The organism is Neisseria mucosa (assembly GCF_003044445.1).
In the GTDB taxonomy this organism is placed as follows: domain Bacteria; phylum Pseudomonadota; class Gammaproteobacteria; order Burkholderiales; family Neisseriaceae; genus Neisseria; species Neisseria mucosa_A.
Genome location: NZ_POWX01000019.1, coordinates 1 through 42,880 on the forward strand (window position 1 = coordinate 1; position 42,880 = coordinate 42,880).

36 protein-coding genes, 2 tRNA genes and 1 pseudogene are annotated in these 42,880 nt (G+C 51.2%); 25 read left to right on the plus strand and 14 right to left on the minus strand.

Features of this window, described 5'->3' with window-relative positions:
* Positions 1–253 precede the first annotated feature (253 nt).
* Positions 254–338 (minus strand) — tRNA-Leu (locus DBY90_RS10095).
* A gap of 289 nt (positions 339–627) precedes the next feature.
* Here DBY90_RS10095 and DBY90_RS10105 point away from each other — a divergent pair.
* The 4 genes and pseudogenes from DBY90_RS10105 (at position 628) to hisD (ending at position 4,567) form a co-directional block, all read left to right on the plus strand.
* Complete coding sequence (locus DBY90_RS10105; RefSeq protein WP_083286670.1) at positions 628–1,341, plus strand: SCO family protein; 714 nt, start codon at positions 628–630, stop codon at positions 1,339–1,341.
* A 281-nt stretch (positions 1,342–1,622) separates the two neighbouring features.
* Positions 1,623–2,276, plus strand: a complete 654-nt coding sequence (hisG, locus tag DBY90_RS10110; RefSeq protein WP_016688026.1) for an ATP phosphoribosyltransferase — start codon at positions 1,623–1,625, stop codon at positions 2,274–2,276.
* A gap of 103 nt (positions 2,277–2,379) precedes the next feature.
* Positions 2,380–3,278 (plus strand): annotated as a pseudogene (locus tag DBY90_RS10115) (endonuclease).
* A complete protein-coding gene (hisD, locus tag DBY90_RS10120; protein WP_070490813.1) occupies positions 3,275–4,567 on the plus strand; it encodes a histidinol dehydrogenase in 1,293 nt (430 codons plus the stop codon). Before DBY90_RS10115 ends, hisD begins: the two are co-directional and overlap by 4 nt.
* Positions 4,568–4,654: 87 nt before the next feature.
* Here the strand turns inward: hisD and DBY90_RS10125 are convergent, their stop codons facing one another.
* From DBY90_RS10125 to cysT, 5 genes are all read right to left on the minus strand, one after another.
* On the minus strand, positions 4,655–5,551 hold the full coding sequence (locus DBY90_RS10125) for an IS3 family transposase (protein WP_107987120.1): 897 nt from the start codon (positions 5,549–5,551) through the stop codon (positions 4,655–4,657).
* Entirely contained in the window at positions 5,455–5,805 is a 351-nt protein-coding gene (locus tag DBY90_RS10130) for a helix-turn-helix domain-containing protein (protein ID WP_234405135.1), read from the minus strand. The genes DBY90_RS10125 and DBY90_RS10130 overlap by 97 nt, the downstream gene beginning before the upstream one ends.
* 98 nt (positions 5,806–5,903) lie before the next feature.
* Entirely contained in the window at positions 5,904–6,977 is a 1,074-nt protein-coding gene (locus tag DBY90_RS10135) for a sulfate/molybdate ABC transporter ATP-binding protein (protein WP_070492599.1), read from the minus strand.
* Positions 6,974–7,834, minus strand: a complete 861-nt coding sequence (cysW, locus tag DBY90_RS10140; RefSeq protein WP_070492600.1) for a sulfate ABC transporter permease subunit CysW — start codon at positions 7,832–7,834, stop codon at positions 6,974–6,976. Before cysW ends, DBY90_RS10135 begins: the two co-directional genes overlap by 4 nt.
* Positions 7,835–8,309: 475 nt before the next feature.
* On the minus strand, positions 8,310–9,146 hold the full coding sequence (cysT, locus tag DBY90_RS10150; protein ID WP_070492601.1) for a sulfate ABC transporter permease subunit CysT: 837 nt from the start codon (positions 9,144–9,146) through the stop codon (positions 8,310–8,312).
* A gap of 234 nt (positions 9,147–9,380) precedes the next feature.
* On the opposite strand from cysT, the gene DBY90_RS10155 reads away from it, so the two are divergent.
* From DBY90_RS10155 to DBY90_RS10195, 9 genes are all read left to right on the plus strand, one after another.
* A complete protein-coding gene (locus tag DBY90_RS10155; RefSeq protein WP_003743546.1) occupies positions 9,381–9,854 on the plus strand; it encodes a hemerythrin domain-containing protein in 474 nt (157 codons plus the stop codon).
* A gap of 99 nt (positions 9,855–9,953) precedes the next feature.
* Positions 9,954–10,139 carry a hypothetical protein gene (locus tag DBY90_RS13405; protein WP_234405136.1) on the plus strand — a complete coding sequence of 62 codons (186 nt, stop codon included), beginning with the start codon at positions 9,954–9,956 and terminating at the stop codon, positions 10,137–10,139.
* Between the two features lie 427 nt (positions 10,140–10,566).
* Positions 10,567–10,642, plus strand: a tRNA-Asn gene (locus tag DBY90_RS10165).
* Between the two features lie 173 nt (positions 10,643–10,815).
* Positions 10,816–11,466: an oxygen-insensitive NAD(P)H nitroreductase gene (gene nfsB, locus DBY90_RS10170; RefSeq protein WP_070492602.1), complete on the plus strand. Its 651-nt coding sequence runs from the start codon at positions 10,816–10,818 to the stop codon at positions 11,464–11,466.
* 135 nt (positions 11,467–11,601) lie between these two features.
* On the plus strand, positions 11,602–11,961 hold the full coding sequence (locus DBY90_RS10175) for a DUF2069 domain-containing protein (RefSeq protein WP_003743538.1): 360 nt from the start codon (positions 11,602–11,604) through the stop codon (positions 11,959–11,961).
* Positions 11,961–13,802 (plus strand): PglL family O-oligosaccharyltransferase, encoded by a 1,842-nt coding sequence (locus DBY90_RS10180; RefSeq protein ID WP_083286753.1) that lies wholly within the window; start codon positions 11,961–11,963, stop codon positions 13,800–13,802. The genes DBY90_RS10175 and DBY90_RS10180 overlap by 1 nt, the downstream gene beginning before the upstream one ends.
* 221 nt (positions 13,803–14,023) lie before the next feature.
* The gene (recC, locus tag DBY90_RS10185; RefSeq protein ID WP_107987124.1) at positions 14,024–17,230 is read left to right on the plus strand and encodes an exodeoxyribonuclease V subunit gamma; all 3,207 of its coding nucleotides are present in this window, start codon (positions 14,024–14,026) and stop codon (positions 17,228–17,230) included.
* Between the two features lie 32 nt (positions 17,231–17,262).
* On the plus strand, positions 17,263–17,574 hold the full coding sequence (locus tag DBY90_RS10190) for a hypothetical protein (RefSeq protein ID WP_070492605.1): 312 nt from the start codon (positions 17,263–17,265) through the stop codon (positions 17,572–17,574).
* Positions 17,575–17,836: 262 nt separating this feature from the next.
* Positions 17,837–20,599, plus strand: a complete 2,763-nt coding sequence (locus tag DBY90_RS10195; protein WP_080613856.1) for a TonB-dependent receptor domain-containing protein — start codon at positions 17,837–17,839, stop codon at positions 20,597–20,599.
* A 331-nt stretch (positions 20,600–20,930) separates the two neighbouring features.
* On the opposite strand, the gene DBY90_RS10200 is transcribed toward DBY90_RS10195, so the two are convergent.
* The 3 genes from DBY90_RS10200 to DBY90_RS10210 all read right to left on the minus strand — a co-directional run bounded on the left by DBY90_RS10200 (position 20,931) and on the right by DBY90_RS10210 (position 23,044).
* The gene (locus DBY90_RS10200; RefSeq protein ID WP_070492607.1) at positions 20,931–21,170 is read right to left on the minus strand and encodes a putative hemolysin; all 240 of its coding nucleotides are present in this window, start codon (positions 21,168–21,170) and stop codon (positions 20,931–20,933) included.
* Positions 21,171–21,267: 97 nt separating this feature from the next.
* Positions 21,268–22,035, minus strand: coding sequence for a M48 family metallopeptidase (locus DBY90_RS10205; RefSeq protein ID WP_107987126.1), 768 nt, complete (start codon positions 22,033–22,035; stop codon positions 21,268–21,270).
* A 115-nt stretch (positions 22,036–22,150) separates the two neighbouring features.
* The gene (locus DBY90_RS10210; protein WP_411713482.1) at positions 22,151–23,044 is read right to left on the minus strand and encodes a serine hydrolase; all 894 of its coding nucleotides are present in this window, start codon (positions 23,042–23,044) and stop codon (positions 22,151–22,153) included.
* A gap of 368 nt (positions 23,045–23,412) precedes the next feature.
* On the opposite strand from DBY90_RS10210, the gene clpX reads away from it, so the two are divergent.
* Together clpX and acnB are read left to right on the plus strand one after the other, a co-directional pair.
* Positions 23,413–24,681: an ATP-dependent Clp protease ATP-binding subunit ClpX gene (clpX, locus tag DBY90_RS10215; protein ID WP_070492610.1), complete on the plus strand. Its 1,269-nt coding sequence runs from the start codon at positions 23,413–23,415 to the stop codon at positions 24,679–24,681.
* A gap of 240 nt (positions 24,682–24,921) precedes the next feature.
* A complete protein-coding gene (gene acnB, locus DBY90_RS10225) occupies positions 24,922–27,507 on the plus strand; it encodes a bifunctional aconitate hydratase 2/2-methylisocitrate dehydratase (protein WP_070492611.1) in 2,586 nt (861 codons plus the stop codon).
* Between the two features lie 144 nt (positions 27,508–27,651).
* Here the strand turns inward: acnB and DBY90_RS10230 are convergent, their stop codons facing one another.
* Positions 27,652–28,524 (minus strand): chorismate mutase, encoded by an 873-nt coding sequence (locus tag DBY90_RS10230; RefSeq protein WP_070492657.1) that lies wholly within the window; start codon positions 28,522–28,524, stop codon positions 27,652–27,654.
* Positions 28,525–28,693: 169 nt separating this feature from the next.
* On the opposite strand from DBY90_RS10230, the gene DBY90_RS10235 reads away from it, so the two are divergent.
* The gene (locus DBY90_RS10235; RefSeq protein ID WP_199904711.1) at positions 28,694–30,826 is read left to right on the plus strand and encodes an AsmA family protein; all 2,133 of its coding nucleotides are present in this window, start codon (positions 28,694–28,696) and stop codon (positions 30,824–30,826) included.
* Between the two features lie 65 nt (positions 30,827–30,891).
* Here the strand turns inward: DBY90_RS10235 and gap are convergent, their stop codons facing one another.
* The gene (gene gap, locus DBY90_RS10240) at positions 30,892–31,923 is read right to left on the minus strand and encodes a type I glyceraldehyde-3-phosphate dehydrogenase (RefSeq protein WP_003743523.1); all 1,032 of its coding nucleotides are present in this window, start codon (positions 31,921–31,923) and stop codon (positions 30,892–30,894) included.
* 196 nt (positions 31,924–32,119) lie between these two features.
* Here gap and DBY90_RS10245 point away from each other — a divergent pair, with 196 nt between their 5' ends.
* The 4 genes from DBY90_RS10245 to murU all read left to right on the plus strand — a co-directional run bounded on the left by DBY90_RS10245 (position 32,120) and on the right by murU (position 34,749).
* Positions 32,120–32,638 carry a protein disulfide oxidoreductase gene (locus tag DBY90_RS10245; protein ID WP_003743525.1) on the plus strand — a complete coding sequence of 173 codons (519 nt, stop codon included), beginning with the start codon at positions 32,120–32,122 and terminating at the stop codon, positions 32,636–32,638.
* Positions 32,639–32,978: 340 nt separating this feature from the next.
* Positions 32,979–33,416, plus strand: coding sequence for a homoprotocatechuate degradation operon regulator HpaR (gene hpaR / locus DBY90_RS10250; protein WP_003743527.1), 438 nt, complete (start codon positions 32,979–32,981; stop codon positions 33,414–33,416).
* Positions 33,417–33,428: 12 nt separating this feature from the next.
* Positions 33,429–33,929: a 4-hydroxyphenylacetate 3-monooxygenase, reductase component gene (hpaC, locus tag DBY90_RS10255; protein WP_003743529.1), complete on the plus strand. Its 501-nt coding sequence runs from the start codon at positions 33,429–33,431 to the stop codon at positions 33,927–33,929.
* Positions 33,930–34,053: 124 nt separating this feature from the next.
* A complete protein-coding gene (gene murU / locus DBY90_RS10260; RefSeq protein ID WP_003743532.1) occupies positions 34,054–34,749 on the plus strand; it encodes an N-acetylmuramate alpha-1-phosphate uridylyltransferase MurU in 696 nt (231 codons plus the stop codon).
* Positions 34,750–34,927: 178 nt separating this feature from the next.
* Here murU and rarD read toward each other — a convergent pair whose 3' ends face one another.
* From rarD to cyaY, 3 genes are all read right to left on the minus strand, one after another.
* On the minus strand, positions 34,928–35,830 hold the full coding sequence (gene rarD, locus DBY90_RS10270; protein WP_070493278.1) for an EamA family transporter RarD: 903 nt from the start codon (positions 35,828–35,830) through the stop codon (positions 34,928–34,930).
* 212 nt (positions 35,831–36,042) lie between these two features.
* The gene (gene luxS, locus DBY90_RS10275) at positions 36,043–36,549 is read right to left on the minus strand and encodes an S-ribosylhomocysteine lyase (RefSeq protein ID WP_003745039.1); all 507 of its coding nucleotides are present in this window, start codon (positions 36,547–36,549) and stop codon (positions 36,043–36,045) included.
* A 54-nt stretch (positions 36,550–36,603) separates the two neighbouring features.
* A complete protein-coding gene (gene cyaY, locus DBY90_RS10280; protein ID WP_070459616.1) occupies positions 36,604–36,927 on the minus strand; it encodes an iron donor protein CyaY in 324 nt (107 codons plus the stop codon).
* 70 nt (positions 36,928–36,997) lie between these two features.
* Here cyaY and lptM point away from each other — a divergent pair, with 70 nt between their 5' ends.
* The 5 genes from lptM (at position 36,998) to pta (ending at position 42,356) form a co-directional block, all read left to right on the plus strand.
* On the plus strand, positions 36,998–37,168 hold the full coding sequence (gene lptM, locus DBY90_RS10285; RefSeq protein WP_003779494.1) for an LPS translocon maturation chaperone LptM: 171 nt from the start codon (positions 36,998–37,000) through the stop codon (positions 37,166–37,168).
* Between the two features lie 11 nt (positions 37,169–37,179).
* The gene (gene lysA, locus DBY90_RS10290; protein ID WP_070493275.1) at positions 37,180–38,400 is read left to right on the plus strand and encodes a diaminopimelate decarboxylase; all 1,221 of its coding nucleotides are present in this window, start codon (positions 37,180–37,182) and stop codon (positions 38,398–38,400) included.
* Between the two features lie 48 nt (positions 38,401–38,448).
* Entirely contained in the window at positions 38,449–38,988 is a 540-nt protein-coding gene (rfbC, locus tag DBY90_RS10295; RefSeq protein ID WP_070493272.1) for a dTDP-4-dehydrorhamnose 3,5-epimerase, read from the plus strand.
* Between the two features lie 371 nt (positions 38,989–39,359).
* The gene (locus tag DBY90_RS10300; RefSeq protein ID WP_070493269.1) at positions 39,360–40,613 is read left to right on the plus strand and encodes an aromatic amino acid transporter; all 1,254 of its coding nucleotides are present in this window, start codon (positions 39,360–39,362) and stop codon (positions 40,611–40,613) included.
* A 240-nt stretch (positions 40,614–40,853) separates the two neighbouring features.
* Positions 40,854–42,356 (plus strand): phosphate acetyltransferase, encoded by a 1,503-nt coding sequence (gene pta, locus DBY90_RS10305; RefSeq protein WP_070493266.1) that lies wholly within the window; start codon positions 40,854–40,856, stop codon positions 42,354–42,356.
* Positions 42,357–42,880 lie beyond the last annotated feature (524 nt).

Sequence of the window (42,880 nt, forward strand, 5' to 3'; positions counted from 1 at the left end):
TTTTCCCTGTTTCGGCGGGCTTGGCGTTTTTGATTTGTCAGTCGTTCAGCTTCATTTTTACGGTATTTTTTCGAGGTATTTTTCAGATACCGCAAAAGATACCGTAAATTTTAGGTTACTTCAATTAAGCTGAATTAGACGGGATTAGATGATAAATAGATGCCGAAACCAGCGGAAAGCCTTGTATTTCTTGGCTTTGGTTTACGGCGTTAGACTGTGATAGACAAAAAAATAACCGCTCTAAAAGCGGTTTTGGTGCCCAGGGTCGGACTCGAACCGACACACCTTGCGGCGGGGGATTTTGAGTCCCCTGCGTCTACCAATTTCGCCACCTGGGCTGGTGAAGAAGTCGCTATTATAGCGGCGTATTCGGGCTTGTAAAGCAAAATCTTGCTTTGTTTGCAGATATATTGCTTATATTTTTGATTTTTAAGAACATTAAATTTATTTTATTTTGTTCCCGACGCATCCTACTCTTTCCACTTATATCAAACATCATTCATTTTCAGCCGAAAAACGGCATAAACCGCTATATTAAATGTTGCAAACGCGCTAAGATGACGGCGTTCGTTTCATTTTTTATTTTCAGACGACGTTCACACACCATATTTGCATTGGAGAATTTTTATGATGCCTACTGCAATCCGTACCGCCATTTTGGGCGCATTCGCCCTTGCCGCACTTGCTGCCTGCAAACCTGAAGCCAAAGCGCCGGAACAAAATCCTGCGACTGCTTCAGCCGCTTCTTCAACAGCGTCTGCCCCAGCTGCAACGCCTGCTTCTTCTCCTGAAACGACCTCGCTTAATGCTGCTGCCGCTCCCAAACCGCAAGGTCCGGGAACGGATATGCGTAAAGAAGACATCGGCGGCGATTTCACGCTGACCGACGGCGACGGCAAGCCGTTCAGCTTAAGCGACCTGAAAGGCAAAGTCGTGATCCTGTCCTTCGGCTATACACACTGCCCCGACGTTTGTCCGACCGAATTGCTGACTTACAGCGACACATTGAAACAGTTGGGCGATCAGGCGAAAGATGTGAAAGTAGTGTTCGTCAGCATCGACCCCGAGCGCGACACGCCTGAAGTCATCGGCAAATACGTCAAACAGTTCAATCCTGAATTTATCGGCTTGACTCCGACAGGCGACCAAAGCCTGCCGATTATCAAACAGCAATACCGCGTAGTTTCCGCCAAAGTGGTTCAGAAGGAAGACAGCGAGAACTATCTGGTTGACCACTCTTCCGGCGCGTATCTGATTGATAAAAACGGCGAAGTGGCGATTTTCTCGCCTTACGGCAGCGAGCCGGCGACCATTGCCGCCGACATCAAAAAACTGCTTTGATCCACATGGGGTCGTCTGAATGCCGTTCGCAGTTTTCAGACGACCTTTTTCCCATCTGAAACATATAGTGGATTAACAAAAATCAGGACAAGGCGACGAAGCCGCAGACAGTACAGATAGTACGGAACCGATTCACTTGGTGCTTCAGCACCTTAGAGAATCGTTCTCTTTGAGCTAAGGCGAGGCAACGCCGTACTGGTTTACAGTTAATCCACTATACAACAGAGAAAGTCAGGCTGCCTGCTTGGTACGGGTTCAAAGTCTGACGGCACACAACAACAATGACTGAAAACACACTGACCATCGCACTGTCCAAAGGACGCATCTTTGAAGAAACGCTGCCGCTTTTGGCGGCGGCGGGCATTGTTCCCGCCGAAGCGCCCGAGAAATCGCGCAAGCTGATTATCGGCACCAACCATGAAAACATCCGCCTCGTCATCGTCCGAGCCACCGACGTGCCGACTTACGTCCAATACGGCGCGGCAGACTTCGGCATTGCGGGCAAAGATGTTTTAATCGAACACGGCGGCAGCGGGCTTTACCAGCCGCTGGATTTGCACATCGCCGAATGCCGCATGATGGTCGCCGTCCGCAAAGGGTTCGACTACGCCGCCGCCTCGCAGCCCGGCAGCCGCCTGCGTATTGCGACGAAATACCCCAACATCGCCGCCGAGCATTTTGCCGGCAAAGGCGTACACGTCGACATCATCAAACTCTACGGCTCGATGGAGCTTGCGCCGCTGGTCGGCCTGAGCGACGCCATCGTCGATTTGGTCTCTACCGGCAACACGCTTAAGGCAAACGGTTTGGAAGCGGTCGAACACGTTGTCGATATTTCCAGCCGTCTGGTGGTCAACAAAGCCGCATTGAAAACGAAACACGCGCTACTGGAGCCGATTATTCAGGCGTTTGGCAGCGCAGTGAAGGCGGGGTGAATGTTCCTTTGAATGAAGATGCGTTTTCAGACGACCCTATCCGTTCCCGCCGATAGGTCGTCTGAAAATATCACCGGCAGTAAACTGTATAGGAGAAGTTAAAATGGTTGCAAAAATAAAAAATTTCTCAGATTCAACCCTTTCCGTTTTGAATAACGGCGAGCGTCGGTTTTACGTCTATTGTCTGACCGACCTGAAATAAAGACAAAATCCTCTACATCGGCAAAGGCTGCGACAACCGCATCTTCGAGCATGAACAAGCCGCCCGTTCGCAAGACGGCGAATTCGGCGATATTGACGTACCGGAACGCAAAGCCATCGCCAAATGCAAAAAACTCGGCCGCCATATCATCAGCTACCATTTGACCGAAGCCGAAGCGCAAGCCGCCGAAACTGCCCTGATTCATTTCGTCAAATCCGTTGTCGATAAAAAGTTCAAAAACAAATCAGCCGGATGCGGCGCAGGCGGCATCAGCGCGGAAGAACTCGACGAACGCTTCAAATTCACGCCCTGCCCACTCGACGAATTCAACCCCGACGGACTCGTTCTCGCCGTCAAAATCCAAGACGCTTTGGACTTGGATACCGACGAAGAAGCGGACTACCGCTTCGACAACCAAGACGATGCCAATCTCAAATCGCGCACGCTAGGCAACTGGGTTGTCGGCAAAGACGCAGCCTCCAAAGTGAAATACGTTATCGGCATTCACGCGGATCTGCAAAACGCTGTGGTCAGCGCGTATGAAGTGGACGGTTTTGAAACAATGGCTGAAGAAACCAAAAACGGCAGAACACAAACCCGTTACCGTTTCCGCACTACCTCTCGTAGCGAAGATGTATTAGCCAAACTCGGTCTGCAACAAAAATGCCTGCCCGAATTGAAGTTTGGCAGCGGGGGCGAAAAGGCGTATATCAGACCTAAAACAGAGACAGAAACTCAACAAGAGAATATTCAGACGACCCCCCAGTCCAAAAATAAAAAAGGAGAAACCCAAATCATGAAAAAACTCAATACCCAATCCCCCTCTTTCCAAGTCGAACTCAAAGCCCTGCTGGCTTTTGAGACCGCGCAGAATCCCGAAATCGACCGCATCGTCGCCGACATCTGCGCCGACGTGCAAAAGCGTGGCGATGCGGCGCTCATCGAATACACCAACCGCTTCGACGGCACGTCCGCCCAAACCATAGCCGACCTGATTCTGACGCAAGACGACTTACAGGCCGCGTTTGAGCGGTTGCAGCCCGAAATTCAAACCGCCTTGAAAACCGCCGCAGCACGGGTCGAAAGCTACCACCAACGCCAAAAAATGGAATCGTGGACGTATGAAGACGAAGACGGCACGCTGTTGGGACAACAAATTACACCACTTGACCGCGTCGGCATTTACGTCCCAGGTGGCAAAGCGGCGTATCCGAGTTCCGTCATCATGAACGCCATGCCCGCCCATGTTGCAGGTGTGAAAGAAATCATCATGGTTGTCCCCACACCCAAAGGCGAACGCAACGACATCGTGCTTGCCGCTGCCTTCGTCGCAGGTGTCACCAAAGTCTTTACCGTCGGCGGCGCGCAGGCGGTTGCCGCCCTCGCCTACGGCACCGAATCCGTACCGCAGGTCGATAAAATCACCGGCCCGGGCAACGCCTTCGTCGCCGCCGCCAAACGCCGCGTGTTCGGCGTAGTCGGCATCGACATGGTGGCGGGTCCGTCTGAAATCCTCGTCATCGCCGACGGCACCACGCCCGCCGACTGGGTGGCGATGGATTTGTTCAGCCAAGCCGAACACGACGAAATCGCCCAAGCCATCCTTATCGGCACGTCGCAGACCTACCTCGACGAAGTTCAAGCCGCCATGAACCGCCTGATCGAAACCATGCCCCGCCGCGACATCATCGAAGCCTCACTCGGCAACAGGGGCGCGATGATACTCGCCAAAGACTTGGACGAAGCCTGCGAAATCGCCAACTACATTTCCCCCGAACACTTGGAATTGTCGGTAGAAAACCCGCAGGAATGGGCGAAAAAAATCCGCCACGCCGGCGCGATTTTCATGGGACGCTACACCAGCGAAAGCCTCGGCGACTACTGCGCCGGCCCCAACCACGTCCTGCCCACCAGCCGCACCGCCCGCTTCTCCTCGCCGCTGGGCACTTACGACTTCCAAAAACGCTCCAGCCTGATCCAAGTCTCTGAACAAGGCGCGCAGAAACTGGGTAAAATCGCCAGCGTGTTGGCACACGGCGAAAGCCTGACCGCCCACGCGCGCGCGGCGGAATTCAGGTTGAAAGACTGATTCGGTCGAACCCGCCATCCATCAAAAAGCAAAGGTCGTCTGAAAACTGAACTGGCCCCCAAATCTTGGACACTCATAAAAGCCTATTCAGGCGCTCTGTGCAAGCTGGGTTCTGTATGCGACAGGACTCGGCTTTTTCAATTTCAAACTGCAACGCTCCCGGTTGTAGTAATCCATATAGTCATCTATCTGCTTCATCAATTCATCTACCGTCAATTCACCTGCGTTATAGAAACACTCCGTCTTCAACACCGCAAAGAAGCTTTCCATCGGCGCATTGTCCCAACAGTTCGCCTTTCGCGACATGCTTTGAACCATGGAATGCTCCGCAAGCAATTCCCTATACCCCGCCGTACGGTACAGCACCCCTTGGTCCGAATGAAGCATCGTTCCTTTAGCAGTCAGACGGGGGGCGGCTTTTTCGAGCATTTCCTTCACCATTTCGCTGTCGGCTCTGCGGCTCATGGCGTAGGCGACGATCTCGCGGTTGAACAAGTCCAAGATTGGCGAGAGGTACAGTTTGCCGTCCTTCCCTTTGAGTTCGGCCACGTCGGTCAGCCATTTTTCGTTAGGCTTTTCAGCTTTGAATAGGCGTTTGAGGAGGTGTTCCGATATTTCGCCCATGGCGGGATGGCGGTAGGCTTTTTTCGCCCGTATTTTGGCTTTCAGCCCCATCTGTTTCATCAACCGAGCTGCTTTTTTGCGGTTCCAACCCAATGCTGCGGCAATGCGCCTTTGCCCGTAGCGTCCTTTATGCCGCCGGTAGGTTTCGACAAGGAGGGCTTTGTCGGCTGCGTCGGGGTCGGGTCGGTCTTGGTGGTGGTAGTAAAAGCTGCTTTTGGGCAGGTTTGCGATGTGCGGCAGGTATTTGAGCGGATGTTGCGCCCTCAGTGTTTGGACGGTTTGGCTTTGTCCTTTTCGGTCTGCTTTTGGCTGAGGGCTTTTAACTCCTTTAGGTAGGCAACCTCTGCGCGCATATAGCACAACTCTTCGATAAGCTCTGCCTGTGTTTTTTCGTTGTCGGGTTTGTCGGCGATGAAGGGGTTTTTGCGGTGTTCGGTCATGGTTTTGGATTGGGGATGTTCGAGTGCGCCGATACCGCCTTCCTGATAGGCGCGTATCCATCGCCGCAGGTGGGTTCGGGAGATGCCGTAATGATCTGCGGTACGCTGTTGGCTGCGTATGTGCAGGTAGTGGAGTACGGCTTGGTATTTGAAGTGTAATGTATATTTGCTCATAAAAAAACTGCACCTTGTGAGTTGGAGGGGATGTCCAACTTTTGGGGTGCAGTTCAAACCTGTTTTTAGGATTTTCAGACGACCTTTCTATGCCCCCATCAAATCGAATATTCAATCAACTCGTTCTGCGAGAACACATAAACCTGTTTCGGCACCAATGCCAACTCCTGCCCTACAGACAAGTCCAGCCTTGACGCATCGCTGCCTGCCAGCGTGATATGTACGTCTTGTTTGCCGTGTTTCACCAAAACGTGCGTCAGTGCGCCGACGGCGTGGATTTTTTCGATTTCGGCGCGGATCATCGGGGTTTCGTGTTCGGCGGCGATCTGCCATTCGTGCGGGCGGATGTAGCCGGTGGCGGTTTGTTCCTGCCATTTGTAGTGCGCGTCCAATTTCCACGCGAAGCCGTTGTAGTGCCAGATGCCTTTTTCGATTCTGCCTTCGAAGGCGTCGGTTTCGCCGAGAAATTCGGTTACGAAGGCGTTTTCGGGTTTGCGGTAGATGGCTTCGGCGCTGCCGGTTTGTTCGATTTTGCCGTGGTTCATGACGACGATTTCGTCGGAAACTTCGAGGGCTTCTTCTTGGTCGTGTGTCACCAGAATGCTGGTTACGCCCAAGTTGTGATGGATGTCGCGCAGCCAAGTACGCAATTCTTTGCGTACTTTGGCATCCAGCGCGCCGAAGGGTTCGTCCAAAAGCAGGAGTTTGGGTTCGACGGCGAGGGCGCGGGCGAGGGCGATGCGTTGGCGTTGGCCGCCGGAGAGCTGGTGCGGATAGGATTTGGCGAGGTGGGAGAGCTGCACGAGTTTGAGCAGTTCTTCGACTTTGGTGCGGATTTGTTCTTTGGAAGGGCGTTCGGACTTAGGCAATACGGTCAAACCGAAGGCGACGTTGTCAAACACGTTCATGTGGCGGAACAGGGCGTAGTGTTGGAATACGAAACCGACTTTGCGCTCGCGCACATGCTTGGCGGTTACGTCTTGCCCGTCAAAGAGAATATTGCCGCCGTCGGCGTTTTCCAGTCCGGCGATGATGCGCAGGAGCGTGGTTTTGCCGCAGCCGGAAGGACCGAGCAGGGAAACGAGTTTGCCGGTGGGGACGTTGAGGTTGATGTTTTTCAGCGCGTGGAACGCTCCGAAGTATTTGTTTAGGTTTTGGATGGTGATGCTCATGCTGCGTTCCTTTCGGCGGCGGCGAGTTTTTTGTCTTGTAATTTTGTGATGATGTTCTGCACCGCCAGCGTCGCCAGTGCTAAAAGTGCCAATACGCCGGAGAGGGCGAATGCGCCGGTGAAGTTGTATTCGTTGTAGAAGATTTCGACCAAAAGCGGGATGGTGTTGGTTTCGCCGCGGATATGCCCCGATACTACGCTGACCGCGCCGAATTCGCCCATCGCGCGGGCGTTGGTGAGGATGATGCCGTAGAGCAGCGCCCATTTGATGTTGGGCAGGGTAACGCGCCAAAACATCTGCCAGCCGCTGGCGCCGAGAATCAGCGCGGCTTGTTCTTCGCTGTCGCCCTGCGCCTGCATCAGCGGGATAATTTCGCGTGCGACAAAGGGGAAGGTAACGAACAGCGTCGCCAAAATAATGCCGGGGATGGCGAAGATAATCTGTATGCCTTGCGCTTCCAGCCAGCCGCCCAATGCTGTGTGCGCGCCGAACAATAAGACGAACATCAAACCGGCAACCACAGGCGATACGGAAAACGGCAAATCGAGCAGGGTGGTTAGCAATTGCTTGCCGCGAAAGTCGAAACGGGTCAGCAGCCACGCCATCGCCACACCCAAGACGGCATTGACGGGAACGACCACCGCAGCGGTAATCAGGGTGAGTTTGATTGCCGCCCACGCTTCGGGATCGGTAATAGATTTCAGGTACAAATCCCAACCGCCTTTCAGCGCCTCGTAAAACACGGCGACAAGCGGTACGACCAGCATCAGCAGCAGGAACCCCAGCGCGACGGCGGTTAGCAGCACGCGCAGCCAGCGCGGTTCGGTCAGGTTGGGATTGGCGGAATAGGGTTTCATGGCGGTGGTGTTCTCTGGTTGGTTTTAAGATGTTTGAGGGTCGTCTGAAAAGGGATTGAGAGGTTTTAGCTTTTGTAGTAGGTCGGATTCTTGAATCCGACAAGGTTGCTGAATCGCAAATGTTTGTCGGATACAAGTATCCGACCTACGAATTCTGTGTTTTGGGGAGCGGATTCGTTTTCAGACGACCTTTTATCTTTTATGTTAAAAGGGAAATAAAAAAGTCTAGCTACCGTCATTCCCGCGCAAGCGGGAATCCATTGGTGAATTTCGGCTGCCTTATTGATTTTCTGTTTTCCTGTTGCCTTGCAGTGGAATTCCCGCCTGCGCGGGAATGACGGTAACAGGTATTTCAGACGATTTTTTAAGGTAGGTCGGATTCTTGAATCCGACAAAATATCCGGTGGTTCCGTTGTTTCAGTTTCAGTATTAAAACGTCGGATTCAAGAAACCGACCTACATTTTTCAGACGACCTCAACCCTTCACCCCCGAACGCCTGCTCAACGCCCACTGCATCACGTTCAGCGCAAACAGAATCACAAACGAAACCAGCAGCATAAACAACGCCACCGCCGACGCGCCCTGTACGTCGAACTGTTCCAGCTTGCCCGTAATAATCAGCGGCAGGATTTCGGAAACCATCGGAATGTTGCCCGCGATAAAAATCACCGAGCCGTATTCCCCCGTTGCCCGCGCGAACATCATGCCCGCGCCGGTTAAGAGTGCAGGCGTGATTTCCGGCAACAGTACGCGGCGGAACGTCGTGAAGCGGTTTGCGCCCAAAGTTGCCGCCGCTTCCTCATATTCGCCCGACAATTCCTCCAATACCGGCTGCACGGCGCGGACGATAAAGGGCAGGCTGACGACAACCAACGCAATCCAAATGCCGACGGGCGTAAACGCGATTTTGATGCCCAAAGGCTCGAAAAAACGGCCTATCCAACCGTTGGGCGCATACAGGGTCGCCAACGCGATACCCGTAACCGCCGTCGGCAGCGCAAACGGCAAATCCACCAGCGCGTTCACCAGCCCCTTGCCCGGGAATTCATAGCGCACCAACACCCACGCCACCAACGTGCCGAACACGACATTGGTCAGCATCGCATAAAACGACATCCGCAGACTCAGCCACACCGCCGCCAACACGTTCGGCTCGGCAATCGTGTTCCAAAAGCCGCTCCAGCCGATTTCCGCCGCCTTCGCCGCCATCATCGCAAACGGCAAAACCACCAGAAGCGACAGGCACAATACGGTCAGGCCGAGGCTGATTTTGAAGCCGGGCAGTACGCTGGGCGTTTTGAGTAATAACATGGTCGGTCGGAAGGGAAAAAGAAGATGCTGCCACTTTAACGGGGTCGTCTGAAAAACGGAAAGAATGGTTTGTTTCCGGCAAAGAAAAATTGGTTATAAGTATTGCGTGAAACAAGGCCGAAAACTGTACATCCGCCCGCGCGGGGTGTATGCTTCGAATACATTCATACAATATCAATCTTTACCACAAACCTTAAACGTCGTCTGAAAACGACTAAATTCAGGAATACCGCCATGACCGATTTGACCGTTTGGGAAGTTTCCCCCGTAAATACCGTGATAGACCATGTCATCAGCCGCTATCACAATACCCACCGCGCACAACTTGAAGAGCTTGTCCCCTTGGCGCACAAAATCGCCTCAACCTCGCCCGACGGCTTCCCCGCCGAACTGCCGGAACTGCTCGAATACATCCAAAACGAGCTGCTGATGCACATGATGAAGGAAGAACGTATGTTGTTCCCGATGGCAAAACAAAGCTTAGGCAGCCGTGCCGCCATGCCGGTTAATGTCATGATGCACGAACACGAAGAACACGACCGTGCACTGGCGCAGTTGAAAACCCTGACCAATCATTTCACTCCGCCGCAAAACGCCGATAAAGACCAGCAAAGGTTGTACGCGTTGGCACAAGAACTGTCGGACGATTTGGAAGAACATATCCACTTGGAGAACGAAATCCTGTTCCCACGCATCTTGGCTTCATAAAAAATATCGGCGGCTGTCTAGCTGCCGATATTTTTTACCTATGCCACTCTATAATATATGATTGTTTTATATGGATATTCAACCCATGAGGATTATCTTATGAAACCTATTGCCGCCGCTTTATCGCTATCCGCCTTCATCCTGACCGCCTGCACCGCAGACTCGCCCCGCATGTCGGTAGGCCTCGGATTGGGAACAGGTATAGGCAACCATATCGGATTAGGTACCTCTGTCAATATCCCCGTCGGCATCGGCATCGGCAAAAGAGAAAACCTCCCCCCCTAAAAACAACGGCGGCATCCATATTATCGAGGAACAAATCGTTACTTATTTTGACGCTCAGGGGAACCCTGCCGACAGTCCAGTCAAAGGCGGTTACTATCGGCAATTAATCAGCAGGCACAATCATGAATATCTGGTACAGGATTTCTACAGCGACAACAGCAGGAAACGCACCGACCCCTATCCCCTGCCCCGCGAACGGCTGCTACAATTCCGCGCCACACCGTATGACGGTTCATTAACCGTATATGCCTACAACGGCAACGTCATGCGGCAGCAGGTATTTAAAAACGGAAAATTGATCAGCACAAAATATTAATGTGATAAAGTCAAAATAATATACTTACCATTCAAATATTTGAAATGCTGCCGTTTCGTCAGTTAAAATTTTAGTTGACACTTTTTTTCAGGGCTATATAATACGCCCCATTCCCCGATAGCTCAGTCGGTAGAGCGACGGACTGTTAATCCGCAGGTCCCTGGTTCGAGCCCAGGTCGGGGAGCCAAATTTAAAAAGCCTGAACAATTTGTTCAGGCTTTTTTGCATATACATATTGTGTTCAATCGGTGGAAAATAAAAGTCCTCCTATCGTATAAAGCATTAAGATTTGCCTGATTGCTCCTTTCAGACGACCTTCCTATAATCTGTTTTTCTTTTTTTATAAAGAGGCAATAAATCATGAATATTACCGAAATCGTCCGCCAACGATACAGCACCAAGTCTTTCGACCCGTCCAAAAAAATCGCAGCCGAAGACTTCGCCCATATCGAAGCTGCCCTGCGCAACAGCCCCTCCAGCGTCAATATGCAGCCGTGGCACTTCATCATCGCCGATGACGAAGCAGGCAAAGCGCGCATTGCCAAAGCTACTGAAAAACTCCCTTACAACGCCCCAAAAATTACCCATGCTTCTCATGTCGTCGTCTTCGCCGCCCGTGTTTGCGCTGACGATGATTATGTCGCCGCCGTATTGGCGCAAGAAGACAAAGACGGACGCTTCGCTACGGAAGAAGCCAAGCAGGCAGGCGACTCTACCCGCCGCCTGTTCTTGGGCATCCACCGCAACCAAATCCAGGATGAAGAGCAATGGCTTGCCAAACAAGTCTATCTCAACATGGGTTTCACCCTGCTCGCCGCTGTCGCATCAGACATCGACGCCGTGCCGATGGAAGGCGTGGATTTGCAGGTTTTAAACGAGGAATTCGGCTTGACCGAAAAAGGCTACAAAGCCGTCGCCGTCGTCTCTTTCGGCTACCGTGCCGCGGACGATTTCAACGCCGCGCTGCCCAAATCGCGTTTTGAAAACGAAGTCATCTTCACCAAAATCTGAAAAAACTGATGAAACGGCAATAGGTCGTCTGAAACCTTCAAATAGAGGGTTTCAGACGACCTTTTTGCGTCATCACATCCTGTTTCGGTATAATTCGCGTTCCAATATCCGGCTGAAAGCCGTTCAGACCTGCCCGTGAATACATCATCGAAATCTTCCCTACCTTATCTTGCCTCGTGCGCCAGCCTGATTTTTCTGATCCTGCTTTCCCTGTCTTGGGAATTGTGGATTGCGCCTTTGCGCAACGGCGGTTCATGGCTTGCCCTCAAAGCCCTGCCTTTATGCCTGCCGCTGAGCGGCATACTCAAGGGCCGTATTTATACTTATCAATACAGCTCCATGCTGATTCTGATTTATTTTGCCGAGGCGGTCATGCGCCTGTTTGACGCTTCGCCTGCCGAACGTCTGTGCGCCGCATTGTCGCTTATCTCCTGCATAATTTTCTTTATCGCCTGCCTCGCATTTATCAAACAACATAAAAAAGAGGGGAAATGATGTTTGCCCGTACCGCATATCATATTAAGAATGAATGGAATGTCCGCCTGCTGCCTTTATGGATTTGTTTTATCTGGGTTTGCGCCGTCCCTTTCCTGTCGATTTACCGCGTAGGCCCGCTGCCGAGCTTCTACCTTGAAGCCGGGTCCCTCTTGGGTGCGACAATTTTAGTTTTGGTTTCGGCATATAAAGGCCTGCTCAATATCCGCCTGCCTTATGTATCTGTCGGACTGTTGCTGATGGCGGCATATTGGGCGATACAGCCACGGACAATGGGTTTGCTGTATCCAGGAATGAGCGACTTGGCGGCATGGACTTTCGTCATCCTCGCCCTATCTGCCTGGGCCTGCCGCGGCTGGATTTCCGCTTACGGGCAGGACCGAGTTGTTACCGTATTCGCATGGTCGTTGTTTTTTGGTGCAGCTGCACAGGCTGTCGTGGCGTTTATGCAGTTCAAAGGATGGTCGGACATTTCCCTGTTTCACGGCATATTGGCTTACGGCGGCGGAACGGTAAACGGCCAGCTCGGACAACGCAACCATCTGGGCCATTATCTGATGTGGGGCGTACTTGCCGCATCCTATTTGTGGGCAACGCGGAAAATGCCCGACTGGCTGGGATTGGTTTGCGTATTTCTGCTGACTGCCGTCTTGGGTTTGGTCAACTCGCGCACTATCTTGGGCTATATCATCGCCATCGTATTGATTCTGCCTTTTTGGTACTGGCGGGCAGGCCGCGAATCGGCACGCTTAATTAAAATCTTCTTTTTCGCAGCGGTATTGGCTGCGGTTTTCCAGTTCGGCATGGGGACATTGCTTGATTTACTGGGCAACAGCCGTTACGAAACCGCCATAGAACGCGCCGGTCATAGCGATTTTGAAGGTTCTGCGCGCCAAATCGAATGGCGGAATGCTTGGACCGCCTTTACCCGCTCCCCAATCTTCGGACACGGCTGGAACAGCTTCGGCAGCCTGAGTTTTCTATTAAATGCGGAAAAACAGTACTTTGCCAATAACATCCTCGGCGTTTTGTTCACCCACTGCCACAACCTTATCCTGCAAATCCTTGCCGAAATGGGGCTGACAGGTGCATTATTGAGCGCGGGAACCATGCTGGCTGGCGTTTGGCGTTTGATTACCCGTCCGTCCAATCCTGCCAACCTGTTCCTACTGACCGCTGCAAGCGTAACCATGTGCCACAGCATGCTCGAATACCCACTTTGGTACATCTACTTCCTAACCCCGTTCGCCCTCATGCTTTCGCTCTCAAGCGCGCGTTATGAAGATGTATCCGACGGAATCAAACAAGCCCGCCGCCGCAATTTGACAGGCGGTATCGCCGCATTGGCCATTATCGGCGGCACGCTGCACTTAGGCTGGAACTACACCGACCTGACCGCTTACAGCCGTCAACCCAAAACCGACGACCCGTCTCAAGTCAACGCCAAAATTTCCGGACTGCGCCGCATTTCCGAAACCAGCCCCATGCTGGCCTATTATGCCGACCTGAGCCTGACCCGCCGTGCCGATCCGTCCGATGAAAAAGTCCAACCTTGGGCGCAAAAAGCGGCATTCGACGCACTCACCTACCGCCCTTACAGCAACGCCTACCAAGTCGGGCTTTACCTCTACCGTCAAGGTAAAACCAAAGAAGGCGCGCAATGGATGCAAGACATGTATTATTACTATCCTTACACGATGCCGTTTTACACCGGCAAAATCCGCAGCAGAAAGGAATTCGAACCGCTTCTGCCCCAAATTTTGGAAGACTGCCGCAATTTCCTGAAATCGCCAAAACACAAAACCGCCAAACCTTGCGCGGCGGAGATACCGGCACCGTAAACAACCAAGGTCGTCTGAAACGTTTTCAGACGACCTTAAACCCCTCTCTCTCCGTTACTATTCCATCTCTAAAACAGATGCGGTAAAACAACCGTCATCAGCCAATAAGCCCATATTCTATCGATCCAAATAAAAATACCTGTACCGATATTCACGCGCAGGTATTTTCCATTTCAATCCACTATATAATCCCGTTTATTATCCACCGCCCTACCCCCGCCATGTTCTACCTCTACCAATCCAACCGCCTCGAATCGCTAGCCGCCCTGTTTGCCGAAATCCAAAGGGTCAGGCCGCTTGAGTCTGCTTTGGCGGCGGAACAGATTGTGGTGCAGAGTCAGGGGATGCGGCGTTATTTGAGCGTGTATCTGGCGCGCGAACTGGGGGTGGCGGCGAATTTGCAATTCAGCCTGCCGGCAGGTTTGACGTGGCAGTTGATGCAGAAGCTGATTCCCGATATTCCCGCGCTCAGTCCGTTTTCGCCGGAGGTAATGCGCTGGCGGCTTTTGGATTTGTTCCGCAGCGAGCGTTTTCAGACGACCTCTGAATTTGAAAACGTCCGCTCTGTCTTGCAAAGCTATTTGGGCAGCGGCGAGTCGGCGGATTATCAGTTGGCGGGGCAGTTGGCGGATATTTTCGACCAGTATCTAGTGTACCGGCCGCAGTGGATTGATGCCTGGCAGGAAGGCAAATTTCTGGGGCTGGGCGAGGACGAGGTTTGGCAGGCGCAGCTTTGGCGGTATTTGGACGACGGCAACCAATCTGCGCCGCACCGTGTGGCGCTGTGGGAAAAGCTGCTGTCGTCTTTGGATAAGGCGCACCTGCCCGAACGGTTTTTCGTGTTCGGTATTTCGGCGATGGCGCCGATGTATTTGCAGCTTTTGCAGAAAATTTCGGAACATTGCGATGTGTTTGTGTTCGCGCTCAATCCGAGCGGCCAGTATTGGGGCAATGTGATTGAGGCTGCGCAGCTTTTGAAGGGCGGCGACGATGCGGATTTGTCGCAGACGGGGCATCCGCTCTTGGCGTCGTTGGGCAAGCAGGGGCGTGATTTTTTTGATTTTCTGACGGAAATCGGCTTGGAGGAGCAACCTGTGTTTGAAGAAGTTTCAGACGACACGCTGCTGCACTGCCTGCAAAACGACATTCAAAACCTGCGGATGCCGTCTGAACACAGCCGCGCAGATTTGCTGGACGACGGCTCCGTCCGTATCGTGTCGGCACACAGCCCCTTGCGCGAATTGCAGATTTTGAAAGACAAGCTGTTGCGGATTTTGCACGAACATCCCGACTGGCAGCTGCACGATATTGCCGTTTTGACGCCGAACATCGAGCCGTACAGCCCGTTTATCGAAGCGGTGTTCGGGCAGGCGCAGGGCGGGGCGCAGGCTTTGCCGTATTCGGTTTCGGACGTGAAACTCAGCCGCCGCCAGCCGCTGCTTTACGCGCTGGAGCAGACGCTGGATTTGCTGGAAAGCCGGTTTGAAGTCGATAAAGTGCTGCCGCTGTTAGAAAGCGGTTTGGTGCTGCGCCGTTTCGGGCTGACGGCGGACGATTTGCCGCTGCTACACGACACCATTACCGAATTGAACGTGCATTGGGGGTTGGACGGAACAATGCGCGGCGCGGCGGACAATCTGTTCACTTGGCAGCAGGCGTTGGAACGCATCGTGTTGGGCTGGATGCTGCCCGACGACGGCAGCCCGCTCTGGCAAAACGTCAGCGCGTGGTACGGCGATGTCAACCGCCTCGATGCGTTCGGCCGCTTTGCCGCCTTCATCCGCACGCTGTCCCGCCTCGCTGCCGAGTGGCGCAAACCCGCAGCAGCGGAAGAATGGACGGAACGCTGCCGCGATCTGGTGCAGTCGTTGTTCCTGCCCGATGCCGACGACCAATACGCCTTGCAGCAGTTTGAGCAGGCGTTGGCAAAATGGCAGGAAGAAACCGCGTTGGCAGGCTTTCGCGGCACTTTGCCGCAACATACCGTCATCCGCCACCTCCGCCGCTTTTTAGGCAGCGAAAGTCAGGCGGGCTTCCTGCGCGGCGGCATCACCTTTTGCAGCATGGTGCCGATGAGGAGCCTGCCGTTTAAAGTCATCTGCCTGTTGGGGCTAAACGACGGCGATTTCCCACGCAACACCAAAGCCGCCGTGTTCGACCTGATTGCCAAACACCCACAAAAAGGCGACCGCGCCCGCCGCGACGACGACCGCTACCTCTTCCTCGAAGCCATCATCAGCGCGCGCGACATCCTTTATCTCTCCTACGTCGGCCGCAGCATCCGCAACGACGACGAACTCGCCCCGTCCGCCCTTGTCAGCGAACTCATCGACACCATCGCCGCCATGACCGGACGGCGCAGCAAAGAACTGGCGGAACACTGGGTCGAGCAACATCCCTTGCAACCGTTCTCCCACCGCTATTTCATCGCAGACAACATTTCAGACGACCTCTTCAGTACGCGGCAAGACTACGCCGAAGCTCTCAACCGTCCGCGCGAACAGGCGCGTCCGTTTTTCAGCGAAGCCCTCGAAGAAAACAGCCCCGCACCGACCGTCTGGCAGGACGACTTTATCCGCTTCTGGAAAAATCCCGTCAAAGCATGGCTGCAACAAACCCTAGGCTGGCGCGAACCCTACCGCGACGAAGCATGGGAATCCGCCGAACCCTTCGAGCCGCAACGCGCCGACAAAATCGCCGCCGCCTACCTTGACGCCCGCCGCCACAACCAAGACTTTCAAGAAACCGCCGTCCGCCTCGATGCCGAAAGCCTGTTACCCGCCGGTGAATTGGGTAAATTGTGGCAGCAGAATTTCCAAGCCGCCGCCAAACGCATAGACGGCGCATTGCTGCAAAGCCCGAAACTGCCGCCCTTCGCCTACGAAATCCCGTTCGACGGGCAAACCCTGCAAGGCAGCCTCGGCAACCTGTACCAATGCGGCCAAGTGTTCTACCTCGACCGCAAACCCAACGCCCCGCAACGCATCGCCATTTTGCTCGAACATTTAATCTTTTGCGCGGTAGGGTCGTCTGAAACCGAAACCCGCCAAACCCATATCGTTCAGCCTGAAGAAACAACGCTTTATCCCGCAATCTCCAGCAGCCACGCGCAAGAAATGTTGCAAAAATGGCTGACGTTCTTCAACCTCGGACAAACGCGCCCGCTGCCTTTCTTCGCCAAAACCAGCCTCGCCGCCGCCGAAGCCTACGGCAAAAAACAGAGCTGGGAAGATGCCCTGAACAAAGCCAAGGAAAGCTATCACGGCAACAAAGTCAGCAAAGGGCAAAAAGACTATACCGAAGTCGCTTTAGTGTTCGGTAACGAAGATACCGAGCCGGTGGAAGGGGCGTTGTTCCAAAGATTGGTGGAAGAGCTGTTGATACCGCTGCTGGACGCGGTCAAGGAAGAATCGTCCGATGCGGCATAGAAGCCGCAAATCGGAAGAGGTCGTCTGAAAACATGAATTCATCGTTTCAGACGACCTCTTCCCCGGCAAACCTGTTTTTAAAACCCCTCACTTCCGCCGTCATTCACCAAACTGAAATCCATTGGAAATTCGAAAAGGCAGATATTTCAAAAACAGTTGCCGAAATACAACCGAAACCTTTGCAAAAAATCCCTTTTCCCCAGCAACCGAAAACCCATGTTTGGGTTTCGGCTGTCAGGGAAAGAAGAATTTTGCAAAGATCGGCCTTTGCTTCAACTGAATTCAAACCCTTCTATATTGACTTTATATTTTACATTTCACGTTTTTTGCCGGTTTCATTTTAAACCGACGGCCCAATTCACATATTGCAATCAAATTTTCTTCTTTCGTCTGTTTAAATCCAATTAAATCTTCCCTCTTCCCTGCTAATCAAATTCAAATTCAGACCAGCTTTATCTTTTCAGCCATATTTATCATATGCGTTTGAGTTATCTCCTAAAACAAGAATCTGCTTTATTCTTTAATAAATGAAATTCATTATCAAAATATTTGTAAAGTTTAATAATATGTTATAAAGTAACGGACTTCGTTTCTGAGGTAACTATTATGAATCCGAATTTCAAATTAAACCTACTGACATTATCTTTACTGGCTATAACAAGTATCGCACACGCAGAAGACGAGGTTTCAACTCAAGAGCTTGATGAAATTCAAGTCAAAGGCAAATACATTGCCAAAGAGAAAAAAGTTTTTACCGAAGGCCAAGCCAAAAGTTCGCGTGAACGCGTTTATCAATCCAGCGAAAACATCGATGCCATCGTGCGGAGCATGCCCGGCGTTTTCACCCAACAAGACAAGGGATCGGGGGTATTGGCGGTCAATATCCGTGGTGATAGCGGTTTGGGACGCGTCAATACGATGGTTGACGGCGTCACCCAAACCTTCTATTCCACTTCTGCCGATGCCGGACGCAGCGGCAGCTCTTCGCAATTCGGTACGGCACTGGATCCCAATTTTATTGCCGGTGTGGATGTAACCAAAGGCAGTTTCTCGGGTGCCAACGGCATCAATACCTTATCCGGTACAGCCAATTTCCGTACTTTACGGGTGGACGATGTAGTACACGGAAACAATACCTTCGGCCTTTTAACCAAAGGATTGACCGGCACAAACAGCACAAAAAGCAATTTTATGGCAACCGGAGCGGTACAAAAATGGTTTGACAGCGGTGCGCGCCTTGGCGCGTTATATGGTTACAGCCACCGTAATGTCGAGCAAAACTATAAAGTAGGCGGCGGCGGTCAGCGTATCGGCAATTTTGGCGAAGAATATTTGGACCGTAAAAAACAAGAATATTTTGAAAGCAACTTATTGAAATTCGACCAAGGGCAAAATCGTTGGGTTCGCGACTTTTCTAAGCGCAACGCAGTCGGTAAAAGCTATTGGGACTACCCTTTCTCCAGAAAATATAACGATCCTGAGGTTTTGCAAAAAGATTATGTTGATGATTTGGAAAGAAGCTGGAAAGAGAATTTGGCACCGCAATGGGATCTGACGCCTATCGACCCTACCAGCCTGCAACAACGCTCAAACAGTCATTTGGTCAAAGTGGAATACGAAAACGACAACAACAAGCTGGATCTTCAGCTTCGTACCATGAACAACCGTATCGGCAGCCGCAAAGTAGAAAATCGCAGCTACCAAGCCAATTACAATTTAAACATTGGCGATTATGTCGATTTAAACGTATTGGCCGCCCATAATCTGGGAAAACAAAAATATCCGAAAAACTCACGTTTTTCGGGATGGGGGCTGCTGGATTATTTGGAAACCAAAAACACAGCCAATCTTTTGGATATCAACAACCGCTTCTCTTTCAACCTTCCCAACAAAACAGATTTAAAAGCCACCGTCGGTTTCAATTTCTTTAAAAACCAATACAGTAAAAACCGCTTTCCGGAAGAGCTGAGCCTGTTTTACGACGGTCCCGACCAAGATGCCGGCCTGTACAGCTTTTTAGGCCGCTTCAAAGGCGACAAAGGAATATTTCCTCAAAAATCAACCATATTACAACCTTCAGGCCAGCAAAAATTCAATACGTTCTATTTTGATACTTCCTTGAAAAAAGGCATTTATCAATTGAATTACAGCACCAATATGGTCAACTACCGCTACAAAGGCGAATATACCGACTACTTCAATACCCAAGAAGACTTTAAAAAAGCATTTGGAGAAGATTCTGAAATTTATAAACAGCATTGCACGCCAAGCTGCGACCTTTACGAACCGGTTTATACCAAATCCGGTAAAAAGCATGCGGTAAACCATTCGTTAGCATTAAACATCAATGTCAACGACTACTTTATGCCGTTTATCAGCTATTCGCGTACGCATAGAATGCCAAATATTCAAGAAATGTATTTTTCACAAATCGGCGACTCGGGCGTCAATACCGCCCTTAAGCCGGAACAGGCCAATACTTACCAAATAGGCTTCAATACCTTCAAAAAAGGGATTTTCAAGCCGGATGATGTATTGGGTTTCAAACTGGTCGCCTATCGCAGCAGGATAAACAACTATATTCACAATGTTTATGGCAAATGGTGGGATTTGGATAAAGCACCCAGCTGGGTAACCAGTACCGGCCTGCAATACTCTATCCAGCATCGAAACTATGCCAAACCTGTCCATAAAAATGGTTTGGAAGTGGAAATGAACTATGATTTTGGCCGCTTTTTTTCAACCCTGTCTTACGCATATCAAAAAACCAACCAGCCGACCAATTATAGCGATGCCAGCGAATCGCCCCGTAATTCTTCTAAAGAAGACCAAATCAAACAAGGTTACGGCTTAAGCAAAATTTCCCGCCTGCCCCGAGATTACGGGCGGTTTGAATTGGGTTCCCGCTGGTTAGGCAACAAATTGACCATCGGCGGCATTATGCGCTATTACGGCAAAAGTACACGGGCGACGACTGAGGAAGAATTTGTTGACGGTACAACCGGTGCCAACACCTACTCTTCACACCAAATGGGCAGAAGGGCGATCAAAAAAACAGAAAGCATCAACAGACAGCCGCTGATTTTTGATTTCTATGCCAATTACGAACCGAAGAAAAACCTTATCCTTCGTTTCGACATTCAAAACGCGTTCAATAAGCGCTATATCGATCCTTTGGATGCCGCAAACGATGCCGCAACTCAGCGCTATTTCAGCGTATTTGAAAGAAAAGGCGGTTTAGATGACGAAGAAGTCGAATGTGATGCCAACGGTTTATGCAATGGCAAATATGGCGGCACGACTCGCTCCGTCCTGAATAACTATGCGCGTGGCAGGACTTTGCTGTTTACCATCAGTTATAAGTTCTAAACCTAACCGTCAGCATTCTTAGTACTGTGCTGATTAAAAAGCCGACAAACATAATGTTTGCCGGCTTTTTTAATATATTCTCAAAGTTCTCAATCTGCGACCTTTACAAAAATGGTCCGTTACCGAAATTTGACGCATAAAAACGCGCCAAAAAAATTTTCAATTGACTAAACTGATATTGAGAAAAAAGTGGAAGAAATCAGGGAGGTTCTTCATTTTTAAAATGGCATTAGCATAAAATTTTAATAACTCATGTTATTGCCAAGGTCTCCGCATATAAAAAGGTCGTCTGAAAAGATGTGTTTCAGACGACCTTTTTAACTCTTGTAACTTATTTGTTGTGTTGACGGAAATACGCCCACTCTTCCACAACAATACCGTCAGGCAGATGGCACATTCCATACTCTCCGCCATCCTTGTCTTTTTTGATTTCCAACTTACCGCCCTGCTTCACGCAAAATTCTGAAGCCGGATTGGGCATACCGGTCATCGGTACACTTTCTGTCTCAAGAATATTGCAAGCTGCCAAAGTAGTTGCAGCCGCGAGGCTTAAAATAATCGGCTTAATCATATGTTTTCCTTTTACTATCCCAATATCTCTATTGATTGGATGCTCGGTTTTCAGACGACCTCTAAAACAGTTTGAAAACACTCATCAATTTAAAATATCAGCGTTTGTTTTGGTGATAAATAGGCATAACTTCCGGCAACATCCTTCGTATTGCTTCGATACGGGTATTGTTGGCGGGATGGGTTGACAAGATGGCAACCTGACTGCCGCCTTGCACCCTATTCATTTTCTCCCACACGCTGATTGCCGCCTGCGGATTGTAACCTGCCTGAGCCATCAGGCGGACGCCTCCCGCATCTGCCTCGCTTTCCTGATGACGCGAAAAAGGTTTGGTTGCCAATAAATCTGTTCCAACGCCGACCAAATTTCCGTCCAAACCGACGGCACCTGCCAAAATAGAACCGCCCAAGCCGGTCAATACCTGACCTCCGATGGCTTTTTTGCTGTGTTCGAGCAGGGCATGGGTCATTTCGTGCCCGATGACTGCGGCGATTTCATCATCCGTCAGTTGCAAGCGTTCGACCATGCCGGTATATACCGCCATTTTTCCGCCCGGCATCGCCCAAGCATTCAAATCGTTGCTGCGGATAACGTTCATCTGCCAATTAAAAGGCATACCGGTACGGTTGGCGCGGTTGGCATACGGAACCAGTCGGGAAAACACCCGATGAACACGCTGCGCCGTCGGAGAGCTGACATCCAGCGCATTCTGGCTGCGCGCTTTTTGTACAACCTGCGTATAGTTTCGCTCGGCTCCCTCATTCAAAGCAGCCGTATCGTATCCGACCATATCGGCGACAGAAGTACAACCCGCCAATGCTGCAACCCCGAGCCATAATCCGTACTTTTTACTGATTTTGTTCATTTCAAAAATTCCTTGATGCCCGACAAAAAACAAAACCGTACAAAACGCCTTCCGTTTTCACCTACTGACCATAAAATAAAATGCCGCCTGATTTTCAGACGGCATAACAAGTATTTTAAGAGCGGCGCTGCAACATCCAAGATTCGATCTTACGCGCGTCGTTTACGCGGGTTGTCGAAGTCGGCGAGTTCAGCAATACGATGGTAATCGGCTGGTTTTGGACGTTTGCCTTAACCACCATCGAGCGACCTGCTTCGCGGATATAACCGGTTTTCTGAAGCTCGATATTCCAGCTGCCTTCGCGGACGAGGGCGTTGGAGTTTTTATAGTTTTGGCGGCCGTTTGCCGTCCAAACCGAGCCGGAGTTAGAGGTTGAATTTTTGCGGATAAGCGGATATTTGCTTGCCGCGGCAACCATGCGGTTCAAATCGTTGGCGGTTGAAACGTTTTGGAAATTCAAGCCGGTAGGTTCGTAGAAGCGGCTGTTGTGCATACCCAGGCTTTGCGCTTTGGCATTCATGGCAGCAACAAACGCCGACATACCGCCCGGATAGGTGCGGCCCAGCGCGTGGGTCGCGCGGTTTTCGCTGCTCATCAGGCTCAGGTGCAACAATTCGCCGCGTGTCAGCGTCGTGCCGATGGCAAGGCGGCTGCCTGTACCTTTCAGACGGTCGATTTCATCAGCAGTAATGGTAATGGGCTCGTTCATATCCAAACGTGCGTCCAAAACGACCATTGCGCTCATCAGTTTGGAAATGGACGCAATCGGCATCACGCGGTCTGCGTTTTTCTGATACAGGATTTCGCCTGTTTTGTTGTTAAAAATCAAAGCAGCCTGCGATGTCAAAAGCGGCCCCGCCATCATCGCCTGAGCCTCGATTTTTTGTGCGTGGCTTAATGCGAAAGCTTCCATCGGGTCATTTTGGGTTGGAAAATTCTGTTCCAAAAATTGACCCAAAACGTCCATATCGTCTGCAGCAGCAGGGGCGGCGGCAACCGTCAAAGCCATACCCAAACAGGCTGCACTCAGTGTTTTATAAAATTTCATAACCGACATATTTCAACCAGTAGAATTTAAGACAAATGAATTATTAAAGAAGATATTTTGCTTAAAATACAATAAAATGTAAAGTTTAATATGGTTTTTTTGCGTTTGTTTGCATCTTTTTCCCAAATTGGAAACAATCTTAAGGATGGGAAATCGTTGCGTGTTGCCAAGCGTCGAAGGGTCGTCTGAAAACCTTACGCCAAAGCGCTTGCCATACGGTATTTGATAAACCTTAAGATACTGATTATACTTACCGACTTTGCCGAAAACCGTTCCCGCAACATTCGGATAACGGTTTGCCGATATTGCTTGAAAACAGAAGATAAATTATGACTGAAGAAAAACGCTCCTGCTCGTTTTGCGGAAAATCCGAGCATGAAGTCAAGAACCTGATTGAAGGCGAAAACGCTTTTATCTGTAACGAATGTGTAGAAACTTGCGGCGTCATGCTGCAAAGTTCAGACGACCTCTCTGAAGAAAAATCTGCAACGGATGCGTCCCATCCAAACAACAAACTGCCCACGCCTGCCGAAATCGTCGCCAACCTCAACGATCACGTTATCGGACAGGAACAAGCCAAGAAAGCCTTGGCGGTTTCGGTGTACAACCATTACAAACGCCTGCGCCACCCTAAAGCCAACGGCAATGTCGAGTTGTCGAAATCCAACATCCTGCTTATCGGTCCGACCGGTTCGGGTAAAACGCTGTTGGCACAGTCTTTGGCGCGCAAACTGGATGTGCCGTTCGTCATGGCGGACGCGACCACGCTGACCGAAGCGGGTTACGTCGGTGAAGACGTCGAGCAAATCATCACCAAGCTCTTGGGTAAATGCGATTTCGATGTCGAAAAAGCCCAACGCGGCATCGTTTATATTGACGAAATCGACAAAATCTCCCGTAAAAGCGACAACCCGTCGATTACCCGCGACGTATCCGGTGAAGGCGTACAACAAGCCTTGCTGAAACTGATTGAAGGTACGGTTGCCAGCGTTCCGCCCCAAGGCGGCCGCAAACATCCGAATCAGGAATTTATCAACGTCGATACCACCAACATCCTGTTTATCTGCGGCGGCGCGTTTGCGGGCTTGGAAAAAGTGATCCGTCAGCGTACTGAAAAAGGCGGTATTGGTTTCGGTGCGTCCGTTCACAGCAAGGACGAAAATGCCGACATTACCGGATTGTTTGAAATCGTTGAGCCTGAAGACTTGATTAAATTCGGTCTGATTCCCGAGTTAATCGGCCGTCTGCCCGTTATCGCCACGTTGGCGGAATTGGACGAAGACGCATTGGTGAACATCCTGACCGAGCCGAAAAATGCCTTGGTGAAACAATATCAAACCCTGTTCGGCATGGAAAACGTCCAATTGGAATTTGAAGAAGAAGCCTTGCGCAGCATCGCCCGTCAGGCAATGGAACGTAAAACCGGCGCGCGCGGCCTGCGCTCCATCGTTGAACGCTGCCTGTTGGATACCATGTATCAACTGCCCGATTTGAAAGGTGTAACCAAAGTTGTCATCGATAAAGACGTGATTGAGAAAGGCAAACAGCCCAAGCTTCTGCGCGAAGACGGGAGCGAATATCAGGCAAACGCCCGGTAAAAGAACGGATTGGCAATACCGATAAAATATGAAAGGTCGTCTGAAACCCTGTTTTCAGACGACCTCTTTTGTTTTTTCAAGATAATTCGTTTCAATAGCAAACATCTATTACATCCGATAACATAAATATTCCAATTTTTGCCAAACTGGTCTATGATACCCAAAAGAATTGTCTACAATTCTTTGATTGCAAATCATTTGCAACGGTCAGAAGAAAAAACAGAAAAAAGGAACAAAGAGATGTTAGAAGCCTATCGCAAAGCCGCCGCCGAGCGCGCTGCCCTCGGTATCCCACCCCTCCCTTTGAACGCGCAGCAAACCGCCGATTTGGTTGAGCTGCTGAAAAACCCGCCCGCAGGCGAAGGCGAGTTCTTGGTCGAACTGCTTGCCCACCGTGTTCCGCCCGGTGTGGACGATGCCGCCAAAGTCAAAGCTTCATTCCTGGCTGCCGTTGCCGAAGGCAGCGCATCCAGCCCGTTGGTTTCCCCCGAATATGCGACCGAACTTTTAGGTACGATGCTCGGCGGTTACAATATTCACGCCTTAATCGAACTCTTGGACGACGACAAACTCGCGCCTATCGCTGCCAAAGGTTTGAAACATACGCTTCTGATGTTCGATTCTTTCCACGATGTTCAGGAAAAAGCCGAAAAAGGCAACAAATACGCGCAGGAAGTTTTGCAATCTTGGGCAGATGCCGAATGGTTTACTTCACGCGCCAAGGTTCCCGAAAAAATCACCGTTACCGTCTTCAAAGTTGACGGCGAAACCAATACAGACGACCTCTCTCCCGCGCCCGACGCATGGAGCCGTCCTGATATTCCGCTGCACGCGCTGGCAATGCTGAAAAACCCGCGCGATGGCATCAATCCGGATAAACCGGGCGAAGTTGGTCCGATTAAACTGCTGGAAGAACTCAAAGCCAAAGGTCATCCCGTTGCCTACGTCGGCGATGTGGTCGGTACCGGTTCTTCTCGTAAATCCGCGACCAACTCCGTCATTTGGCATACCGGCGAAGACATCCCGTTCGTACCGAACAAACGCTTCGGCGGCGTATGCTTGGGCGGCAAAATTGCGCCGATTTTCTTCAATACTCAAGAAGATTCCGGTGCATTGCCGATTGAAGTCGATGTTTCCGCGCTGAAAATGGGCGATGTCGTCGATATTCTGCCTTATGAAGGCAAAATCGTGAAAAACGGCGAAACCGTTGCCGAGTTCAGCCTGAAATCCCAAGTATTACTAGACGAAGTGCAAGCCGGCGGCCGTATCAACCTGATTATCGGTCGAGGTCTGACCGCCAAAGCGCGCGAAGCCTTGAAACTGCCTGCTTCCACCGAATTCCGCCTACCTCAAGCACCTGCCGAAAGCAAAGCCGGTTTCACGTTGGCACAAAAAATGGTCGGTCGCGCCTGCGGTCTGCCGGAAGGACAAGGCGTACGCCCGGGTACTTACTGCGAACCGCGCATGACGACGGTCGGCTCGCAAGACACTACCGGCCCGATGACCCGCGACGAGTTGAAAGACCTCGCCTGCCTGGGCTTCTCCGCCGACATGGTAATGCAGTCTTTCTGTCACACTGCCGCTTATCCAAAACCTGTCGATGTCAGAACCCATAAAGAACTGCCCGCCTTTATTTCTACCCGTGGCGGCGTGGCTCTTCGTCCGGGCGACGGCGTGATCCACTCATGGCTCAACCGCTTGCTGCTGCCCGATACAGTCGGTACCGGCGGCGACAGCCACACCCGTTTCCCTATCGGTATTTCTTTCCCTGCCGGTTCCGGCTTGGTTGCTTTCGCAGCAGCCACCGGCGTGATGCCGCTCGATATGCCTGAGTCCGTACTGGTACGCTTCAGCGGCAAGCTGCAACCGGGCGTAACCCTGCGCGACTTGGTGAACGCCATTCCGCTTTACGCGATTAAACAAGGTTTGCTCACCGTTGCCAAAGCCGGTAAGAAAAACATCTTCTCCGGCCGTATCCTCGAAATCGAAGGCCTGCCTGATTTGAAAGTGGAACAAGCCTTTGAATTGACTGACGCGTCTGCTGAGCGCTCTGCCGCCGGCTGTACCGTGAAGCTCAACAAAGAGCCGATTATTGAATACATGAAATCCAACGTCGTGTTGATGAAAAACATGATTGCCGACGGCTATCAAGACCCGCGCACTTTGGAACGCCGCATCAAAGCCATGGAAGCATGGCTGGCGAACCCAGAGCTGCTTGAAGCGGATAAAGATGCCGAATACGCCGCCGTGATTGAAATCAACATGGACGACATCAAAGAGCCGATTATCGCCTGCCCGAACGACCCGGACGACGTATGCTTCATGTCCGAACGTTCCGGCACCAAAATCGACGAAGTATTCATCGGTTCATGCATGACCAACATCGGTCACTTCCGTGCCGCTTCCAAACTCTTGGAAGGCAAGAGCGATATTCCCGTCCGCTTGTGGGTAGCGCCGCCGACCAAAATGGATGCGAAAGAGTTGTCCGACGAAGGCCACTACGGCGTACTCGGTCGCGCCGGCGCGCGTATGGAAATGCCGGGTTGTTCGCTGTGTATGGGTAACCAAGCCCAAGTACACGAAGGCGCAACCGTCATGTCCACCTCTACCCGCAACTTCCCGAACCGCTTGGGTAAAAACACCTTCGTTTACCTCGGCTCGGCAGAATTGGCGGCGATTTGCTCCAAACTGGGTAAAATCCCGACCGTTGAAGAATACCAAGCCAACATCGGTATCATCAACGAACAGGGCGACCAAATCTACCGCTACATGAACTTCAACGAAATCGACAGCTACAACGAAGTAGCCGAGACCGTGAATGTTTAACAAGTAGGTAAAGCAGTTTCAGACGACCCCTTCAATGTTTAAATCCATGAGGTCGTCTGAAAATAAAAAAAACAGAACAGTTTTCGCTGTTCTGTTTTTTGTTTTCAAGTCAATCACCATATTCCCTACTACCGGATATATCTCCTACCCGCTGATAATCCCGTTCACACCTGCTGCCGCTGCCAAACGATACAATATTTCCTGAGGCATATCATTGTGCCACAGACGGGTAATATTGGCGATAACCGGAAGACGGCACACTTTCCTAACCCGAACGATGGCATCGACATCCAAACGGTAGGCATGTTCCGGCTCAAAACTGAGTGTCCCAGCTTCACCGAGCACAATGTGGCTGTTGCCGCGCAAAGCGATATGTTCTGCCGCCACCAACCAATCATCAACACGATGATGCTTGTCTTTACACAACACTACCGGCGTATTCAGACGACCTACCTCATCCAAAAGCGTCCGATTGGTCATCATACTGCCACCCAAATACAAAATATCTGCACCGGCAGACAAGGCATCATCTATCTGGCGAACATCACGGATACGGACAATGACGGGCTTGCCTGTTTTCTGCAAATCAGAAATTTCCCGAACAATCGCCCGAACCTGTAAGTTTTCACGCTGCTCGTCCACTTTTTCATAAGGGCGTGCAGGAAGGTAAAACGGATCGACAAATACCGCATCCGCCCCTTCCGCCCTATCCGTATCGGCAGTAATATCCAACCGCTTCGCTCCGCCGAATATCACACCCCGTACAACAATCCTGCTGTCTTCCTCGTCCGCCTCTCGGCTGATAATTTTCCAATCGTTCAATACCCGGACAACGCGTTCCACATCGGGCAGACGTTCCAATTCATTTGGACGGAACACCCGCTCATCACCAACCGCACCGATAATCGTCCGCTCCTCCCCCCGAGAGATATGCTCTTTCAACCCCTTATTACGGATAAACCCGATTACTCCCTCTATCGACTCCTGAGAAGCATTCTTACCCATCACAATAATCATCATATATCTCCTGAAACAGACGACAATATTAGCACACTACCGCTTTCAGACGACCTGCCCGCCACAAGCTCTACCACTCATACCTTACATTTACCCTTAATCCCCTATCCGCACTATCCCAAATGTCATGTGTTATACTTTCAGCCATGTTATCTTATTGCCTTTACGCATGAAAAATCCTCTGCTTAATTCAGGAAAATTTTGGCTGAAATCAGCTGTAACTGCAGTTATATTACTCGTTTGCACCGCAGCCGCCCTGTATGCATCGGTTTATGCACTATTTCCCCTCGAACGAATCGAAGCTTCCGTACAAAACGCCTTCAGCGGAACGGGGCGGAATATCCGCTTCAGCAGCGACATCCGCCGAAGCTGGTTTCCCCGTCCTACCGTTACCCTAAAAAACGTTACCATTACCCAACCTCAAAGCAACCAAACTGCCTTACATATCAAAGAGACCCATATCGGTTTGGGCTGGAGCAGCCTGTGGAACGATTACCCGGTCATCGAAAAATGGGTTATTACAGGTGCAGATGCCGTGTTATCGCGCACCGATGACGGCAAATGGAACCTGCAAGACCTGTTACATCCTTCCCACCCTACTTCTTTAAACCGTTTGATTATAGAAAACAGCTCTCTGCATATGAACATCGCAGGGCAAACACATATTATCGACAATTTTTATCTAAACATCCGCAACAACGGCGCTGACGGCCTTCCCTTCAAAATCAGCGGCAGCCTGCGCCGCCCAAATCAACCTATCCGATGGCAGGGTAGCGGCGTGCTCAATGCCTCTGAAACCGGTTGGAGCATTCCCAATTTACTTTGGGAAGCATCTATTGCTGAAAAAGAAAGCAAACTGTCCGTTGATGGAAGCGGTACATGGACATGGTCGTCTGAAAACGACTCCCTACAAGCAGACAATCTCAGCCTGCGCACGGATAATCCTGCCCAAAATTTTCACCTGACCGCGCAAATTCCCCGTTTATCCCTTAAAAACCACGTATTGAATATCCCATCACTCAATGGTGCATTTACAGCAGGCAAGCCGGAAAGCCAATGGAACGGCTCGTTCAAACTCGACAAAGCAAGCATCCGTACCAGCGTTGCCACATTGGATAACTTTGAATTCAACGCCAGCCACAAAAATACCGCACATCAGACCAATTTAACCCTGACAGGCCCTCTGCTGTGGCAGCAAAACAAAGGATTGCAATCATCTTCAATCAATCTGACCACATTGCAGGACACGGTCAACCGCCTACCCAATCCTCGCTTTATCAGCCAATTAACCGGCTCATTCAACTGGAACGGCAAAGAAAACTGGCAAGGGGATTTCAAAGGCACATTCGACCGCCAACCCCTTGCTCTTGTCTTCAAATATCAACCAACGGAAGAACAAACGCCTCTTTTAGAAGCAGGGATTGCCCTGCAAAAACTCTCATTGCTCCCCTATTGGGATGATATACAGGCAAACTCCGGATCAGGCTACCCTGCAATCCTCAACAACGGCCCAATCCCAAGAATTGATGCCAGCATCAAAATCGGCAATGTCCAAATACCCGGCCTGCAACTGGACAATATTGAAACCCTGCTGAATGCCGACAAAGAGCACATCGCCCTAAGCCATTTTAAAGCAGGCCTCTACGGAGGTCAGACAGAAGGCGGTATAAGTATGGCAAACACAACTCCGCCTACCTACCACCTCCAACAAGATGCCCAAAACGTACAAATCCGACCATTGTTGCAAGATTTGTTCGGTTTCCACAGTTTCAGCGGCAACGGAGATGCCGTCATCGATTTGACAGCACGGGGCGACAATCGTAAGCAACTCATCCAATCCCTACAAGGGATGCTGACCCTCAATATTTTGGATGGGGTTTGGAACGGTATCGATATAAACCATATCCTCAAAAACGGCATTTCCGCACAACACCCCGGCGGCGAGCATGCCCAAACCCCTTTCAACCGCTTTACCCTCAATAGCGAAATCGACAAGGGCATCAGCCACCACATCAATACCGAATTGTTTTCCGAACATTTGCACATAGTCAGCAACGGCTACACCGATCTGAATACGCAAGAACTATCCGAGGATCTGCTTATCCGCAACACACTCAATCCTTCAGCCAAGCCCATACCGCTCAAAATACGGGGCAATGTCGCCAACCCGTCCGTTACACTCGACTACAACCGTATTACACACGGCCTAAACAATCCTAAAGAAAAACAAAAGGCATTGGAACAAACATTGCGCGAGCAATGGCACTGGCTCAATCCGGAACGAAAACAATCGGATAAATAGAAAAGGTCGTCTGAAAATCCAATCATGGTTTTCAGACGACCTTTCAGCATCTTCGCTAATCCGTTTTATTCAAACGGGCGCACTTCCAAACCGAACATACGGCGGGCGGTGTTCAGCATTTGGCAGCTGAAGCCCCACTCGTTGTCGTACCAAGCGAACACTTTGACCATGTTGCCGTCGATAACTTTGGTCAGCGTTGCGTCAAAGGTACTGGCTTGGGTGGTATGGTTGAAGTCCATAGACACCAGCGGCAGCGTGTTGTAGCTCAATACGCCTTTCAGACGACCTTCTTCCGCAGCGGCTTTCATCAGCGCGTTGATTTCTTCGACGCTGGTATCGCGTGCGGCTTGGAAGCTCAAATCGACGACGGAAACATTGACGGTCGGCACGCGGATGGCGAGGCCGTCGAGTTTACCTTTCAGTTCAGGCAATACCAAACCGACGGCTTTTGCCGCGCCGGTTTTAGTCGGAATCATGTTTTCCACACCGCTGCGGGCGCGGCGCAAATCTTTATGGCGCACATCGGTAACGGTTTGGTCGTTGGTCAAAGCGTGGATGGTGGTCATCACGCCTTTGACGATGCCGATGTTTTCGTTCAGCACTTTGGCAACGGGAGAGAGGCAGTTGGTGGTGCAGGACGCGTTGGAGACGACAGTCATGTCGTCGGTAATCACATCATCGTTCACGCCGTAAACGACCGTTGCGTCAACGTCGGCTTCGCCCGGCGCGGAAATCAGCACTTTTTTCGCGCCGCTTTCCAAATGCACGTTGGCTTTGGATTTGCTGGTAAACGCGCCCGTACATTCCATGACCAAATCAACTTCCAAATCCTTCCATGGCAGTTCGGCGGGGTTGCGGGTGGAGAAAAATGGGATTTTGCGACCGTTAATGATGAGATGGGTTGCATCGTGGGAAATGTCGGCATTAAAGCGACCGTGAACAGTATCAAATTTGGTCAGATGGGCGTTGGTTTCGAGGCTGCCGCTGGCGTTGACGGCGACAACTTCAAGTTGGTCTTGCAGGTTGTAATCGTAAATAGCACGTAATACTTGGCGGCCGATGCGGCCATATCCGTTAATGGCGACTTTAATGCCCATGGTTTTTCCTCTGTTACGGTTGGATAAAGGTTTGCGACCCGAATTATAACAAAAATGTAGTTTGATGTAATTAATGTTTTATCAATCCAGTTACATCTTTCCCATCAACCGTTTTCAGACGACCCATTGGGTAATTTTATGAAACACTGCATCAAAACAAAGTATCATCCCCTTCTTTCACTCCGACCGTCAAAAAATGAAACGTCTGCCATCACGCATCAAATCACTATCCTTATCTTTTTTACAGGCGGTAGTCATTTTCGCCATATTATCGGCCGTTGCCGATTGGTGGCGCAAACCCGAACCGCCCGTACAAATGTCGTCTGAACCGCTGTACCTACTTTCAGGAGAAACGCTGACACCTGCCTTACTTAGCGCAAACCGTACCGCCGTCCTCTATGTATGGGGAGACTGGTGCCATATCTGCGCCTATACTTCACCTACCGTTTCCCGGCTTGCCGAAGACGGCATTCCTGTTGTCGGTATTGCCCTGCACTCCGGTGCGGATGAGCATATCCGTACCTATATGTCAGAAAAACATCTTGATTTTCCTACGGTCAACGACAACGACGGACGCTTGGCTCAAAAATGGAAAGTCTCCGTTACCCCGAGCATTATCCTGATTAAAAACGGAAAAATGGTTCACTTCACCTCAGGAATCAGCACTTATTGGGGTCTGCGCGCCAGAATTTTTATTTCCGATCTATTCTATTGATGCTGCCTTGCTAGATTCCTTAAAATATAAAGAACTTGAATCCCGTGTAGCACATGACGCTATCGAGTAAATATTCATTTATTGAAAAAATAAACTACCCTTATCATGGCAAGTGATGATTTTGTTGAGATTATGTCAAAAATAGACTAATATACAAACATAAGAAAATACGGAACATTACTATCAAAACAAACTTACGGAATGTTATCTGATTTTTGGTTCGATACTTTTGCTCCCACGCATTCGCCGCTTTCACAGGGCTCTTATAATGACAATACAGCCTTTACAAATCTGCCTCACGCTTCAAAGGTTTGTTTATCGGTAACAACGGAGACCCCTCATGCCCAACCAATCCAAACATGCTTCCATTAACATCGGTCTGATTCAAGCGCGGGAAGCGTTAATGACCCAATTTCGTCCTATTCTGAACCAAGCCAATATCACCGACCAGCAATGGCGAATCATCCGCCTGCTTGCCGAAAACGGCACATTGGACTTTCAAGACCTTGCCAATCAGGCATGTATCCTGCGCCCCAGCCTGACCGGCATTTTGACCCGCTTGGAAAAAGCAGGCCTTGTCGTACGCCTAAAGCCGTCCAACGACCAACGCCGCGTCTATTTAAAGCTGACAAACGAAGGCGAAAAACTTTTCGAATCCATCGGCGCGCAAGTGGACGAACGTTACGACGCCATCGAACAAGTGCTTTCCAAAGAAAAAATGCTCGAACTCAAAGAGCTGCTGACGGCGCTGTCGAAAATCGAACAGCACCTGAAATAAAAAGCACGACGAATGACAGATTCGGCACACACACTCAAGCATCCGTTCAGGGATGCCATGGCATCCTGCGCCGCAGGCGTACACGTCATCACGACTGATGGAGAATCCGGCCGTTACGGTATTACCATGACTGCCGTTACCCCCGTCACCGACGAACCGCCGACCATTATGCTCTGCATCAACCGGAAGTCGGCAATCATTCCGATTCTTCAGACTAACCGCGACTTGTGCATCAATACCCTGTCCGAAAGCCAACAGGACATCGCAGAACACTTTGCCGGCCTGACCGGGCTTTCCCCTGAAGAACGCTTTGCCTACCATATTTGGAACAGGGGCGAAACTGGGCAACTCGAAGTCGAAGGCGCACTGGCGCATCTGCACGGACGTATCGTTTCACGACACGAAATCGGGACGCATTTTATCTTTTACGTCGAAATCAACGAAATCAAAAATTCCGGCACACACCCCCCGGCTTTATTGTATTTCCGACGGCAATTCAAATCATTGGAATAAAGCTCCCCAAGCTCGCAAGGTCGTCTGAAACCTTCAAATTTCATTTTCAGACGACCTTGAGCCAGCCTCCCCAATCCCGACAGACTGCCCATCATTTCATTATCCAAACTTATCCATATCCCCCATGAAAGCAATGATACTTGCCGCAGGACGCGGCGAACGGATGCGCCCGCTGACCGACCATACCCCAAAACCCCTGCTGCAAGTCGGCAGCGAACCCTTAATCGGCTGGCACTTACGTCGTCTGAAAACCGCAGGCTTCACTGAAATCGTCATCAATCACGCCTGGCTCGGCGAACAAATCGAAACCACGCTCGGCGACGGCTCGCAATACGGCGTACGCATCGCCTATTCCCCTGAAAAAGCAGGCGGCTTGGAAACCGCAGGCGGCATTGCCACTGCCCTACCCCTACTTGGTGACGCACCATTCCTCGTTGTCAATGGCGACGTGCTAACCGACATCGACTTTTCCAAAGCCCGACAGGCCGCCGAAGCATTGACGCATTCAGACAAACTCGCCTGCCTATGGCTGGTTGACAACCCACCACACAATCCTGATGGAGACTTCGCCCTACTTGCCAACGGTCTAGCCTCTTCAGACAAATCAGCAGGCGAAGCCTTGACTTTCAGCGGCGTAGGCGTTTACCGATTCGAACTCTTCCGCGATACACCGCCGCACCAGCCGGCCAAACTTGCCCCCCTCCTGCGCCAAGCAATGAACGAAGGAAAAGTTGATGCGCAAAAACACAACGGTCTTTGGTTGGATGTCGGAACGGTAGAGCGGCTGAACGAAGCAACCCAAATCGTACAAAACTGGTAATCCTTCATCATGATTTCAAAATAAAAAGGTCGTCTGAAACCCGTTTCCAAGTTTTCAGACGACCTTTTATTGTCCTTTATCTTTTATAGTGGATTAAATTTAAATCAGGACAAGGCGACGAAGCCGCAGACAGTACAGATAGTACGGCAAGGCGAGGCAACGCCGTACTGGTTTAAAGTTAATCCACTATATCAACCGCTTTCTGTCTTGCCTTGACCCACCCGTTTGCCATCATCAGGCACAACCCCGACCAAATCAAACCATAGCTGATTAAAGCCCCGGGCTGCAAAGGCTCGCCCAAAAACGTTACCGATACGGCAAACAGCAAAACAGGCTCCAAATAACTCATCATGCCGAAGACAGCGACCGGCAATAATTGATTTGCCTTCAGGTTCAAATGCATGGCTACCGCGCTGTTTATCCCCAGCAATACCACCAACCCCGCCAATACGGGCATATCGGCAATCAAACCTAACGTATCCGTAAAAAATACGATATACACCAGCGCGCACGGCGCAATCACCATCAAATCCAACGTCAGCCCGACCAAAGGCGGCACGCCCAACCTTCGCCGCAGCAGGTAATACACAGGATAAGTGCCGAACACCCACACCGTCGCCCACGAAAACGCACCCATCCGCAGCCATTCCCACGCCACGCCGGCACACGCCAGCATGACCGCCGCCGTTTGCAGGCGGTTGAGGCGTTCTTTAAACCAAATCCGCCCGCACAACATCATAGCCAGCGGAAACAGAAAATAGCCCATCGCCACATTCACACCCTCCCCGTTGACGGGCGACCAAACAAACAGCCACAACTGGCTCGCAAAAACAGGGGTGGGCAGGAAAATCAACAGCCAGCGTTTCCAATCCCAGCCGACGCCGCGTATAAATCTGTCTGCCGCCTGCCAGCCGCCCACCATCCCCATCAGGACGAACAAAGCCACCAGCATCGCCACCATACGCCAAGCGAAGACTTCCGTCCCCGTCATCGGCTTCATCCAAATTCCGTATAAAAACAACACAACAAACAAAATATTGGACAACGCCGCCGCAATCAGACCTTTCGACAAATCCGTCATTTCAGACGACCTTACGCAACGAATAAAAGGTGTATTGTAGAATACCCTTATAGGAACTTCCCGTATTTATCTTGTTCTCGTATTTTATTTTTTAGTTTTGAAATATATTTTTCTGCTTAAACAAACCGACAGCGGAATATCACACCCCCAAACCTAAAGGTCGTCTGAAATCCGGTTTCCCGTTTTCAGACGACCTTTTTCCAAGATAACGTTTAAGCGTTCAGCAAACTTTCATCCAGCGTCAGCTCTTCGTTTTTATTCACCGCCACTTTGCGCGTCAGGACGTTTTGCGCGATTTCCTGCGCTTCGGCGAGCGAGTGCATCAGATAGGTGCCGCATTGGTATTCGTTCAACTCGGGGATTTTGCTTTGGTCTTTGACATTGACCACATCCTGCATCGAAGCGAGCCATGCATCGGCGACCTGCTGCTCGTCGGGCGTGCCGATGAGGCTCATGTAGAAACCAGTGCGGCAGCCCATCGGGGAAATGTCGATGATTTCGACGCCGTTGCCGTTCAAGTGGTCGCGCATAAAGCCTGCGAACAAATGCTCCAGCGTATGGATGCCTTTTTCGGACAGGATTTCTTTGTTGGGAACGCAAAAGCGCAGGTCGAATACGGTAATGGTGTCGCCTTTGGGCGTGGTCATGGTTTTCGCCACACGCACGGCGGGGGCGTGCATACGGGTGTGGTCGACTTTGAAACTGTCTAACAGGGGCATTGGGTTATCCTTTTGAGTAAATGTTTTGGGTGTGAGATGGGCTTCTGAGTCCGATCACAATTCGGCAATTTCCACCGCTTCGCCCGAAGCCGCGCTCAGGGCTTCGTTCAAAACATCGTAGAAATCGCGGCTGTCGCGCGTTGCCAGCCATTTGCCGTTTTGCTCGGCGAAATGGTAGCCGCCGCTTTTTGCGGCAATCCACAATTCTTGGTTTGGCGTGTGGCGGTTGACGATGATTTGCGTGCCGTCTGCCGCTTCGATGGTCAGGACGTTTCCGGCAAACTGGCAGTCGAAATCCCAGCCGTTTTCGTCGATTTGGTCTTCGATGTGTTCGAACAATTCTTCGCTCATGCGGATGAATTCGCTTTCGGTCATCATGGCTTTTTGTGTGTTTTTTGTTTAAGATACCGAATCTTGCCACATTCGCGCTTATGAAGGAAGTTTACCGATGAAATACAGCGTATTTTTTGCGGCGGCAACCGCCCTCCTGCTTTCAGCCTGCGGTTACAAAGGCGACCTATACCTGCCCAAAGAAGGCGACAAGGCGCGTTTCGGCGTGGTCCAAACCGGCCTGAAAATCCATTCTTCCAAAGAACCTACCAATCAAACCAACGATTAAGCCTCACCAACATGACCCTGCATTGCGAACAAGTCCCCTACTCCCGCCTTGCCGAAGAATTCGGCACACCGCTTTATGTGTACAGCCAATCCGCGCTAACCGAAGCATTTGAAAACTACCAAACCGCGTTTGCCGCGCTTTCCCCGCTCGTCTGCTACGCCGTCAAGGCCAACGGCAATCTGAGCATCATCAAACACTTCGCCTCGCTGGGCAGCGGTTTCGACATCGTCTCCGGTGGCGAATTGGCGCGCGTTTTGGCGGCGGGCGGCGACGCGGCGAAAACCATATTTTCAGGCGTGGGCAAAAGTGAAGCGGAAATCGAGTTCGCGCTTCATGCCGGCGTGAAATGCTTCAATATGGAAAGCATCCCCGAAATCGACCGCATTCAAAAGGTTGCCGAACGCTTGGGCAAAACCGCCCCCGTCTCCCTGCGCGTCAACCCCGATGTCGATGCCAAAACCCATCCCTACATCTCCACAGGCCTGAAAGCCAACAAATTCGGCATCGCCTACGCCGACGCGCTCGAAGCCTACCGCCACGCCGCCCGCCAAAGCCACCTCAAAATCATCGGCATCGACTGCCACATCGGTTCGCAACTGACCGACCTCAGCCCGCTCATCGAAGCCTGCGGGCGCATTTTGATTTTGATCGACCGATTGGCGGATGAAGGCATCGTTTTGGAACACTTAGACTTAGGCGGCGGCGTCGGCATCGTTTATCAAGACGAAACCGTCCCCGATTTAGGCGCGTATGCCCAAGCGGTTCGAAAACTGATCGGCACACGTCGTCTGAAACTCATCCTCGAACCGGGCCGCAGCTTGGTCGGCAACGCAGGCTCTTTGCTGGCGCGTGTCGAGTTCGTCAAACACGGCGAAGAGAAAAACTTCGTCATGGTCGATGCCGCCATGAACGACCTCATGCGCCCCGCCCTGTATGACGCGTACCACCGTATCGAAGCGGTGGAACCAAAAAACATCCCGCCGCTGACCGCCGACATCGTCGGCCCGATTTGCGAAACCGGCGACTTCCTCGGCAAAGACCGCACCCTTGCCTGCGAAGAAGGCGATTTGCTGATCATCCGCAGCGCAGGGGCATACGGTGCCAGCATGGCAAGCAATTACAACGCGCGCAACCGGGCGGCGGAAGTCTTGGTGGACGGCAACGAATACCGGCTTATCCGCCGACGCGAAACCTTAGAACAGCAAATGGCAAACGAAATGGCTTGTTTGTAACATTCCGTCCGTTTTCAGACGACCTGTCCCATACTTTGAGAATACTTCATGAAAATCATCGATACCACCCTACCCGACGTCAAACTTTTAGAACCCCAAGTCTTCGGCGACGCGCGAGGTTTCTTCATGGAAACCTTCCGCGACGAATGGTTTAAGGCCAACGTCTGCGACCGCACCTTCGTACAGGAAAACCATTCCAAATCAGGCAAAGGCGTATTGCGCGGCCTGCATTACCAAACCGAAAACACACAAGGCAAACTCGTGCGCGTCGTTGTCGGCGAAGTGTTTGACGTTGCTGTCGATATGCGCAAAGACTCGCCTACTTTCGGCAAATGGGCGGGTGAAATCCTGTCGGCGGAAAACAAACGCCAGCTTTGGGTACCCGAAGGTTTCGCACACGGCTTTTACGTTTTGAGCGATGAAGCCGAATTCGTTTACAAATGCACGGATTATTACAACCCGAAAGCCGAACATTCGCTGATTTGGAACGACCCGACCGTCGGCATCGAATGGCCGTTGCAAGGCGAACCCAACCTGTCGCACAAAGACTTGGCGGGTAAAATTTTGGCTGAGGCAGTCACGTTCTAAATTACCATTGTCAAATCCGTCAAAAATGCAAGGTCGTCTGAAAACTTGAAATAAGGTTTTCAGACGACCTCTTTCCGTTACGGCAACCTTATCCCTTCCCCCGTCCGGCGGCGGAAGGTTAGGATGCGGGTGGCTTGCGGATATACGGCATAAAGGGCAAGAGCCACCCTCTCCCGCCGGAAGGGAGGGGGGCAGGTTACTGAATGCCGCCGTTACTGCTTTTTAGTGTCGTATTGAAGCGATAATGGATTTATAGTTTCGGAATACAAAAAGGTCGTCTGAAAAGCTCGAAACAAAGTTTTCAGACGACCTCCTTACCAATCCTTACACTTTACGGCATAATGGCGGATTGTTTTTCCGAGGAGAATTTCATGTCCGTCAAAACCCCGTCCAAAACCCCGTCGCTTTTCGGCGGCGCCATGATTATCGCCGGTACGGTTATCGGCGCAGGTATGCTTGCCAACCCGACCGCCACCTCCGGCGTCTGGTTTACAGGCTCGCTGATTGTGTTGCTTTACACTTGGTTTTCCATGCTCTCCAGCGGTCTGATGATCCTTGAAGTCAATACCCACTATCCTCACGGCGCCAGCTTCGACACCATGGTCAAAGACCTGCTCGGACCGATTTGGAACGCCATCAACGGCATTGCCGTCGCCTTCGTTTTATACCTGCTCACCTATGCCTATATCTTCGTCGGCGGCGACTTGACCGCCAAAGGCCTAGGCAGCGCGGTTGGAAGCGAAATTTCGCTCACCGTCGGACAACTCGTTTTCTTCGGCATCCTCGCCTTTTGCGTGTGGGCGTCGGCACGATTGGTCGACCGCTTCACCAGCGTCCTCATCGGCGGCATGGTGCTGACTTTCATCTGGGCGACCGGCGGACTGATTGCCGATGCCAAACTGCCCATCCTCTTCGACACCCAAGCCCCCGCAGGCACCAGCTACTGGATTTACGTCGCCACCGCCCTGCCCGTCTGCCTCGCATCCTTTGGCTTCCACGGCAACGTCTCCAGCCTGCTCAAATACTTTAAAGGCGATGCGCCCAAAGTGGCGAAATCCATCTGGGCAGGTACACTGATTGCGCTCGTGATTTACGTCCTGTGGCAAATCGCCATCCAAGGCAACTTGCCGCGCAGCGAGTTCGCCCCCGTGATTGCCGCCGAAGGACAAGTCTCCGTCCTCATCGAAACACTGTCCAAATTCGCCCAAACCGGCAGCATGGACAAAGTGTTGACCCTCTTCTCCTACATGGCGATTGCCACTTCCTTCCTCGGCGTAACGCTCGGCCTCTTTGATTACATCGCCGACATCTTCAAATGGAACGACAGCGTGTCCGGCCGCACCAAAACCGCCGCCCTCACCTTCCTGCCGCCCCTGATTTTCTGTCTGTTGTATCCAACAGGCTTCGTTACCGCCATCGGCTACGTCGGTCTGGCGGCAACCATTTGGACCGGCATCATCCCCGCCATGCTGCTCTACCATTCGCGCCAAAAATTCGGTGCAGGCAAAAACTACAAGATTTACGGCGGATTCGGACTGATGGTTTGGGTTTTCCTCTTCGGCGTCGTCAACATCGCCGCGCAGGTATTGAGCCAGCTCGAACTCGTCCCCGTGTTCAAAGGCTGACAACCACCCGAACTGATCAAAAAAGGTCGTCTGAAACTCCATCAAAGGTTTTTTTCAGACGACCTTTTCTATATTTCGCATAGACAGTATCAGTCCCTTAAAAATCCATTGCATTTTCGCTCAATCCATTAACATTTAACCTTGTTGGAAACACAGTTTGTTTGTTAGTATTAAGCCCAGTGCCGTTACGTCCGCATCACGGCGGCGACGGAGAACCTCCATACAGAAAGGACACACATCATGGCTAAATTATTGGTCGTTCCGGTATCTGCCGGTTTGGACGCCACTGCCGCAAGCAAAGCCTTTGCCGCAGCCTTGGGCGCGCAAGTTTTCCAACCGCTCGACGCATCCGCCGAAACCCTGTTGGCACAAGGCAAAAGCGACGACTGGTTTGACGCTGTGGTCGGCAAAGCCGTCGCACTCAATACTGACAAACTCGTTATCGAAGGTATCGCCCCCGATGCGGACAAACTCTTCCTGTCCGGCAAAAACGTCGAGCTGGCACTGTCTTTGGATGCGGGCGTAGTCTTGGCATTGCAATCTGACAATGCCGATGCAGCCGAAGTGGCACACCGAATCAACCTTGCCAAACAGCTTTACACCAACGCACCGGGTCTTCTGGAAGGCTTCATTATCGAAGGCGCGGCAGCATCCGTAGGCGAAGAAGTCGCCCGCCTGACCGGACTGGCGTTCTACGGCTCAAGCAGCGCGCTCAAAGACGTATCTGCTTTGGCAAAACGCGAAGCCTCCCGCCTTTCTCCCGCCCAATTCCGTTACAACCTGATTGATTTTGCCCGCAAAGCCGATATGCGCATCGTCCTGCCTGAAGGCGCAGAACCGCGCACCGTCGCCGCAGCCGCCATCTGCCACGAAAAAGGCATCGCCCGCTGCGTCCTGCTTGCCAAACGCGAAGAAGTTGAAGCCGTTGCCAAAGAACGCGGCATCAACCTGCCTGACTCTTTGGAAATCGTCGATCCTGCTACATTGGTCGAGCAATACGTAGAGCCGATGTGTGAATTGCGCAAATCCAAAGGTCTGACCCCTGAAGACGCCCGCAAACAACTGCAAGACACCGTTGTCCTCGGCACCATGATGATGGCGCAAAACGACGTGGACGGCTTGGTATCCGGTGCCGTTCATACGACCGCCAACACCATCCGCCCAGCCTTACAGCTGATTAAAACCGCACCGGGAGCAAGCCTCGTGTCCAGCGTATTCTTCATGCTGCTGCCTAATCAAGTCCTCGTCTTCGGCGACTGCGCGGTCAACCCGAATCCGACGCCCGAACAGCTTGCCGATATCGCCATCCAATCCGCCGATACCGCAAAAGCCTTCGGTATCCCGCCTAAAGTTGCCATGATTTCTTACTCCACCATCAACTCAGGCAGCGGCCCTGATGTCGATGCCGTGATTGAAGCGACCAAACTGGCGAAAGAAAAACGCCCGGACTTGGAAATTGATGGCCCGCTGCAATACGATGCGGCTACCGTGCCTGAAATCGGCAAAACTAAAGCACCTGAAAGCACTGTCGCCGGTCAGGCAGCCGTCCTGATTTTCCCGAACCTCAACACCGGCAACTGTACTTACAAAGCCGTACAACGCAGCGCCAACGTCCTGAGCGTCGGTCCGTTGTTGCAAGGTTTGCGCAAACCGGTCAACGACCTCTCCCGCGGCGCATTGGTAGAAGACATCGTCTTCACCATCGCTCTGACAGCGGTTCAGGCAAAACAAATGGCTGGCTGATTACTTGAGTCTTTGAAGTAAACAAAGGTCGTCTGAAAATCCTAAAATAAGGTTTTCAGACGACCTTTTTGATTGACGGAATACAGACAAGCTGAGACCTTTGCAATAACATAGGTTACTAAAATTTTATGCTCAATCTCATTTTCAAAATGCAAAACCTTTCTGATTTTTCCTACTTTTTGCTCAATATTAGGAAGGTTTTAGTCAATTGAAGATTTTTTGGCGCATTTTTATGCGTCAAATTTCGTTAACAGACTATTTTTGCAAAGGTCTCAAGCTGAGATCTTTGTACAATTTCGGCGTAAGTAACAAAATGGAGGCTATTTCGGAGAACATTCTCCCTAAGTAACAAAATGGAGGCTGAGCCTAAGATTTAATTGAGAAATAATCCTTAATGAACCTAATCTTATTCTCCCTACTCATGCCGTGATGACACGCTAAAAGTCGTTTCATGTCCGAGAATGTGCCGTCAAGCAGATTGGTCGTATTCGGGATGTTTAAATCAGGATATTGCTCAAACACAA

Coding starts and splice junctions, on each gene's coding strand:
- DBY90_RS10105 (WP_083286670.1), top strand. CDS start 628: ATGATGCCTACTGCAATCCGTACCGCCATTTTGGGCGCATTCGCCCTT.
- hisG (WP_016688026.1), top strand. CDS start 1,623: ATGACTGAAAACACACTGACCATCGCACTGTCCAAAGGACGCATCTTT.
- hisD (WP_070490813.1), top strand. CDS start 3,275: ATGAAAAAACTCAATACCCAATCCCCCTCTTTCCAAGTCGAACTCAAA.
- DBY90_RS10130 (WP_234405135.1), bottom strand. CDS start 5,805: ATGAGCAAATATACATTACACTTCAAATACCAAGCCGTACTCCACTAC.
- DBY90_RS10135 (WP_070492599.1), bottom strand. CDS start 6,977: ATGAGCATCACCATCCAAAACCTAAACAAATACTTCGGAGCGTTCCAC.
- cysW (WP_070492600.1), bottom strand. CDS start 7,834: ATGAAACCCTATTCCGCCAATCCCAACCTGACCGAACCGCGCTGGCTG.
- cysT (WP_070492601.1), bottom strand. CDS start 9,146: ATGTTATTACTCAAAACGCCCAGCGTACTGCCCGGCTTCAAAATCAGC.
- DBY90_RS10155 (WP_003743546.1), top strand. CDS start 9,381: ATGACCGATTTGACCGTTTGGGAAGTTTCCCCCGTAAATACCGTGATA.
- DBY90_RS13405 (WP_234405136.1), top strand. CDS start 9,954: ATGAAACCTATTGCCGCCGCTTTATCGCTATCCGCCTTCATCCTGACC.
- nfsB (WP_070492602.1), top strand. CDS start 10,816: ATGAATATTACCGAAATCGTCCGCCAACGATACAGCACCAAGTCTTTC.
- DBY90_RS10180 (WP_083286753.1), top strand. CDS start 11,961: ATGTTTGCCCGTACCGCATATCATATTAAGAATGAATGGAATGTCCGC.
- recC (WP_107987124.1), top strand. CDS start 14,024: ATGTTCTACCTCTACCAATCCAACCGCCTCGAATCGCTAGCCGCCCTG.
- DBY90_RS10190 (WP_070492605.1), top strand. CDS start 17,263: ATGAATTCATCGTTTCAGACGACCTCTTCCCCGGCAAACCTGTTTTTA.
- DBY90_RS10195 (WP_080613856.1), top strand. CDS start 17,837: ATGAATCCGAATTTCAAATTAAACCTACTGACATTATCTTTACTGGCT.
- DBY90_RS10200 (WP_070492607.1), bottom strand. CDS start 21,170: ATGATTAAGCCGATTATTTTAAGCCTCGCGGCTGCAACTACTTTGGCA.
- DBY90_RS10205 (WP_107987126.1), bottom strand. CDS start 22,035: ATGAACAAAATCAGTAAAAAGTACGGATTATGGCTCGGGGTTGCAGCA.
- DBY90_RS10210 (WP_411713482.1), bottom strand. CDS start 23,044: ATGGCTTTGACGGTTGCCGCCGCCCCTGCTGCTGCAGACGATATGGAC.
- clpX (WP_070492610.1), top strand. CDS start 23,413: ATGACTGAAGAAAAACGCTCCTGCTCGTTTTGCGGAAAATCCGAGCAT.
- acnB (WP_070492611.1), top strand. CDS start 24,922: ATGTTAGAAGCCTATCGCAAAGCCGCCGCCGAGCGCGCTGCCCTCGGT.
- DBY90_RS10230 (WP_070492657.1), bottom strand. CDS start 28,524: ATGATTATTGTGATGGGTAAGAATGCTTCTCAGGAGTCGATAGAGGGA.
- DBY90_RS10235 (WP_199904711.1), top strand. CDS start 28,694: ATGAAAAATCCTCTGCTTAATTCAGGAAAATTTTGGCTGAAATCAGCT.
- gap (WP_003743523.1), bottom strand. CDS start 31,923: ATGGGCATTAAAGTCGCCATTAACGGATATGGCCGCATCGGCCGCCAA.
- DBY90_RS10245 (WP_003743525.1), top strand. CDS start 32,120: ATGAAACGTCTGCCATCACGCATCAAATCACTATCCTTATCTTTTTTA.
- hpaR (WP_003743527.1), top strand. CDS start 32,979: ATGCCCAACCAATCCAAACATGCTTCCATTAACATCGGTCTGATTCAA.
- hpaC (WP_003743529.1), top strand. CDS start 33,429: ATGACAGATTCGGCACACACACTCAAGCATCCGTTCAGGGATGCCATG.
- murU (WP_003743532.1), top strand. CDS start 34,054: ATGAAAGCAATGATACTTGCCGCAGGACGCGGCGAACGGATGCGCCCG.
- rarD (WP_070493278.1), bottom strand. CDS start 35,830: ATGACGGATTTGTCGAAAGGTCTGATTGCGGCGGCGTTGTCCAATATT.
- luxS (WP_003745039.1), bottom strand. CDS start 36,549: ATGCCCCTGTTAGACAGTTTCAAAGTCGACCACACCCGTATGCACGCC.
- cyaY (WP_070459616.1), bottom strand. CDS start 36,927: ATGATGACCGAAAGCGAATTCATCCGCATGAGCGAAGAATTGTTCGAA.
- lptM (WP_003779494.1), top strand. CDS start 36,998: ATGAAATACAGCGTATTTTTTGCGGCGGCAACCGCCCTCCTGCTTTCA.
- lysA (WP_070493275.1), top strand. CDS start 37,180: ATGACCCTGCATTGCGAACAAGTCCCCTACTCCCGCCTTGCCGAAGAA.
- rfbC (WP_070493272.1), top strand. CDS start 38,449: ATGAAAATCATCGATACCACCCTACCCGACGTCAAACTTTTAGAACCC.
- DBY90_RS10300 (WP_070493269.1), top strand. CDS start 39,360: ATGTCCGTCAAAACCCCGTCCAAAACCCCGTCGCTTTTCGGCGGCGCC.
- pta (WP_070493266.1), top strand. CDS start 40,854: ATGGCTAAATTATTGGTCGTTCCGGTATCTGCCGGTTTGGACGCCACT.